This window comes from Flavobacterium sp. (assembly GCF_017985075.1).
In the GTDB taxonomy this organism is placed as follows: Bacteria; Bacteroidota; Bacteroidia; order Flavobacteriales; family Flavobacteriaceae; genus Flavobacterium.
In genome coordinates, this window is record NZ_JAGNYF010000005.1 from 1 (window position 1) to 57671 (window position 57671).

The following is a 57671-nucleotide window of genomic DNA, read 5'->3' on the forward strand; positions in this document are numbered from 1 at the left end:
TATTAGATTATATAGTTCCTGATTTTGTACACGTTTTAATGGATGGAAAAATCGTTAAATCTGGCGATGCCTCTTTAGCATTAGAATTAGAAGAAAAAGGATACGATTGGATTAAAAACGAAGTAGTCGAAAGTCAAAAGTCGTAAAGTCAAGAAAAATGGAATTAAAAGAAAAAATACTATCGTCTTTTATGGCGTTTGAAGAAAAAATTGCTGATGTAAACAATGATTTACACGACATTAGAACTTCAGCTATAAAACACTTTGAAAATAAAGGTTTTCCTACTAAAAAAGAGGAAGCCTGGAAATATACCTCGTTAAATGCCATTTTAAAAAATGATTTTAGTGTATTTCCTAAAAAAGAAAATACAGTAGAATTTGCTGATGTAAAAAAATACTTCTTAAATGAAGTGGACACGTATAAAGTTGTATTTATTGACGGAAAATTCAGTTCTCATTTATCATCCACCACACACGATGGTTTAGATGTTTGCTTGATGTCCTCGGCTTTAAACAAGCCAAAATACAAAATGTTCATTGACGAATATTTCAACAAAATTGCGAATAAAGATGATAGTTTAACATCATTAAACACTGCTTTTTCTCAAGAAGGTGCGTATGTAAATATTCCAAAGAGCAAAGTGGTTGACAAACCTATTGAAATTTTATATTTTTCAACAGGTTCTGAAGCTGCATTAATGACACAGCCTCGAAATTTAATAATTGTAGGCGAAAATGCACACGTACAAATTGTAGAACGTCACCAGAGTTTAAATAGCAATCCCGTTTTAACAAATTCGGTTACAGAAATTTTTGCTCAAAAACGCGCTATTGTTGATTTTTATAAAGTGCAAAACGATTTACAAACTGCGAATTTAATTGACAATACATACATTGCTCAAAAACAAGACAGTCACGTTTCGGTACATACGTTTTCTTTTGGAGGAAACATCACGAGAAATAATTTAAACTTCTACCATCAAGGCGAACATATTGATTCTACTTTAAAAGGTATTACTATTATTGGCGACAAACAACACGTTGACCATTATACTTTAGTGCAACACGCGACGCCAAATTGTGAAAGTCATCAAAACTATAAAACTATTTTAGACGGAAGCGCTACAGGTGTTTTTAATGGTAAAATTTTCGTAGAAAAAGAAGCACAAAAAACAGATGCGTTTCAGCAAAATAATAATATTCTATTAAGTGATAAAGCAACTATTAACGCGAAACCTCAATTGGAAATTTTTGCTGATGATGTAAAATGTTCACACGGTTGTACTATTGGACAGTTAGATGAAAGTGCGATGTTTTATATGCAACAACGTGGAATTGGTAAAAAAGAAGCCAAAGCATTATTAATGTACGCGTTTACAAGTGAAGTTACTAATAGTGTGAAAATTCCAGAATTAAGAAGTAAAATTGCTCGAATTATTGCCGATAAATTAGGCGTAAATATGGGATTTGATTTATAAAAAAACAATTATATAAAAAAAGCGGTTTCAATATTGAAACCGCTTTTTTTTTACTCTTTTCTATATTTTTTAGTTTCTTCAAAAACGTGTTCTAAAATTTTAGCGTCTTCTTCAGAAAATTCAACATTTCTTCTTGCCATTACAATTTTAGCAGTTTCAAACGCTTTTTTGGTTAAGTACGTTGTAAAACCACTTGCTCCGCCCCAACTAAAACTTGGCACAAAATTTCTTGGGAATCCTGCTCCAAAAATATTAGTACTTACCCCAACAACTGTGCCCGTATTAAACATCGTATTTATTCCGCATTTACTGTGGTCGCCCATCATTAATCCGCAAAATTGCAAACCTGTTTTAGCGAAATTTTCTGTTTCGTAGCTCCACAATTTTACTTCTTCGTAATTGTTTTTTAAGTTACTATTGTTGCTATCTGCACCAATATTACACCATTCACCTAAAACTGCATTTCCTAAAAATCCATCGTGTCCTTTATTAGAATAGCCAAATAAAACCGAATTATTCACTTCACCACCAATTACAGAATGTGGTCCAACCGTTGTAGCACCATAAACTTTTGTAGCTAATTTCACTCTACCCGATTCACACAAGGCAAAAGGACCTCGAATAACAGAACCTTCCATTATTTCTGCATTTTTACCAATATAAATAGGACCTGTTGATGCGTTTAAGGTTACAAATTCTAATTTAGCGCCTTCTTCAATGAAAATATTTTCTGGCGCAATTACATTTACCGATTTAGGTATCGGTTGTGAAAATCGATCTTCAGTCAACAATTCGAAATCTTCTCGAATGGCTACCTCGTTTTTTTGAAAAATATCCCAAGTGTTTTCTATTTTGATGCAGTCATTCGAAAATTCAATTACTTCGAAAGAATCAAAATCGACTTCTTCTCCTTCTTTAGCATAAAAAGCCACAACTTCTTCTTCTTGAAAAATCGCTTGATTGTGTTCCAAATTTTTAATCATTGCTACCAAAATGTCATTCGGTAAAAACGAAGCATTAATCATTATATTATTTTCCATTTCTACCATAGGCCATTTTTCAGACAAATAGTCTTCTGTAATAGATGTTGTGGTAGAACCCAACTGTTTTTCCCATTTTTCACGAATGGTTAGTATTCCCACACGAATATCTGCAACAGGTCTTGTGAAGGTAAATGGCAACAATGCATTACGATGAGGTCCATCAAAAAGAATATAGTTCATTGAAAAAGTTTAAAAGGTTTAATGAAAACTTAACGATTCAAATTTACAAAGAAATTTGACTTATAAAAATAAAAAAACCCCGAATACATTCGAGGTTTATTATTATTTAATAATTTGAAATTATTTTTTTTCAAATTTAGCATATTTAGTTTTGAATTTATCGATACGACCTGCAGTATCAATAAGTTTAGATTTACCTGTGTAAAAAGGGTGAGATGTTCTTGAAATCTCCATTTTGAAAACTGGATACTCAACACCTTCGTGTGTGATAGTTTCTTTAGTTTCAACAGTTGATTTTGTGATGAATACATCATCGTTAGACATATCTTTAAAAGCGACTAATCTGTAGTTTTCTGGGTGAATTCCTTTTCTCATTTTGTAAATCTTTAAATGTATGATTATAATTTGTTTCGCGGCTTTTTACAATAAAAAGGTGTAAACGCCTTATAACCTTTTGTTAATTATGTTTTTATTTCAGGGTGCAAATATAATACTATTACCCAATACTGCAAACAAAATACCATTATTTTTTATTTTGAAACCGCTTTAACTAAAAATCTGATACTAAAAGATTTATAACTTAAGAAAAATCTACGTAATTTTGTATCCGATTTGCGTGAGTGATAGGAGTGAAAATCCTTTTTTAAATGTTGCCTGAGGTACTCGAAGGCAACATTTAAAAAAGATTGCAACGGATAGCACGACCTGAAAGGGCACGCCCTAAGAAAACAAGTATGTCTGATAGAAAAAAAGTAGCGTTTTATACACTGGGTTGTAAACTGAATTTTTCGGAAACTTCTACTATTGCCAGAAACTTCAATGACGAAGGTTTTGACAGAGTGGATTTTGAAGAAGTAGCCGATATTTACGTAATTAACACGTGTTCGGTAACAGAAAATGCAGATAAGCAGTTTAAACAAGTGGTAAAAAAAGCGATGAAACTAAACGACAAAGCTTTTGTTGCCGCCGTGGGTTGTTATGCCCAACTGAAACCTGAAGAATTAGCTGCAGTTGATGGAGTAGATTTGGTTTTGGGTGCGACAGAAAAATTTAAAATTACCGATTATATAAACGACCTATCAAAAAACGATATGGGAGAAGTACACAGTTGCGAAATTGAAGAAGCCGATTTTTATGTAGGCAGTTATTCTATTGGTGACAGAACCCGTGCTTTCCTTAAAGTGCAAGATGGTTGCGATTATAAATGTACGTATTGTACGATTCCGTTAGCACGTGGAATTTCGAGAAGTGATGCTTTGGAAAATGTATTGAAAAATGCGAAAGAAATTTCGGAGCAAAACATTAAAGAAATTGTGTTAACCGGTGTGAACATTGGCGATTACGGAAAAGGCGAATTTGGCAACAAAAAACACGAACATACGTTTTTAGAATTAGTTCAAGAATTAGATAAGATAGAAGGAATTGAAAGACTCAGAATTTCAAGTATTGAGCCTAATTTATTAAAAAACGAAACGATTGAATTTGTAAGTAAAAGCCGAACGTTTGTCCCCCATTTTCATATTCCCTTACAAAGTGGTAGCAATGAAATTTTAGGAAAAATGAAGCGCCGTTACCAACGAGAAATTTATACAGAACGCGTAAATAAGATTAAAGAGGTGATGCCACACGCGTGTATTGGCGTAGATGTTATTGTAGGATTTCCAGGCGAAACCGACGAACACTTTTTAGAGACTTACAATTATTTAAATGAAATGAACATTTCGTATTTACACGTGTTTACCTATAGTGAGCGCGACAATACGGAAGCCGCAGATATGCCAGGTGTTGTAACCGCTAACATAAGAAGCAAACGCAGTAAAATGCTACGCGGCCTTTCTGTAAAAAAACGTAGAGCGTATTATGAAAGTCAAATTGGCACGACTCGCACTGTACTATTTGAAAACGAAAACAAAGAAGGTTACATTACAGGTTTTACGGAAAATTACGTAAAAGTAAAAACGCCTTGGAACCCAGAATTAGCAAACACGTTACACGAAATTACACTTACAAAAATTGACGATGACGGTTTGGTACGAATGGAATTTGTGAATGTGCCAGTGTAATTTTTTTAATGTAACACAATAAAAACACCGCTTTTAGCGGTTTTTTTGTGGATTTTTTTTGTAGGTTTACTTTTTAGATTATATCTATTTTGCTTTTGCATTTTTTTTAAAAAAAATGACACTATACAATTATAAAAATTATTTAATAATAAATTCAGATGACAAAAAGACATTTAATTACTTTATCACTTATTATATTATTTTTAAACCACGGTTTTTCGCAAATAAAAATAAACGGACAAATAAAAGATGAAAAAAATAATCCTATCGAATTTATCGAAGTTCAATTACAAAATAAAGACTCAATCATATTTAAAAGTGAGTTCACAAATACATATGGTAATTTTTTAATAGAAACTGAAAAAGGTGAATATCTATTAATAGCAAAGCAATTAGGAAAAATATTACACTCACAAAAATTAGATGCAAATCAAAACCTTAATTTAGGGGTTTTACAAATAATAATTCCAGATAATCAAATACAAGAAGTAAAAATAACCTCAAAGAAAAAGTTAATTGAACGTAAAGTTGATAGATTAGTTTTCAACGTAGAAAACAGTATCTCTGCCATCGGAGGTGATGCTATTGATGCTTTGAAAATTACACCTCGTGTTAAAGTCAAAAATGATAATATTTCAATGATTGGGAAAAATAATATGTCAGTTATGATTGATGATAAACTTATACTTTTATCAGGAGATGAGTTGATTAATTTTCTAAAAAGCATTCCATCGGACAACATTAAAAATATTGAGGTTATTTCCACACCACCAGCAAAATATGATGCGGAAGGTAATAGTGGATTGATTAATATAAAACTAAAAAAGTCTAAATTAAATCAATGGAACGCGTCTTTAAGAAGTTCATATATTCAAAGCACTTATCCAAAAGGTTCTTTTGGTGGTAATTTTGATTATCAAAAAAACAAACTTTCTTTATATTCAAATTTGAATTATGTTAATGGTTCAAATGCTCCGATTGAAACAAATAAAATATATTATCCTTTAGGTTTATGGAGTGAAGAAAACAAGAGAAGAGATTTTCAAAATTCTGTAAATGGTAGGATTGGAGCAGATTATAAAGCATCTGAAAAGTGGACTATTGGGATGCAATATTTAGGAAGTTTTAGCAAACCAAAAATTACAGAAAATAGTTTAACTTCTATTTACAATCAAACAAACACTCAAATAAATTCTTATATCAATACATTATCCGAAAATTTGGTCAAAAACAACAATCATTCTTTAAATATTAATTCAACAGTAGTTTTTGATACGATTGGAAAAAAAATGAATATCAATTTAGATTATTTTGAATTCAAAAATGACAATAATAGAATTTTTAATACTTTAAATCTTTTATCCGCCAATAATACCAATTTACAAGATATTGAAAATTATTCGACCAAAATTGATTTTGAACATCCAATAAAATGGATAAATTTAAGTTATGGAGGAAAATTATCATTTATTAAAACCCAAAATAATGTAGATTATTTTGACACCACGACAGGAATACCAATTTTTGACCCAACTCAAAGTAACGAATTTAATTATAAAGAAAACATACAAGCTATTTATCTAAACGGAACAAAAAAATTAAATGAGAAATGGGAAACACAATTGGGAATTAGATTAGAAAATACACAAACAGAAGGTTTTTCTAAAACGCTTAATCAAAAAAACACAAATAATTATGCCAAATTGTTTCCAACTTTTTACCTTACTTATACACCAAATGAAACTAACTCATTTTCAATAAACTATAACAAAAGGATAAATAGACCTTCTTATAATAGATTAAATCCGTTTAGATGGTATAACAATCCGTTTTCTTATTCGGAAGGTAATCCATTTTTGCAACCTTCATTTTCAAACAATATAGAATTAAATTACACATTAAATGACAATTGGTCAAATAGCGTGTATTATTCTCATACTGATAATGGTTTTGAACAAATTACTATTGTGGATAATACGGATAACATTCAAAAAACAATTGCACAAAATTATTTTAAAACAACAATAATTGGTATTTCAGAATCTTACACTTATGATAAATTAAAATGGTTGTCAAGTACGTTTTCTTTTGATTGGAATTATAGCAAATCAGCATCACTAATACCAATTACAAATCAAAATTTAAATGGTTCAAACACCTACTTTTCAACAAGTAATGATTTTAATTTAAACAAAAAGTTACTTTTCAATATATCATATTGGTATAACTTTAAAGGAACTTCAGATTTAGATAAAAACAATGCGTACAGTCAATTAGATGCTTCAATTAAATATTTTGCCTTTGATAAAAAATTACAAATAAGTTTCAATGTAAATGATATTTTAAGTACAAATAGACCTATTTATATCAGCTATACAAATAACATACAAATAGATTATAAAAATTACTATGACGTACGATTATTCCGCCTTTCATTAGTATACAAATTTGGCAATAAGAATATTAATGTAGAGAAAAAAGAATTTGGTAATCAAGAAGAAAAAGAAAGAACCAATTGATTTTCCGCCAATAAAGTATCTCAACTTTAAGCCTATAAAAAAAATCGAAGTCAAAAGTCTTCTAATTGGATGTCTTCTTAAAAACCTATCAGGTCTAAAAAACTCCAAATAAAAACCTATTTTAAATTACTAACAAACCAGAATTTCGTAATAAACTTATCGGTTTTGAAAACCAAAATAATTCAAAATCTTCAAACTGAGATTCGAAGTCCATTTTAATATCTTTTAACAAAACGGGTTGATTTGAAACTGATTTTAAGGTTTTTAGTAACCAATTTGCTTGATCTTTTTCTATAGAAATTTCAATAGTATCTGTTTTAAAATAAAACGTCATTTTTGCCATTTCCCAAGTAGCGCCTTTTTTGGATTTAGTAAAATAATCTACCACTGGAGTTGTTCCAATCCAAATCAATTTTGCAGTAGGTTTTAATGAAAAATCTACAACATTATTAAGTGCATTTTCTATAAAATCTGGAGCAATTTTTGTTTTTGGAATTTTAAATTCAAACCAATCTTGCAAATCATACTCGAAACAAATACCGTGCATATAATTAAACAGCGATTTTTTCAATCCAAAACTAAACTTATCATGATTGATGCCAGTTTTGTCTATAAACTGAATGTCGTTATTTGCAAAAGTAATTTCATTTTGTTGCGGAATTACTCCAAATTCGTCTGGATGTAAGCCTACAGGTGAATGAGCCGTCATCGCAAATTGATGCCAAAAACCAGACTGTATACTTCCAATTTGAAACAACTGTCGCACCATTTCTAAGCTATCTACGGTTTCTTGAATGGTTTGTGTGGGATAGCCGTACATTAAATACGCGTGAACCATAATTCCAGCTTCGGTAAAATAATTCGTGACTTTAGCTACTTGTTCAACTGTTACTCCTTTTTTAATCAGTTCTAACAATCTATCTGAAGCTACTTCCAGTCCGCCAGAAACAGCAATACAACCTGAAGCTTTTAATAAAATGCACAAATCTTTCGTAAAACTTTTCTCGAAGCGAATGTTTGTCCACCACGAAACCACTAATTTCCGTTTAAGAATTTCTAAAGCTAATTCACGCATTAATGCTGGCGGTGCGGCTTCATCTACAAAATGAAAACCAGTTTCGCCAGTTTGCGCCATTAGTTCTTCCATTCTATCCACTAAAATTTTTGCCGCAATAGGTTCATAAATTTTAATATAATCTAAAGAAACATCACAAAACGTACATTTTCCCCAATAACAGCCGTGCGCCATCGTAAGTTTATTCCAACGACCATCGCTCCATAAACTATGCATAGGATTGGCAATTTCAATTACAGAAATGTAGCTATCTAAATACAAATCAGAATAATCGGGCGTTCCCACATCAGCGTGTTTATAATCTGATTTTGTAGTGTTATTTTTATATACGACTTCATTATTTTCTAACAAAAAAGTACGTTTAAATTCATTAGAATTTGGGTTTTGAATATTGGAAATTAAAAGCTCCACTGGCAATTCGCCATCATCAAGTGTAATAAAATCGAAAAACTCAAACACTCTTTTGTCTTTTAAACTTCTTAATTCTGTATTAGGAAAGCCACCACCCATAGCGATTTTAATAGATGGATAATGCAATTTTATATATTGCGCACATCTGAAAGCGCTATATAAATTTCCTGGAAAAGGCACAGAAATTAACACCAACTTCGGTTGAACTTCCTTAACCCTTTCTTCTAAAATTTGAAGCGTAATTTTATCTATATGCGTGATTTCATTTTGTAATTCGGCATATAATTCATCGAATGAATTGGCACTTCTGCCCAATCTTTCTGCATAGCGACTAAATCCGAAATTTTCATCAACACATTCCACAATAAAATCAGAAATATCTTCTAAATACAATGTGGCCAAATGTTTTGCTTTGTCTTGCATTCCCATCGAACCGAAAGCCCATTCCATATCATCTAACTGATTGAAACGAGACGCTTCGGGTAAAAAATTACCACTACAAATTTGGCGTGCTAACGTTGGATTTTTTCCTTGAAGAAAAGCAATAACGGCGTCTATTGTTGTGACATAATCATCCCAAAGGGTATGAATTCGTTGCGAATTTTCTGAAAATTGAACTATTTCACCTTTAGGAATTAAGGAACTCAACCCCTTTTTTGAAAACAATTCTAATATCACTTCGATACCTAAATCCATTTGAATAGCGGAAATACTTTTAGTGTTTAGAAACCCTTTGATATAAGCCGTTGCAGGATAAGGCGTATTCAATTGAGTAAATGGTGGCGTGATTAAAAGAATGTCTGACAAGGTGAAATGTTTTTACAAAGATAAAAATTAATTGTAGATGACGAAAAATGATTATTTTTGTAAAAAAAATTATGCCAACAGATTGTATTTCGTATCAAAAATCGGGTTATTTTTCTAAACTAATTGTAGATTATTTAGATGAAAAACCAGAAGTACAATCACTATATCATAGGTTTCCCCGAATAGAAAATTTTGGTCCTCAAATAACCGAGAAGGCGAAAAATTACACCATTGAAAATCGATTAATTTTAGCAGAAGCGTTAAAAAATCAGAATTCAAATTTTCCATTTTCACAAGAAACTCAAACGAATATTGAATTACTAAAATCAGATAAAACATTCACTATAACTACTGGTCATCAATTAAATTTATTTTCAGGACCTGCTTATTTTATCTATAAAATTGCTTCCACAATTAATTTATGCAAGCAATTAAAACAAAAATACTCTGATTATAATTTTGTGCCTATTTATTGGATGGCGACAGAAGATCACGATTTTGAAGAAATAAATCATTTTCATTTTAACGACCAAAAAATCAAATGGGGTAAAGAAAGTTTCGGACCTGTTGGAAGATTAGCAACCGATGGTTTAGATGAAGCTTTTGAGGAATTTTCTAAAGCAATTGGAGTTGGCGAAACAGCCGAATATCTAAAAGATCTATTCAAAAAAACCTATTTAGAACAAGCTAATTTAGCAGATGCAACACGTTATTTAGCAAATGAATTATTTAAAACGGAAGGTTTAGTGATTATTGATGGCGATGATAAAAATCTGAAATCATTATTTGCACCATATGTTCAAGATGAGTTACTTCATCAAAATTCTTTCGCAGCTGTTTCTAAAACTATTGCACATTTAAAAGAATACGCAGTTCAAGTAAATCCAAGAGAAATCAACTTGTTTTACATTGAAGATAATTTACGTGAACGAATTATTTTTGAAAACAATATTTACAAAGTTAACAATTCGGAAATTGAATTTTCAGAAACTGAAATTCTAAACGAGTTAAAAAATTATCCAGAAAAATTTAGTCCAAATGTGATTTTAAGACCGTTATATCAAGAAGTCATATTGCCAAATTTAGCATACATTGGCGGAGGTGGCGAAATAGCGTATTGGTTAGAATTAAAAAATAATTTTGAAACTCAAAAGGTTACATTTCCTATTTTAATATTACGAAATTCGTTTGTAATTGCTACAGACAAATTAATGACCAAATCAGCTAATTTAGGCGTTTCATTTGAAGAATTATTTCTATCAAATCAAGAATTGATTAATAAAAAAACTAAAGAATTATCAAATATAAAAATTGATTTTTCTGAACAAAAAGATACGTTAAGAAAACAGTTTTCTGAATTATTAAAAATTGCGGAACAAACTGACAAATCGTTTACTGGTGCTGTAAAAGCACAAGAAGCTAAACAAATAAAAGGATTAGATAATTTAGAGAAAAGACTATTAAAAGCAGAAAAACGAATACATTTTGAAAAATTAAAACGCATAACCGAAATACAAAATCAATTGTTTCCAAACGGAAGTTTGCAAGAACGAAAAAGTAATTTTAGCGTATTTTATTCGCAAACTTTTATTAAAGAAATTATTTCCCACTCCGATCCATTACATACCAGTTTTAAATTAATTAAGATATAAAGCACTCTTGATTTTTAAAAACTGTTTTGCAATTTGGAATTAAATAGTACCTTTGCAAAAAATTTAAGAAAAATGGCTACAAATAGAACATTTACAATGATTAAACCAGATGGTGTTGAAAACGGACACATCGGTGGAATTTTAAACATGATTACAGAAGGCGGTTTTAAAATCGTTTCTATGAAATTAACGCAATTAACTGTTGCAGATGCTCAGAAATTTTATGCGGTTCACTCGGAAAGACCTTTCTTTGGTGAATTAGTAGAATTTATGACTCGTGGACCTATTGTTGCTGCAATTTTAGAAAAAAACAACGCAGTAGAAGATTTCAGAGCTTTAATTGGTGCTACAAACCCTGCTGATGCTGCTGAAGGAACTATCCGTAAAAAATATGCTACATCAATTGGAGAAAATGCCGTTCACGGTTCAGATTCAGATGAAAATGCAGCTATTGAAAGTGCTTTCCACTTCGCTGGAAGAGAGCAATTCTAAAAATAGTTATTCGTATAAAAAAAGGTGATTTGAAATTTCAAATCACCTTTTTTTTTAACCCTTAACCTAATATCCAAAACCTTTTACCTTTTCTACCTAAAAACAATTTCTTTAATCAAATCTTTTCCAAGTTCTTCATTAAGCATTTTTATGATTTTGGATTTTCCGTATTCCAATTCTTGTTTTACAACCGAAGAATTTAATTGTACGTATAAAGTCTGTCTTTTTAATTCAATTTGTTCCGTGTAATTTTTAAAAGCCGGACCCATCATTTTATACCAAGTTTCTTTAACATTTATGACATCCAAACCCGCTTCCAGCTTCGTTGCTTTCATAAACTCTTTCATTACATCACCAATAGAAAAATCGTCATTAAATCGTTTCATTTTTATTTTCTTTTACTGTAAGGCACAAATTTTTTGTAATAATAGGTAATTTTTGCTTCATTTTCCAAAACTAATTCATCTTCAGAAACGGAGATAATTTTTTCTTCCCATTTTGTAAATTTAGATTTTGTTTTCAAAAAATAAGAATCCGAACTATCTACAACTCTAATTTTATCTTGCAAAGCACCTTTTAAAAAAGTACCGTCAAGTTGCGGCGCTACTTTTTGGCGGGTTCCTTTTAAATTTTTTATGGAAATAAAATCTATAAATTCATTAACTTGGTATTCTTTTTTATTTCCATCTGGAAAAGTAACTTTTTCAATTTCCCAATAGCCATTTATTTTTAAAATAGCCTCTTTACTTGGTTTAGACGTACAAGAAATTAAACCAATTAGAAGTAATAATACGTAAAAATATTTTTTCATAAGTAAAATGTAAAGTTGGGTAAATGTAAAATTATTTTGTCCAATAAAAAAATTGAAAATCATTTTGAAATTTAAATATAAAGAGTATATTTGCACTCGCAATCACGGGGTGTAGCGTAGCCCGGTTATCGCGCCTGCTTTGGGAGCAGGAGGCCGCAGGTTCGAATCCTGCCACCCCGACAAACGACTTCAATTATATTGAGGTCGTTTTTTTTTGGCATTCACTTAGCTTATAGACTCTACATAACAAAGTATATATTTATCTTATAGAACCATAAATAAAATAATTATATAAATAATTCATTTTTGTTTAATTATTTACTACTTTTGTTAAACAAAATAAATTTTATGAAATCAAACTTTATGATTGAAGACAACATACTTACAAATATATCAGTAGAAGATATAGGAAATGACCATTTATTTACTTCATTAGAAACCCCAATGGTAGCCAATGTATTTTCAAAATCGGACACTGAAAAAAAAGAAATTATTGCTTTTCATTTTACTGAAATTATGAAGGCTTTGGATTTAGATTTAACTGATGATTCTTTGAAAGGAACTCCGGAACGAGTAGCAAAAATGTATATTGAAGAAATTTTTTCTGGGTTAAATCCTAAAAATAAGCCTAAAATGGCACTTTTTGAAAACAAATACCAATACAATCAAATGTTGGTAGAAAAAAACATCACGTTTTACTCCAATTGCGAACATCATTTTGTCCCAATTTTTGGTAAAGCACACGTAGCATATATTTCTTCTGGAAAGGTAATTGGCTTATCTAAATTAAATAGAATCGTACAATATTATGCAAAACGACCTCAAGTTCAAGAACGATTAACGATGCAAATTGCTGAAGATTTAAAGAAAGCTTTAGATACAGAAGATGTAGCCGTTATTATTGATGCCAAACACCTTTGCGTGTCTTCAAGAGGTGTTCAAGACGAGAGTTCTGCAACTGTCACCACGTCTTTTAATGGCGCATTTAATACACCACAAAAAATAAATGAATTATTACAATTAATCAATAATTAATTTTCATTTAAAAATAGTTAATAAAATTCTATCTTTTCCTTTAAGATAGAATTTTTTTTATAGTATATATTTCTATCTTTGTGTAAATTAAAGTTACTATTTATGCTTATTATTGGTATTGCTGGTGGTACTGGTAGCGGAAAAACTACAGTTGTACATCAAATTATGAATGAACTGCCTTCTACAGAAGTAGGCGTGATATCTCAGGATTCTTATTATAAAGAAACGAGTAATTTATCCTACGAAGAGCGAACTAAAATTAACTTTGATCACCCGCGTGCTATTGATTTTGAATTGTTAATAGCGCATTTAAAAGACTTAAAAGCTGGGAAAATAATTGAACAACCTATTTATTCTTTCATCACGCACAACAGAACCGAAGATACTATAAGCACTCATCCAAGAAAAGTAGTAATTGTAGAAGGAATTTTAATTTTTACAAATCCAGAAATTCGTGATTTGTTTGATATTAAAGTTTTTGTTCACGCCGATTCTGATGAACGATTAATACGTCGTTTAAAACGAGATATAGCAGAACGAGGTAGAGATATGGATGAGGTTTTAAATAGATATCAAACCACTCTAAAACCAATGCACGAACAATTTATTGAACCAACAAAAGCATTTGCAGATATCATTATTCCAAATGACAAATACAATACAGTTGCCATTGATGTAGTTAGAGCGGTTATTAATCAACGAATTGATAATTAATGTTTAAAAAAATTCAAATAATAGTTCAAAAATTTCCTTTTCTAAGTTTTTTAGGAAACAAATACGCTATAACAATGATTGCTTTCATTGTATGGATGCTGTTTTTTGATAACTATTCTTATTTTGAACATCGTTTTTTAAATGGGCAGATTGATGAATTAAATGACAATAAAAAATATTACAAATCAGAAATTGCCAAGGATAGTGTGAAAATAAAAAATCTGAAAAACGATAATATGACGGAAAAATATGCACGCGAAAAATACTTTATGAAAAAAGATAGCGAAGATATTTACATCATAGAATTTGAAGAAGATAAAATAAAAGATAGCTTACTTGAAGCAAAAAAGTAACCTTCAAAAAAATAAGTTTTCAAATCAAAAACAAATCAATGAAAACACAATTATTTCAAGATTTTGATGCTGTTTCATCTAAACAATGGAAACAACAAATTCAATTTGAGCTAAAAGGCGCCGAATATAACGACACCCTAATATGGGAAAGTTTAGAAGGTATAAAAGTAAAACCTTTTTACCATTTTGATGAAGAAATTAAAAATCATCCAACAAATAGCAACGCAACCGAATTTAAAATTTTGCAAAATATTTATGTTCACGATGTGCAAATGTCGAACAAAAAAGCAAAAGAAAGTCTACAACGCGGTGCAGAAAGTGTTCGTTTTACGATTGAATCTAATAAAATAGACCTATCAAAATTAATGATTAATTTACCCGTGGAAAATGTGGTATATTATTTCTTTTTGCCTTTTCTATCAACAGAATATTTAACATCATTAAATGATTTTGCAACTACTAATTCTTATAATTTCATTATTCAAGTTGATCCTATTGGTCAATTATGTAGAGATGGAAATTGGTATGAAAACCTAAATTCAGATATTCAAAAACTGAATGAAATTTCAAAAAATACTACCATTCCCTTTTTAACGATACAATCTGGAATCTATCAAAATTCTGGTGCCAATATGGTGCAACAATTAGCATATACTTTAGCACATTGTAATGAATATTTCAATAGAATTTCAAAAATAAATCAGTCGATTTCTATTGAAGTTAGTGTGGGCACAAATTATTTTTTCGAAATCGCTAAAATTAGAGCTTTACGCTTACTTTTCAATACATTAGCAATCGAATACAATTATAATTTTGATTGCCATATCATAGCAACACCCACAAAACGCAACAAAACAATTTACGATTATAATGTAAATATGTTACGAACCACAACCGAGTGTATGTCGGCAATTTTAGGTGGTGCCAATGCAGTTTCTAATTTAGCATACGATGCCATTTATCATAAAGACAACGAGTTTGGCGACAGAATTTCTCGCAATCAGTTATTAATACTAAAAGAAGAAAGTTATTTCGACAAAGTAAATAATCCATCAGATGGCGCGTATTATATTGAATCTTTAACGGAACAATTGGCAGAAAAAGCTTTAGAAGTATTTAAAGAAATTGAAGCTAATGGTGGTTTTATCACACAATTAATTGAAGGCACTATTCAAAGAAAAATTTCAGAAAGCGCACAAAAAGAACAAGAATTATTTGATTCTGGTAAAGAAATTTTGTTAGGAACAAACAAATATCCAAATCCAAACGACAAAATGAAACACGATTTAGAATTGTTTCCTTTCGTAAAAACAAAAGATAGAAAAACGCTAATTGTACCTATTATCGAAAAACGATTAGCCGAAAAAGTAGAACAAGAACGTTTGGCACAAGAGACAATCTAAAAATAGATTCCTCAATCATAAAATTCATTATATTTGAATATTAATTAAAGTACTATGGAAGCAATTAGACAAACAGTTACGGTAAAAAATCATAAAATTAGCATTACACTTCCGGAAGATTTTATGTCTGAAGAAGTAGATGTTATTATTTTACCTTCTCAAAATAATGATTTCACCATTCCGCAATGGCAAATAGATCAGGTAAGGGAAAGAACTGAAAAATATTTAAAAAATCCAGAAAACGTTACAAATATTGATGATTTCTTAAATGAGATTGAGAATGAATTATAAGATTGTTATTATTGACGAAGCAAAAGAAGATTATAAAACATCTTTAAATTGGTATAAAAATATTAATAAACAATTAGGAATTAAATTTAATGAATCTTTTAAAGAATGTTTGAGTAGAATAAGAAATAATCCATTATTATTTCAAAATAGATATGACAACACAAGAGTTATGGTTTTTAAATCTTTTCCTTATCTTGTTCATTATACCATTTATCAAAACATAGTAGTAATAAAACAAATTTGTCATTCATCACAAGACAGCGATTTAAACATATATTAAATTGAGAAAAAACATACAACATATACAATTAGTCAAAAGTCAAAAATCGAAAGTTGAAAGTAATCAAACTAACTTCCACACAGCCGAAAACATTGATTTAAAAAAAACCTACTCCAAAGAAGATATTGATGGATTAGAACACATTGGTTTTGGAGCGGGTTTTGCACCAAACTTAAGAGGTCCATACGGCACAATGTATGTTCGAAGACCTTGGACAATTCGTCAATATGCCGGTTTTTCAACAGCTGAAGAAAGTAATGCGTTTTACAGACGAAATTTAGCAGCCGGACAAAAAGGGCTATCTGTTGCCTTTGATTTAGCCACACATCGTGGATACGATTCAGATCATATTCGTGTACAAGGAGATGTTGGTAAAGCAGGCGTAGCCATTGATTCGGTGGAAGATATGAAAATTCTTTTCGACCAAATTCCGTTAGACGAAATGTCGGTTTCTATGACAATGAATGGTGCGGTATTACCTATAATGGCTTTTTATATTGTAGCTGCAGAAGAACAAGGCGTAGCGCCAAACCAATTAGCCGGAACCATACAAAACGATATTTTGAAGGAATTTATGGTTCGAAATACATACATTTATCCACCAACGCCTTCTATGAAAATTATTGCCGATATTTTTGAATATACGAGTAATAATATGCCAAAATTTAACTCCATTTCCATTTCTGGTTATCATATGCAAGAAGCAGGTGCAACGGCCGATATTGAATTGGCGTATACACTTGCAGATGGCTTAGAATATATTCGCACCGGATTATCAACAGGTATGAAAATTGATGAATTCGCTCCTCGCCTATCTTTCTTTTGGGCAATTGGAATGAACCATTTTATGGAAATTGCTAAAATGCGTGCAGGAAGAATGCTGTGGGCAAAATTACTAAAACAATTTAATCCTAAGGATGAAAAGTCATTAGCATTACGTACCCATTGTCAAACATCGGGTTGGAGTTTAACCGAACAAGACCCATTTAATAACGTAGCTCGAACCACAATTGAAGCCGCAGCGGCTGCTTTTGGTGGGACGCAATCTTTGCATACCAATGCCTTAGACGAAGCAATTGCTTTACCCACAGATTTTTCAGCAAGAATTGCTCGAAACACGCAAATTTTCTTACAAGAAGAAACTAAAATTTGTAAAACAGTAGACCCTTGGGCGGGAAGTTATTACGTGGAAAGTTTAACCGCAGAAATTACAGAAAAAGCGTGGGCATTAATTGAAGAAGTTGAAGCTTTAGGCGGAATGACGAAAGCCATAGAAGCTGGAATACCAAAATTACGAATTGAAGAAGCTGCCGCACGAAAACAAGCTCGAATTGATAGCACACAAGATATTATTGTAGGTGTAAATAAATACCGTTTAGAAAAAGAAGATCCGTTACATATCTTAGATGTAGATAACGATATGGTGCGCAAGCAACAAGTAGCTCAATTAGCAGAAATAAAAGTTAAAAGAGATACCGCTAAAGCAGCAAAAAGCATAGAAGATTTGATCGAATGTGCCAAAACAGGAAATGGTAATTTATTAGCCATTGCGGTTGAAGCAGCAAGAAACAGAGTAACTTTAGGAGAAATTAGTGATGCTTTAGAAGTTGTTTTTGGACGACATAAAGCACAAATTAAATCGATAAGTGGAGTGTATAGTAAAGCCATAAAAAACGATGAGAGTTTTGAAAAAGCAAAACAATTAGCAAACAAATTCGCCGAAAAAGAAGGTCGAAGACCCAGAATTATGATTGCTAAAATGGGGCAAGACGGACACGACCGTGGCGCAAAAGTAGTAGCAACAGGTTATGCCGATGTAGGTTTTGATGTAGATATCGGGCCTTTGTTTCAAACACCTGCCGAAGCAGCGAAACAAGCTGTGGAAAATGATGTACATATTTTAGGTGTATCTTCATTAGCTGCAGGACATAAAACTTTAGTACCACAAGTGATTGAAGAACTAAAAAAATATGGTCGCGAAGATATTATGGTAATTGTTGGAGGTGTAATTCCAGCGCAAGATTATCAATTTTTATTCGATGCTGGAGCAGTTGCTGTTTTTGGTCCTGGAACCAAAATTAGTGAAGCCGCAATCAGTATTTTAGAAGTACTATTAGAAGAATAAAAAAAAACCAGCTTTAAAAGCTGGTTTTTTTATAATTATTTATTAGCATCTCTTACCAATCTTTTCAAAATTGCCCATTGTTTAAGCGCATCTCTGGCTTCTACCGCTGGATACCCTAACATTGTTTTTCCTGCAGGAATATCGCCCGTTACTCCAGAACCTGCACCAACAATAGCACCATCACCAATTATCGTATGGTCTTTAATAGAGGCACTTCCACCAATAATTACGCCATTTCCTAAAGTAACAGAACCAGCCAATCCAGAGTTACCTGCCATAATACAAAATTTACCCAATTTACTATTGTGCCCAATTTGTACTAAATTGTCAATTTTACAGCCATCTCCAACAATTGTAGAACTAAATTTTCCTCTATCTACACAAGAATTTGCACCAATTTCTACACCATTACCAATAATAACATTTCCAATTTGTGGAATTTTTACCAATCCTCTTTCTGGATCTGGACGGAAACCAAAGCCATCCGCACCAATTGTTGCATTTGGATGAATAATACAATGACTACCAATATGGCAACGCTCTCTAACAACAGTGCCCGACCAAATAGTGGTTTGATTTCCAATGGTGCACTCATCTAAAATGGTTACGTTTGGATAAATAAGTACGTTTTCACCTATTTTAACATTAGGTCCAATATACACCCCTGCTCCTATTTTTGTTTGATTCCCGATAGTTGCAGAAGCATCAACAACCGCTGTTGGATGAATATTCACAGTAAAAACAGGCATTGGTGGCGCAAACATTTCCAATACTTGCGACATCGCCAAATCGGCGTTTGACACTTTAATAAAGGCACGATTTTCTCCTGGTTCAATAGCTATATCTTGATTTACAACCGCTACACAAGCAGATGATGTAGCCCAAAATTTTTCGTATTTCTTGTTTCCTATAAAAGAAATCTCAGTCTCTTTTGCTTCTTCTAATTGTTCAGGAGCTGTTATTAGCGTATTTGTATGTCCAACAATTTCCCCTTTTAATACCTGATTTATTTCTTCAATAGAATATGTCTTCATTTGATGTAGTAGTTAATGATTTTAATATCAATATTTTGCCCCAATTTACATCAAAACTAATTAATATGAAAATTTTTTACTTTTTTAGAATAAGAAGTAGAGTATTTAAGTCTTTAAATCTATTTCCCTCTTGGGTGAAAAGAATGCATCACTTCAGCTAAAAATTTTCTATCTAAATGCATATATACTTCAGTTGTTGTAATCGATTCGTGACCTAACATCAGTTGGATAGAACGTAAATCGGCACCATTTTCTAATAAATGTGTCGCAAAAGAATGTCTAAAAGTATGGGGCGAAATGGTCTTTTTTAAATCTATTTTTACGGCTAAATCTTTTATAATCGTAAAAACCATCGCGCGCGTAAGTTGTTTTCCTCTTCGGTTGAGAAACAACGTATCTTCGTGTCCTTTTTGAATAGACAAATGGGTACGAATGAAGTTTTTATAATTTAAAATTAGTTTTTGCGTGGGTAATCCTATGGGTACAAAACGTTGTTTGTTTCCTTTTCCTGTAATTTTCAGAAAACCTTCTTCAAAAAACAAATCCGATATTTTTAAGGTAATTAATTCCGAAACCCTTAATCCACAACTATATAAAGTTTCTAACATTACTTTGTTACGTTCTCCTTCTGCTGAAGTTAAATTTATGGCTTGAATTAATAAATCTATTTCTTCTGTAGAAAGTGTATCGGGTAATTTTCTTCCTGTTTTTGGGACTTCAATTAATTCAAGCGGGGTATCTTTTCGGTAATCTTCAAAAATTAAATAATTAAAAAAACTTTTTAATCCTGAAATTATTCTGGATTGACTTCGTGCATTAACTTGAGTAGAAATGGTATAAATAAATTGTTGTACCTGTTCGTCAGTAATTTTTATTGGAGTAACTTCTATGTTATTTTCAGTCAGAAAACCAACCAATTTTTCAACATCAAACGAATAATTTTGAATGGTATTTGGAGACAATCCACGTTCCAAACGTAAATAATTTTGATATTCTTTTAGGTACGAATTCCAGTTTGACATCTCGTATTGAATTTAGGCTAAGATATAGCTTTCCATTTTCTGGTGCAATACTAATTAAAATAAAGGCATAAAAAAAGCCTTACATTTCTGTAAGGCTTTGGGTGGAAGACCGGGTTCGAACCGGCGACCCTCGGTACCACAAACCGATGCTCTAACCAGCTGAGCTACAACCACCATGTATAAATACGAGTGCAAATATAACACTAAACTTCATACTTGCAAAGAAAAAAATAAATATTTTACTTCAAATCCCCTAAACTATTGATGTTCAAATGTCTTTCTACAGTAAATACTTTCCATATGAAAACGAGTTAGATATATTTATCATACACAATCTAAAATAAAAAAGAGAAGTTTTAAATAATTTTAGGAAAAATAGAATATCTATAATAAACACGATAAAATAATTGAACAAAAAAAATTATTTTCCAAAATTTCTAACTAATTTTATTATTAGATGTGAGCGCAAAAGAATTGGTTTCTCCCTACCAAAACCCCCACCAAAATAATTCATCTGGTGCCAATCTCCCTAAATAATTGTACTAAAATCAAACAAATCGGATACTGATACCCCTAAAGATTTAGCAATCTTAAGCATAGTTGAAACTTTCATCTCTTGTTTTCCCTTAATGTACTTTCGTAAGTTTTCCACATCAAGATCAGCATCATGTGCAACTTCTCTTGTCTTCAAACCTTTCAGCTTTATTATCTCTTCAATACGCTTACCAAGACTTATAATTTCTGAGTTTATTGGTGTTTTTCGAACTCTTTTTTCCATACTGGAAAATTACTTTCATCTAATTAAATGTATGTGATTGTTTACAACAAGTTGTATATAACTGATTTATTATTATATTTGAAAAATAATAATAAATAAAATCAAATATAAAATTGATAAAATGCTACATACAAGAGAACCAACATTTCTGGATGAAAAATAAAATTCAATCAATTATAATAATGGAGTTCAGAAACCATTAAAAACGAGGTGAAACTGAAAAACCAAAAGAGTAGGAAACAAAAAAAAACAAATATGAAAAAGATAATTTTTTACACATTAGTTACAATCAGCACATTAACCAACGTCTTTTCACAAGATATGATTACAAAAAAGTCAAGTGAAGATATTAAAGCTAAAGTAATCGAAGTAACTTTAAATGAAATTAAATACAAAAAATTTGACAACCTAAATGGACCATTATTTACATTATTGAAGTCAGATGTATTAATGATACGTTATGAAAATGGTTCAAAAGACATCTTTAATGAAGTACAAAATTCAGTAACTGCAAATGCCTCATCTAATGATATGTCAATTAAAGGAAAAGAAGATGCTATTGCTAATTACAAAGGAAAATCATCAGGAGCAGCATGGACTGCAGTAACTACAATTTTAACAAGTCCAGTATTAGGATTAGTTCCTGCAATAACTTGTTCTTCAACTGAACCATCAGATGAAAATTTAAATTATAAGGACAGTGAATTAATGAAAAATAATGATTATAATAGAGCGTACACAAAACAAGCACATAAAACCAAAAAGAAAAAAATATGGACTGGTTTTGGTGTTGGTTCAGGAGCTTGGCTATTGTTAATACTATTACTATAATTTGAAATAAATGTGAAATTCTCAATCTTATTGCAAAAAAAATGTAGGTTGAGAATTTATTATTTTTAAAAATATAATTTATTTTTTTATTGATTAACTTATACAGAAAACTAAAATGAAGAATAATTTAATATACACGTTTTTTACAATTTTCACATTAACAAATTGTATTTCACAAAATATCAATTATGGAATAAAAGCTGGAGTAAACATTTCGAGTTTTGAAGGTAGTATTACAAACAAATCACTTATTGGTCCACAAGTAGGTGGTTTCGCAGAAATTAAATTAAATGATAAACTAACCATCCAACCAGAATTATTACTTTCTTTGCAAGGTGCAGAATTTGAATATTCCTTACGACAAAACTTTTATGAACCTATTAGCCAGAAAAGATTGAAAATAAGTTTATATTATCTAAATCTTCCAATTACTGTTAAATATAACTTTATAGATAAGTTTTCAATAATTGCTGGACCACAAATTGGGTATTTAATAAAAGCAACACAAAAAAACAAATCAAATCAATTTGAAATACTTAATAGTAGCGATGAAACCGACATTAAGAATTTATATAAAACTATTAGTTACAGTTTTAATTTAGGTTTAAATTATAATATTACTGAGGAAATTTTTGCTGATGTTAGATATAATTATGGTTTATCCAATATATTGAATGGTAACAATACTTTATTTGGTACTGGTTTAAAAAACAATGTAATTCAATTTTCTATAGGTTACAGATTATAGAATTTCATATTAATAGTAAGCAATTAAAAGAAAAATATATGAATAAAACATTATTTTTATATTTTACTTCAAATCCCCTAAACTATTGACTGTCAAATATCTTTCTACAGTAAAACCTTCAGCGTACTCCACTCCCACTAAACGCCCTAAATCCATAGCACGGTATTCGATACTATCTAAAAAGTTTTTTGAGGTAATTGGTGTGTTGGGTTCGTTGGAATTTGGATTATAAAATTGGGTTGCATAAGCTTTTACTGCTTTCATTTTTACATCCATAAATTCGGAAACATCCACTACAAAATCGGGCTCTATAGTTTGCCATTGTATGTAATGATAGACTAATTTTGGTCGGTAATGCGTTTGTTTTTGACCATTAAACTCGGTTTCAATTTTAGTTAAACCGGATAAAAAACAAGCGTCACTTACTAATTTACTTCCTTTTTCGTGGTCGATATGTCTATCTGCAATAGCGTTACACAACACAATTTCTGGTTGGTATTTACGAATCATTTTGATGATTTCCAATTGATGTGCTTCATCATTCACAAAAAAACCATCTCTAAAATTTAAGTTTTCTCTAACTGAAACACCTAAAATTTTAGCCGCATCTGTAGCTTCTTCATCTCTTGTTTGAGCCGTTCCACGAGTTCCTAATTCACCACGAGTTAAATCGATAATTCCAACTTTCTTACCAAGTGAAATTTCTTTGGCAAGTGTTCCCGAACAACCTAATTCTACATCATCTGGATGCGCACCGAATGCTAATATGTCTAATTTCATATTTTTGGTTTAAAAGGTATTAGTTTATATGGTTAAAAGGTTTTACTAATAACATAAAACACTTAAAATCGTTTTGGCTTTATTTTCTGTTTCTATAAATTCTTTCTCAGCTTGGCTGTCTTTTGTAATGCCGCAACCTACGTAAATAGTTATCAAATCATTTTCAATTTCACAACACCTCAAATTTACAAATAAATTCGTTTGTTCTTGCATTCGGAATTCGCCTAAAAAACCAGAATAATATTTTCTATTGTACTTTTCGTTTTCTAAAATAAAATTTCTGGCAACATATAAAGGCATTCCACAAACTGCAGAAGTTGGATGTAAGGCATTAATTAAATCGTTTTCAGAAATAGCAGATTTTAATTTCCCTGAAATATCTGATTTTAAATGTACTACATTTCCTGCTTTCTGCGTGTATGCTTTCGAAATTTGTATATTTTCAACTAAATTTTCTGTGCTATTTTTTATATAATCGGTAACCAATTGATGCTCCTCAATTTCTTTTTCTTGCCAAATTACGTTTTCTGAAATCACTTGCGTTCCTGCTAAAGAAACGGTTTCAAAAGTATGGTTATTAATTTTTGTTAATTGTTCTGGTGTGGCGCCCATCCATAATCCTACTTGAGGATGATACCACAAATATCGAAAAGCAGTTGGATACGTTTTTAAAAGTTTTTGATACGATATTATAACATCTACCGATTGCGAAATTTCAATTTTACGAGATATTACCACTTTTTGAAACGTCCCATTTTCAATTTCCGAAACCGCTTTTTGAACTAAATTTTCAAATGATTTTTGAGCGTTTTCATCAGAAGTATGCTCTACATTAAAAGTTTGCTCTTCTACATTAAAAATAATTTCTTCCTGAAAAATCTCGGAATCTGTTAATGGAAAAACAACATTTGTTTCGTTGTAAAAACCAGCAAAAACAAATCCACTTTGATTTTCAAAAACGTGTAAAGCGTCATTTTTTTGAAAAACACCTTGTAAAACAACATCATCTGGTTTCGCATACACTACAAAAGGCAATTGATTTTGAAAATAAAAAAGGGCTTTTTCTAACAAGTTCATTACTTAACTCTTCTTGATAAGACCATATTAGACAATTTACATAAAGAAATTAGTTTGTCGTTTTCATCTACAATTCTAATTTCCCATAAATGAATACTGGCACCTTTATGTATAATTTTTGCCGTACAAAAAACGGTTCCTTCTCTTTTGCTACGTAAATGATTGGCACTAATTTCTATACCACGAACTTCTTGTTTTTCTGGATTTATGAACATTAATGAAGCGGCACTTCCCACACTTTCTGCTAAAGCCACTGTAGCACCACCATGTAACAATCCCATAGGCTGATGCACTCTGGAATTTACTGGCATTTTCGCTTTTAAAAAATCTTCACCCGCATCAATATACTCTATTTCAAGCGTTTCCATTAACGTGTTTTTAGACCATTCGTTACAAAGTGCTAAAAATTTTTCTTTATTAAACATAAATAGTTATTTTTACAAAGTTACAAATTTATATTTCTATAAAAATATAACAAAACGAACATTTTTTCGTTTTAAATCAAGTTACCACGAATTACCTCAAATCAATATTAAAATTTGCAGCGAATTCATTTCATAAAATAATAAAATATATGCGTCAGTTACTACTTTTTCTTGGAATAATTGCTACTTTTTGTTTCACATCGTGCAGAAACGAGCTTGATTTTGAATCGAGTATTGGTACCTTAACTTTTTCCAAAGAAACCGTGTATTTAGATACCGTTTTTACAAATATTGGTTCAAGCACCTATACGCTAAAAGTGTACAACAATAGCAATAAAAATATTTCTATTCCAAAAGTACGATTGGGAAAAGGGCAAAGTTCCAATTACCGATTAATGGTGGATGGAATACCTGGAAAAGAGTTTGAAAATGTAGAACTTTTAGCCAAAGACAGCTTGTTTGTATTTATAGAAATTACCTCAAATATTGCTAATGCAAATCCAACCGATTTTTTATATACCGATAGAATTGAGTTTGGCGAAACGAATAATTATCAAAAAGTAGAATTGGTTACGTTGATTCAAGATGCTGTTTTTATTTATCCTGAAAGAACGGGTAGTCCAAATAATTATACCTACGAACAAATTAATTTAGGAACAAATACAGCACCCGAAAACATTACTGGTACCAATTTAAGTGAAACAGATGCCACAAACGGAAACGAGTTGCATTGGACAAACACAAAACCCTATGTAATATACGGTTTTGCTAAAATTCCTGAAACAAAAACACTTGTTATTGATCCTGGAGCAAAGGTACACTTTCACGCTAATTCAGGTTTAATTGTAGCAGCAAATGCGCATTTACAAGTGAATGGAAATGTATCTACAACCGACGATTTAGAAAATGAAGTAATTTTTGAAGGCGATCGTTTAGAACCAAATTATAGCGAAGTACCTGGACAATGGTTAGCAGTAATATTTATGGGAGGTAGCAATCAAAATGTTATAAAAAATTTAACCATTAAAAACGCAACTGTTGGTATGTTGGTTTCAAATAATGATGGAACCACTACTCCAACTATTGATATGATGAATGTACAAATTTACAATTGTGCCAATGTGGGAATTTTAGCCAGAACTGGAAATATCTCAGGTAAAAATGTAGTGATTAATAATTGTGGTCAAGCCAGTTTAGCGTGCACTTATGGTGGAAGTTACGACTTTACGCATTGTACGTTTGCCAATTATTGGAATTCTCCAAGTCAAACAAGTTTGGTGTTAACCAATGAAAATATAAGCAGCACGGTTCAAACTTCATTAACACAAGCCAATTTTAAAAATTGTATATTCTATGGTTCCAGTAATTATGGTATCGCCTTAGAAAAAACAGGAACCGTATTCAACTATAAATTTGATAATTGCTTGATTAAATTTGTTGATTATAACAACCAAATTAGTGCGAATCCGTTATACCAATTTTCTACAAATACTTCAAAATATGTAGGATGTATTTTCGCAATCAATTCAACAGCAAACAAACCTGAGTTTAAGAATACAAGCCTAAATGATTTCCGAATTAATGAAAATTCTATTTGCAGAAATAATGCCAATTTTACGTATTCATTTCCGTTAGATATCCTTGGAACAACCCGGACAAATCCTTCCGACATAGGTGCCTATGAATATTTACCTTAATTTTAAAATTTTGAGTGGTTTTTACCACTCTTTTTTTTTATACTTTAAGAAGAAAGTTTAACTTTGCAATCAGAAACAACTAACACAACTGAAATTACATTCAGTTCAAGCAACTCAACTTTATGATTTTTTTCTTTGGAAACCAAAGCAATACCGTTTTTGCAGTTCAGTCTCAATCTGAAATTTCTACCGAAAACATCCAAAAACTTAACTGGTTATTTGGTGAAACACAACAAATTAACCAAAAGAGCATAGTAGAAAATTTTGTTGGTCCTCGGGCAGCAATGATTACACCTTGGAGTACTAATGCTGTTGAAATTACTCAAAATATGGGTATTTCAGGAATTATCAGAATTGAAGAATTCCAGAAAGTAGCGGCTGATTTTCAAGATTTTGATCCGATGTTGTTTCAAAAATATACAGAATTAAATCAAGAAATTTACACAATACATATTCAACCTGAACCTATTTTAGAAATTGACGATATTGCATCGTACAACAAAACAGAAGGTTTGGCGTTGAGCGCTGAAGAAGTCGATTATTTGAATAATTTAGCTACTAAACTAAATAGAAAATTAACCGATTCTGAAATTTTTGCCTTCTCACAAGCCAATTCAGAACACTGCCGTCATAAAATTTTCAACGGAACTTTTATTGTAGATGGTGAAGAACAACCAACATCGTTATTCAAATTAATTAGAAAAACATCTGAAACCAATCCAAACGAAATCGTTTCGGCATATAAAGATAACGTGGCTTTTGTTAAAGGTCCAAAAGTAACACAGTTTGCGCCAAAAAGTGCTGACAAACCAGACTTTTACGAAGAAAAAGAATTTGATTCGGTACTTTCATTAAAAGCAGAAACACATAATTTTCCTACAACTGTTGAGCCTTTTAATGGCGCGGCAACAGGTTCGGGAGGAGAAATTCGTGACCGTTTAGCTGGTGGACAAGGTTCGTTGCCTTTAGCGGGAACAGCGGTATATATGACGTCGTATTCTCGTTTAGCAGAAAATCGTCCTTGGGAAAACGATATGGCAGCTCGCCCTTGGTTGTACCAAACGCCGATGGATATTTTAATTAAAGCCTCAAACGGAGCATCCGATTTTGGAAATAAATTTGGACAACCGTTAATTACAGGTTCTATTTTAACTTTTGAACACGAAGAAGCAGCGCGCAAATTAGGTTACGATAAAGTAATTATGCAAGCAGGTGGAATTGGATATGGAAAATTAGACCAAGCGATAAAAAAGAAACCAACTGCAGGTGATAAAATTGTCATTCTGGGTGGTGAAAATTATAGAATTGGAATGGGTGGTGCTGCCGTTTCTTCCGCAGATACAGGTGCTTTTGGTTCAGGAATTGAACTAAATGCTATCCAACGTTCTAATCCAGAAATGCAAAAACGTGCCGCCAATGCCATTCGTGGATTGGTGGAAAGCGATAATAACCCGATTGTTTCTATTCACGACCACGGTGCCGGTGGACATTTAAATTGTTTATCGGAATTGGTAGAAGAAACAGGAGGTTTAATCGATTTAGATAAATTACCTGTGGGCGACCCTACCCTTTCTGCAAAAGAAATTATCGGAAACGAATCGCAAGAAAGAATGGGATTAGTTATTGGGCAAAAAGACATAGAAACCTTACAACGCATTGCCGATAGAGAACGCTCGCCAATGTATGAAGTGGGTGATGTAACCAACGACCATCGATTTACTTTTGAATCCAAATCGACAGGTTTAAAACCAATGGATTATGCCTTGGAAGACTTCTTTGGAAGTTCGCCAAAAACCATAATGAACGACAAAACAATTACAAGAAATTATAGTAATTCAGAATATAATATAAGTGAAATTCCAACCTATTTAAATCAGGTACTACGATTAGAAGCCGTAGCTTGTAAAGATTGGTTAACCAATAAAGTAGACCGTTGTGTAGGTGGAAAAGTAGCCAAACAACAATGTGCAGGTCCGTTACAATTACCTTTAAATAATGTAGGTGTAATGGCTTTAGATTATAAAGGAAAAGAAGGAATTGCCACTTCTATTGGTCACGCTCCTATTTCAGCTTTAATTGATCCGGTAGCAGGAAGTAGAAATGCCATTGCAGAATCGCTTTCAAATTTAGTTTGGGCACCATTAAAAGATGGTTTGGCTTCAGTTTCTTTATCGGCAAACTGGATGTGGGCGTGTAAAAACGAAGGCGAAGATGCCCGTTTGTATCAAGCAGTAAAAGGATGTTCGGATTTTGCTATTGAATTAGGAATCAATATTCCAACAGGAAAAGATTCCTTGTCGATGAAACAAAAATATCCAAATGACGAAGTAATTGCACCGGGAACGGTTATTATTTCGGCAGCTGGAAATTGTTCGAATATCACTAAAGTAGTGGAACCTGTTTTACAACGAAATGGTGGAAATATTTACTACATCAATTTATCACAAGATACTTATAAATTAGGAGGTTCTTCATTTTATCAAACGCAAAATAAAGTTGGAAATGAAACGCCAACTATAAAAGATGCTGCGTTTTTCAAAAAAGCATTCAACACCTTACAAGAGTTAATTAAAGACAGAAAAATTAATGCCGGACACGATATTGGAAGTGGTGGTTTGATTACGACTTTATTAGAAATGTCCTTTGCAGAAGTAGGTTTAGGTGCAACATATGATTTAACCGTATTAGGTGAAAACGATGCCGTTAAAACCTTGTTCAATGAAAATATTGGAGTGGTTTTTCAAGCTGGTACTGAAGTTGAAGATACATTTAAAACTAACGGTATTACGATATATAAAATTGGTTCCGTAACTGAAGGCGATGTGGTTTCTATTACTAATTTTAATGATTCATTTACTTTCTCGATAACAGAAACCAGAAAAACTTGGTTTGAAACATCTTATTTATTAGATCAAAAACAAACGAAGAACGGAAAAGCCAACGAACGCTTTGAAAATTTTGACAAACAAGCATTGCAATTTTCGTTCCCATCGCAATTTGATGGTAAACTACCTGTAATTCCTACTGGCACAAGACCAAAAGCAGCAATTATTCGTGAAAAAGGAAGTAACTCCGAACGAGAAATGGCAAATGCGATGTTCTTAGCAGGATTTGATGTAAAAGACGTTCATATGACCGATTTAATTTCGGGACGTGAAACCTTAGAAAACATACAATTTATTGGTGCTGTAGGAGGTTTTTCTAATTCAGATGTGTTGGGTTCAGCTAAAGGTTGGGCAGGTGCCTTTTTATACAATGAAAAAGCAAACACTGCTTTAAAAAACTTCTTCAAAAGAGAAGATACACTTTCTGTTGGAATCTGTAACGGGTGCCAATTAATGATGGAATTAGAACTGATTAATCCAGAACACGAGGTGCACGGAAAAATGAAACACAACGATTCTAACAAACACGAAAGTGGCTTTACTTCTGTAAAAATTCAGAAAAACAACTCGGTGATGCTTTCTTCATTAGAAGGTGCCACTTTAGGGGTTTGGATTTCGCACGGTGAAGGAAAATTCAATTTACCAATGCCTGAAAATGCGTATAATATTGTTGCAAAATATGGCTACGAAGGGTATCCAGCCAATCCAAACGGTTCGGATTATAATACGGCGATGCTATGCGACACAACTGGAAGACATTTGGTTATGATGCCACATATTGAGCGTTCTACGTTCCCTTGGAATTGGGCAAATTATCCAGACAGAAATCAAAAAGATGATGTTTCTCCTTGGTTAGAAGCCTTTGTGAATGCCAGAAAGTGGATTGAGAAAAGATAATAGAAAATAGATTATAGAATATAGATATAAGATTATAGGTTTAAAGAATTTCGTTTATTATTAAATAAAAAAGGGCTGTTTCATTGAAACAGCCCTTTTACTTTATAATAAAATTATCGAATCAATTTCTTGTATTTAATTCGAGTTGGTGTAACATCTTTACCTAATCGTTTGCGTTTGTTTTCTTCGTATTCCGAGAAACTTCCTTCAAAACAATATACTTGCGAATCGCCTTCAAAAGCTAAAATATGTGTACAAACACGGTCTAAAAACCATCTGTCGTGTGAAATAATTACGGCACAACCTGCAAAATTTTCTAAACCTTCTTCTAAGGCACGAAGCGTGTTTACATCTAAATCATTTGTTGGCTCATCTAAAAGCAATACGTTTCCTTCTTCTTTTAATGTCATAGCTAAATGCAGACGGTTTCTTTCTCCACCCGATAAAGTAGCTACTTTTTTATTTTGATCACTTCCACCAAAATTAAAACGAGATAAATACGCACGTGAGTTAACTTGACGGCCACCCATCATAATTAATTCTTGTCCATCACAAAAGTTTTCCCAAAGCGTTTTATTCACATCAATATTAGAATGCGATTGATCCACATAAGCAATTTTTACTGTTTCACCGATATCAAAAGTTCCAGCATCTGCTTTTTGTTCGCCCATAATCATTTTGAAAATGGTAGATTTACCTGCTCCATTAGGACCGATAATTCCAACAATACCCGCTTGTGGCAATACAAAATTTAAATCGTCGTATAATAATTTATCACCAAATGCTTTCGCAACATTTTTAGCTTCAATTACATTGGTTCCTAAACGAGGTCCATTCGGAATGTAGATTTCTAATTTCTCGTCTAATTCTTTTTGATCTTCGTTTAATAATTTATCGTAATTCTGTAAACGTGCTTTCTGCTTGGTTTGACGGCCTTTTGCGCCTTGACGCACCCAATCTAATTCGCGTTCTAAATTTTTTCTTCTTTTAGAAGCTACTTTTTCTTCTTGAGCCATTCGGTTCGATTTTTGCTCTAACCAAGATGAGTAATTTCCTTTCCACGGAATACCTTCACCTCTATCTAACTCTAAAATCCAACCCGCAACATTATCTAAGAAATATCTATCGTGTGTTACAGCAATTACGGTTCCTGAATATTGTGCTAAATGTTGTTCTAACCAAAGTACAGATTCGGCATCTAAGTGGTTGGTTGGCTCATCTAATAACAAAACATCCGGTTGTTGCAATAACAAACGACATAAAGCCACACGACGTTTTTCTCCACCAGACAACACATTAATAGGTGTTTCAGGGTCTGGAGTACGAAGCGCATCCATTGCAATTTCTAACTTAGTATCGATTTCCCACGCACCACAAGCATCAATTTTGTCTTGTAATTCCGCTTGACGATCCATAAGTTTTTCCATTTTTTCAGGATTCTCATAGACTTCAGGCAAACCAAAATCGTCATTAATTTTATTAAATTCTGCTAATAATTCAAACGTTTCTGCAGCACCTTCACGAACGATGTCAATCACCGTTTTTGTCTCATCTAAAAGTGGTTCTTGTTCTAAATATCCAACCGTATAACCGGGTTGAAAAACTACATCGCCTTGATAATTTTTATCAATTCCTGCAATAATTTTTAATAAAGAAGATTTTCCAGAACCATTAAGTCCTAAAATACCAATCTTAGCTCCGTAAAAGAAACTTAAATAGATGTTTTTTAATACTTGTTTATCTGCACCTGGATAACTTTTACTCAATTTTTGCATTGAGAAAATTACTTTCTTATCGTCTGACATATTTTTTTTGTTTGTTGTTTGTTGTTTGTTGTTTGTTGGTTGGAATTTGTTATTTACTGAAAGTTTTTACATTCTTCCTTTTAAAGCATTGAACACCCAAGCGTTAGCAAAAAAACCAATTCCTACCGCTCCGAAGCCCCAACCTGCTACATCATCATACCTGTAGATTGCTAAACTGATTATTATTACACCCATAATAATCATAATACCTGTAGCCCAAGCTAAAACTGTATTTTTATTCATTTTTATAGTTTTTTAATCCCTTTTGGGTTGCAAATATCGTAATTTTTTATAATTTTTAGTAACTATACTTCTTTATTTAATTAGTTGAAAATTTTATATACTAACTCCTTCAACATATCGGCTTCTTTCATCGAACCAGAACCTACACCTTTGCTTTTTACATCCATATCACGAATGATTTCAATAATTTGACTCACTTTTCGCATCGGATAATTTTTACTTGCTGTAGCATATTCATCCATAAAAAATGGATTGACGCCCAATGCTTTTGCGGCATTGAATTTTGATTTATCTTTTAATCCGTGATATTGCAACAATTGAGCAAAAAAAGTAAACATTTGACCGCTTACAACAACTATTGGATTGTCTTTTGGATTAGCCGCAAAATTATGAATGATTGTGTAGGCTTTTTGCTGATTTCTCGTAGCTAAAGCCGATTTTAGTTCAAACACATTATAGTCTTTACTAAACCCAATGTTTTCTTCAATGTTTTTTGGTGTAAAAATATGACCTTCAGGAAAAACAATTTTCAGCTTTTCCAATTCGTTATTAATTTTAGCTAAATCTGTTCCTAAAAATTCGGCTAACATAGCGGCTGCTTTAGGTTCAATTCCGTAATTCTGACCTTTTAGCACTTTAACAATCCAATCTGGAACTTGATTGTCATATAATTTTTTACTCTCAAACCAAACGCCTTTATCTTTTATGGTTTTAAATATTTTTTTTCTTCCATCTGGTTTGTCTCTGTAAGCAAAAACCAAAATAGTAGTAAGTTGCGGATTCAAGGCATACGACTCGAATTTATCAAATGTTTTAGATAAATTTTGCGCTTCTTTCACAATCACCACCTGATAATCTGACATCATAGGAAAGCGTTTTGCTGTTGACACAATTTCTTCAACAGTGGTATCTCTACCATACAAAACCACTTGATTAAAGGATTTTTCGTCTTCAGTAAGTACCGATTTTTCAATTAAATCTGAAATCCTATCTATATAATAGGTTTCTTCCCCACATAAAAAATAAATGGGTTTGTAATTTTTAGATTTAATATCGTTAACTATTTTTATTACTTCAGTCAAAATATGTTGTTTTGATAATTTGTTTATTCGTGGATTTGATTATACATTCGCAAGATGCAAAAGTTGAATTTTCCATCGTATTCTTTTCGTTTCAAAAATAGTGAAAATAAAGTTGCTATTTTTGATGAAATTAGAAAAAAATTTGTGGTGCTAACTCCAGAAGAATGGGTTAGGCAACATACTATTCAGTATTTAATACAAGAATGCAAGTATCCAAAATCGCTGATAAACGTTGAAAAACAAGTAAAAATTAACGGTATGAGCAAACGATATGATATTGTTATTTTCAATTCGGATGGTAGTATTTTCTTGGTGGTTGAGTGCAAACAACCTGATGTAATGATATCTCAAAACACATTCGACCAAATTGCGAGATATAATTTTACTCTGAAAGCCACATATTTAATGGTAACGAATGGATTAAATCATTATTTTTGTCAAATGGATTTTGAAAACGAAAAATATACTTTTTTAAAAGCGTTGCCATTATACATTAAATAGGAACACAGATTTAGCAGATTTTTTCAAACACATAGACACATAGTTTTTAATTTTAAAAAAAAAGAAGCTTCGCTTTGAATAGTAAAGCATAGCATTTTGTTATTGACATTGAAAAACAGGAACACAGATTGAACAAATTTTATTAATTTTCATGATTTCTTAAATCCGTGTTGAAAAATTTAAACTTGATATTAAAATTGATTTTTAATATTGTAATTGATATTGACATTGACTAAAACAGCCGTAGTTATCTTAAATTGGAATGGATCCAAATTATTGCAGCAATTTTTGCCTTCTGTACTTCAGTTTTCTGGGGATGCTACTATTTATGTGGCGGATAATGCGTCTACAGATACTTCTATTGACGTGTTGAAAAACGAATTTCCAACTATAAAAATTATTGAAAATACCGGAAATTACGGATTTGCAAAAGGATATAACGAAGCACTAAAACGTGTAGAAGAACCTTATTATGCTTTAGTAAATTCGGATATTGAAGTTAGTGAAAATTGGCTGCAACCTATAGAAGCTATTTTTGATAACGAACCAAACTCTGCCATAATTCAACCCAAATTATTAGATTATAAAAAGAAGACACACTTTGAATATGCCGGTGCAGCTGGTGGATTTATAGATAAATATGGGTTTCCGTTTTGTAGAGGTCGAATTTTTGATACTTTAGAAGAAGATTTGGGTCAATATGACACCGAAACTGAAATTTTTTGGGCAACAGGCGCTTGTTTTTTTATCAGAAAAGAGGTGTTTAGAAGTTTACAAGGATTTGATGGTGATTTTTTTGCACATCAAGAAGAAATTGATTTGTGTTGGCGTGCCAATAATGTAGGACATACAATAAAATACTGTCCTACATCTGTAGTGTATCACGTGGGTGGTGCAACTTTAAACGAAGCCAATCCAATGAAAACATTTTTGAATTTTAGAAATTCATTATTGATGTTAACTAAAAATCTTCCAAAAGAAAAACTGGTTCCAATCATTTTTATCCGTATGTGTTTAGATGGCTTAGCAGGTATTCAATTTTTATTTCAAGGAAAAGTAACACATACTTTTGCCATTTTAAAAGCCCATTTTTATTTTTATCATCTAATTGGACGAAATCTAAAGAAAAGAAACAACAGTCAAAAAACAGATTATTATTACACAAAATCTATAGTATGGAACTACTTTGTTCAGAAAAAGAATACTTTTAATAGAATTTAGAATACAGAAAATAGACTTTAGACATTTGACTTTAGACGTTTGTCTTATCAATAATGCTAAAAAAAACATAAATTTTACGGCTCAACCTACTTTGGTATGATTTTTTCTATTTAACTTTGTAAAAAATATATTTCAATGAAAAAAATATTAATTTTAGCGGCTATTCTTCCTTTTGCACTTACTTCGTGTGTGTCGAAAAAGAAATTTGCTATGCTTGAAGCTAAGGAAAAAGCGACTCAAGATTTACTTAACACAGCAACAGTAAAATTAAATGATTGTTTAAGTGAGAAAGAAAAACTAAACTCAGAAAACAATAATTTAACGACACAAATGGATTATTTAAAGAAAAATAATTCTGATTTACTATCGTTTTCAAAAGAAATGAGTGTTTTATCTGCAAAAGGTGCTGAAAATTTGGAAAAATCTTTAGAGAGTTTGAAAGAAAAAGATTTAAAAATTACCCGTTTACAAGATGCTTTAACTAAAAAAGACAGTGTAACCTTATCGTTAGTTACAAGTTTAAAACGTGAAGTTGGAATGGATGATCCAGACATTAATATTAATGTTGAGAAAGGTGTGGTAATGATTTCTATAGCAGACAATTTATTATTTAAATCTGGAAGCTTTGAAGTGAATGCTAAAGCTAAAAACGTATTGGCCAAAGTAGCAAAAGTAATTAACAGCAAGCCTGATTTTGAATGTATGGTAGAAGGCCACACGGATAATGTACCTTATAAAAGTGCCGTTTTATTAGACAATTGGGATTTATCTGTAAAACGCTCAACAGCTATTGTACGTGTTTTACAAAATGATTTAGGTGTAAACCCAAAACAATTAATACCAGCAGGAAGAAGCTCTTATGTCCCATTAGTAGCCAACAATACAGCTGAAAATAAAGCTAAAAACCGTAGAACACGCATTATTATAATGCCAAAAATTGACCAGTTTTACGATATGTTAGAAAAAGAAATGAAAAACTTAGGGAAAAAGTAATTCTCAAAAAATAGATTTTAAAAAGCGACTTTATGGTCGCTTTTTTTTGTTTCAAGTTGTTTGAATAACCCTATACCTTTTACCTTTTACCTTTTACCCTTCACCCCAAACCCATTTTGTAGAAATCATTCTACAAAGAAGTTTGAAAATGATTTAATATATTTGGGTTAGAGAAATATAAGAAATAATATTTCGCATATTTACAAAAAAACATATGTGTTTTAGGAGTTTTGTTCGGTATTCCTTCGGTAGTTGTTCGGAAGGGCTTCGGTAAAATAGGGGTTTTACCGAAGGAATACCGAACAACTACCGAACAAAACTAAAATAAATACAATTAAATCTGAATCACTTTGTGAAAAACCGTTTTCGCAACCAAAAAGCTACATTCACTAAAATAATTAAAGCGGGTACTTCTACTAACGGACCTATGACACCTGCAAAAGCTTGTCCGCTATTGATACCAAAAACACCGATAGAAACGGCAATCGCCAACTCAAAATTATTTCCCGAAGCCGTAAAAGATAATGCCACCGCATCACGGTAATTGGCACCAATTTTTTTAGACACAAAAAACATCAAGAAAAACATAATCGCAAAGAAAATAACTAACGGGATGGCTATTCTAAGCACGTCCAGAGGCAAATCTACAATCATTTCGCCTTTCAAACTAAACATAACTACAATTGTAAAAAGTAACGCAATTAACGTTATTGGAGATACAAAAGGGATGAATTTTTGATTGAAGAAGGTTTCGCCAATGTATTTTTTTATGGCATACCTACTAACAAGCGCTAACCCAAAAGGAATGCCCAAATAAATTCCGACGGTTTGTGCAATTTCTACAATGGTTATATTTAATTGCAAACCTTTAATACCAAACAACGGCAACATAATCTCAAGATAAAAATAGGCATACAAACTAAAGAAAAACACTTGCAGCAAACTATTAATACCAATTAAACCAGCGGTTAATTCACGATTGCCCTCGGCTAATTCATTCCATACGATTACCATAGCGATACAGGGTGCTAAACCAATAATAATTAAACCCGTCATATATTCTGGGTAATCTTTTAAGAAAAAAGTTGCCAACAAAAACATTAAAAACGGACCTACTATCCAAGTAATAAGAAACGAGGCGGTTAGTAATTTTGGTTTTTCAAACATTTGTGGCACTTTCGAAAAATCAATTTTGGTTAATGGCGGGTACATCATTAAAATTAATCCAATAGCCAAAGGAATATTCGTAGTTCCCGAAGAAAACGAGTTGATAAAATCAGCTGAATTTGGTATAAAATAACCAATAGAAACGCCAAGAAGCATCGCTAAAAATATCCAAAGTGTTAAAAATCGGTCTAAAAATCCTAATCTTTTTTTCATTTTGATTTAGTTTATTTGAGAAAACACAAAATACATTTCCGAAGCAATTTGCAAGCTACGTTCTGCATATTTTTCGTTCATTAATTCGGTGCCATCGAAAGCTTTTGGGTCGTCGTATTTAATTGGAAATCTGGCCTCTGCACCAAAAACCATTGGACAACCTTCATCGGCATTGCTGCAAGTCATAATAGCTGAGAAATTGGTTTTCGGATTAAATTCATCGAAATACGTTTTTGAAAAACAAATAATAGGGTATTGATTTTCATCGAATTTTACAGCATACACCGGATTTTGTTCTTGGCTTACTTGCTGAATTTGAAATCCTTGATTTATTAAGGTTTCAGCTACTTTTGGAAACATAGCTGTAGCTTCTGTTCCACCAGAATAGCAAAATACATTTTTTATATTGAAATGAAACGCCATAGTTTGTGCCCAAATTTGCGACAAATGACTTCTTCGAGAATTGTGTGTGCAAATAAAATTCAAACGAATATCTTCTTGAAGATTGACTTTATTTTGAATGTAATCCGCTAAGGGTTTCAATACTGCTTTTCGCTCTTCTGAAACGGAAATGTTTTTACTAATTTCAATAGATTTTGATAGATTTTCAAACATATTTTTCGCAATTTAATTTAACAACATTTGGCATCTAACTTAATGTACATTCCCATAAAATAACGTCCAATAGATTCAAATACGTCTTTATTCAAACAATAACAAATTGATTTTCCTTCAATGGTACCTTTAATGATATTGGCATTTTTCAATTCTTTCAAATGCTGAGAAATGGTAGGTTGTGCCAATGGGAGTTCATTAACAATATCGCCACAAATACAGGTATCTACTTTTAGTAAATACTGAATAATAGCTACTCTGGCTGGGTTTGCCATAGCCTTTAACAAATTAGCAATTTCGTTTTGTTCTGTTGTAAAGGATTCAGATTTTGTAATTCCCATTGTTTCATATTTATATATTGCAATATTACGATAATAATATGAATAAAAAAATGTTTCGTAATAAAACAGAAACATTTTAGGTGAATTTATTTAAAACCAATTTTTTCTTTTGAAATAAATTATCATAGATACAAACAATAAAAACATACCCGTTACCACATAAAAATAACCATATTTCCAATGTAATTCGGGCATATTATCAAAATTCATTCCATACACACCTACAACAAACGTCAACGGCATAAAGAAAACAGAAACTACTGTTAAGGTTTTCATTACTATATTCATTTTATGACTTTGCAACGAAAAATAAAACGAAGAGGCACTTTCCAACGAACTTAAATCGGCATCAATCTGATCTAAAAGTTCCAAGCATTTTTGATGTAAACGAGAAAAAAACGAATAATTTTCAACTGTAATGACATTAAAAACATCATCATCTTTCATACTTTTTATAGAATATAAAGAATCGCGAAGTGGTACAATAGAACGACGTAAAAAGTTTAAATTATCTCTATGATGTTCAATATCTTCTAAAATATTCGGATTGGGTTTGGTCTTGATTAAATCAATAACCGTATCAATTTTATGTTCCTCGCTTTCTATGGTAATATAAAAATTTTCCATAACGGCGTCAAGAAGAAGATATAATAAATAATCGACTTTTCTATCTCTAACAATTCCAGCTTGTTGTCTCATTCTTTCTCGGATATGAAGGAAAAAATCACTTTTTTTCTCCTGGAACGAAAACAAGAAACCATCACGTAAAATAAAACTTATTTGCTCTACATCAATACCATTAGAATCTGGAAGTAAGGATTTAATATTAAAAAATAGGGTATGATTGTACTCCTCAACTTTTGATCGTTTCAGAATATTTAAAATATCACCTAAAATAAAATCATCAATTTTAAATTTTATACCAATTTCCTTAATTAAGGTAATGTCCGACAAACCGTGCAAATTAATCCAATTGTTTTTAGTCGCATCCAAATGTTTATCTAATTGAGATAATTTTATATCTTCAAATTCAGACAATTCCTCAGAATTGTACACAAATAGTTGCATTTCAGGAGCAATATTTTCGTGTTTACCTGTATACTCTATTAGAGTTGGTATAACTTTTCGTCCTTTTTTGTATAATAGTTTTCGCACTTTATATTAAATAAGTATTTTTACCTTTTACAAATATAACTAAATAACCTAAAAGGTTTCAAAATCCTGTTAGGTTTAAATAATAAAAATGAATCAAGATAAATTTGAAGCTGGTGTAACGTATCATATTTTCAATAGAGGAAATAATAAAGAAAATATATTCTTAGAAACGGACAACTATATTTATTTTTTAGGTTTAGTTGAAAAATATTTATTACCTATTTGTGATATATATGCATATTGTTTATTAAAAAATCATTTTCACATAGTATTGAGAATTAAGGACATTGAAAACTTACCAGAAAATATAATTAATAAATTACACTTGCCTTTTTCGAATTTATTCAACTCATATTCAAAAAGTATAAATAAAAAATATAATAGAACTGGAAGTTTGTTTCAAGAGCATTTAAAAAGAAAAAAAGTTGAAACCGAAGAATATTTAATACAACTAATTGCTTATGTTCATCTGAATCCATCAAATCACAACCTAATAGATGACTTCAAAAAGTATAAATTTTCATCATATAATGCATATATTACTACTAAAAAATCTAAAATAAGTAAAGAGTTTATATTTAGTTTAATTGATTTTGATAATTTTGAATATTGGCATAATGAGAAATATCTGATGAACAAAATAAATGAAGAAGTACTTAAAGGAATGGAAATGTAATATAATCGTTCTAATAAGTTAAAAGAAAAGTAAGCAAATCAGACCTAACAGGTTTCAAAAACCTGTTAGGTCTTTAAAAAAAATAAATATGCAAACCATAATTATAAATATAAAACAATTACTCCAAGTTAGAGAAACTTCAATTAAAAAAGTTTCAGGTTCGGAAATGGCGCATTTACCCATTTTAGAGGATGCTTTTTTAGTTTTGGAAAATGATCTTATTTCTGATTTTGGTTTGATGGAAAATTGTCCAGAAATAAAAAAAGCAACAGTAATAGATGCTACTGGAAAAATAGTGATGCCAAGTTATTGCGACAGTCACACGCATATTGTGTATGCCGGAAATAGAAGTGGTGAATTTGTAGATAGAATTAACGGTTTGTCATACGAAGAAATAGCCAATCGTGGTGGCGGAATATTAAATTCGGCTAAGAAATTAAACGAAACATCTGAAGACGAAATATACAACCAATCGAAAAAACGTTTGGAAGAAGTCATTTCTCAAGGTACCGGAGCAGTTGAGATTAAATCAGGTTATGGATTAACCGTAGATGGCGAATTAAAAATGCTGCGCGTAATTCAAAAACTAAAAGAAAACTATCCTATTGCTATAAAGGCAACTTTCCTTGGAGCACACGCTTTTCCAACGGAATACAAAGAAAATCATCAAGCGTATATCGATTTGATTATCAACGAAATGTTACCCAAAATCGCAGCAGAACATTTAGCCGATTATATTGATGCTTTTTTTGAAACGGGTTATTTTAGTGTTTCTGAAACCATCCAAATTATGGAAGCAGGTAAAAAATATGGTTTAAAACCTAAAATTCACGTAAATCAGTTTACAGCCATAAACGGAATAAAAGCTTGTGTCGAAAACGGCGCGTTAAGTGTAGACCATTTAGAAATTGTAACTGATGAAGATATTGAAGTATTGAAAAATTCTGAATGTATGCCTGTGGCTTTACCAAGTTGTTCGTATTTTATCTCGATTCCGTACACGCCAGCTCGACAAATGTTGAATGCTGGTTTACCTTTAGCATTAGCCTCTGACTTTAACCCAGGAACAACGCCTTCTGGAAATATGCATTTTGTGGTTGCTACGGCTTGTATCAAAATGAAAATGACTCCAGAAGAAGCCATAAATGCAGCGACAATTAACGGTGCCTACGCAATGGATTTAAGCGAATCACATGGAAGTATTACAAAAGGTAAGAAAGCCAATTTGATTATTACGAAACCTTTACATAGTTATTACGAAATTCCGTATTGTTTTGCTACGAATTTGATTGATAGTGTTTGGTTGAATGGGGAAATAATTAACCGCTAAGTTCGCAAAGATTGCGCAAGGCTCGCAAAGTTCTTTACTGTAAAAAATAATCAAGAAAATTGACCTCAACGTTTGTAACTCTGGAAGAGTCTCAACATTATTCACTAAAAAGAAACAATAAGAGATGCTTTCAGCATGACAAACTGGGTGTAAATAATAGAACTTAGCGAACCTTGCGATAAACCTTGCCTCTTTGCGGTAAAAACAAACCTAAAACTCCGCTTCCACCAAAATCTCCATAACTTCCTTTGAAATCGGATGTTCAAACTGAATATATTCGGCGTGCAAATGCAATCTATCGGCTTTCGTACCATATAAATCGTCGCCAACAATAGGTGTATGAAGTCCTAAATTGTGAGAAGCGTGTACACGTAATTGGTGCGTTCGCCCCGTAATCGGATAAAAATGAACTTTCGTTTTACCATTTTTAACTTCAATGGTTTTCCATTTGGTTTGTGCCGATTTTCCGTGTTCGTAACACACTAATTGACGAGGCCTATCCTCTAAATCAACTCGCAAAGGCAAATCAATATATCCGTGAGATTTTTCCAACAAACCATCTAAAAGTGCAACGTAACGCTTTTTTATCGTTCTATTTATAAACTGACTTTGTAATTGTACGGCTGTAGTTTCATTTTTCGCGATAAGCATAATTCCGGAAGTAGACATATCTAATCGATGCACAATTAAAGGACCTGTGGCATCCGGATATTTTTCCTTAATTCGAGTATAAACCGAATCTGAAATGGTTTTTCCTGGAACGGATAAAAATTCCGTAGGTTTATTTATGGCAAGCATAACCTCATCTTCATATATAATTTCAATATCTTTTCCTGCTGCGTGATTCATAATAAACGGATTTTCTTCCATTTCTAAACCATTAAGCATATGTCCCATTAAAATGGGTTCGCATTTACTTTTACAAGACGGGTAAAATTGCTTGTGTTGACGTACTTCTGAATTTGGCGATTGTCCCCACCAAAATTCGGCCATACAAATGGGCTTTAAATCATTCTGAAATGCATAATGCAATAACTTTGGCGCAGCACATTCTCCTGCTCCTGCAGGCGGATTATTATTAAAAATTTCACCTAAACTTTTCGTTTCTTTATATTGATTAAAAAACGAATATTCCGCAAATAATTTTTGTTGCAATTGTGACGATTTTGCTTTTCGAACTTCTTTTAACTGATGGATTTCATTAGTAAAAATGGTTACTTTTTCTTCTAAAGCTTGTAGAGTCAATTTCCAATATTTGGTCATTTTTTTCAACACTATACTTTCTTGCTTACTGGCTTCGGATAATTCAACATTAAGCAATTGCACATCTGATTCGCTTAATGTAGTTTCCAGTTGATTTCGCTTTTCGTCTCGAAGAATTTTCTGCTCTTTTATTCGTGTTTTTTGTTGTTGTAATTCCGTTTCTGCTTGAATTTTAGCTTGGTTAAAATGTTCTAACGTGTTCAAATAATTGACATTTTTTTCTAAATTTTCAATTTCACGATTGTACGCATTAAGCAGTTCTTCCTCTCTTCTAAAAAAACTATTTTCGGTTAACATATCAAAAACTGTTGGAACAAAATACTGATGATGATTTTCATTCGCTAATTTACCTGAAAACGCCCATAAATAGCCTAATTCACCTTTTTCGTTTTGACAAACCAAAACACCAAACATTTTTCCAATAACCAAACCTTTCTGAGAGGCATCTAATCCAAAATTATGATCAAAATTTGTTTGTGTTACTAAATAATCTTGCAAAGAAGTAGCAGCAATTTCACTCAATTTATGTGGTTTGTAATAAAACGGAAACGTAAACTTTTCAGGCAATGGAATTCCTGAAATATCGGCTAAAAAAGGTTGAAAAAAATGGTTTTGCATTTCGCAAAGATAACATTTAAAAATTCCAAAAGTGAAATAACAAATTTCAAAAAATTACGTACTTATCATTTAAATATTTATAAACTCAAAAAAAAAAAGGGCAAACATTTTTTTTTGCTGCCTGCTTATTTTATTTTTGCAAGACATTAATTTTAATCATAATGAAAAAACTTACCATATTTTTTATATTTTTTTCAACAATTGTAGTTGCACAGCAAAGAGCAATAAAATTAAACCCTATTGGCTTTTTATTAAATGGAATTGAGCTAAGTTATGAAGAGAAAATCGAGAAAAATAACAGTGTTGAATTTACTGTTGCAACATCAAAATTTACTATTAATAATGATAGTAACAAAAACCAATTTAATGCAATTGGTTTTGAATTAAAATATAAATTCTTTACTTCTGACAACAACACTACCTTTGAAGGTTTTTACATTGCGCCTATTGCTCAATTTATAGATGCAAATAGAAAAAAAATTAACGGCGGTCCAAAAGACAACATTACACAAATTAGTTTTGGTGGAATTATAGGAAATCAATGGATAATAGGAAATAAAAACAAACCTGATGGATTTGTAATTGATTTATATGGAGGATTACAAGCAAATTCTGTAAAAGCCCCAATAACTATAGATGTAGAAAATATAAAAGGATTGAAAGCTCGTTTAGGAATCTCTATTGGTTATTCTTTCTAAATTTAAATTATTTCATTTAAGATAATAAAATCAAAATAGCATTAAATGAAAAATACTCATACTTTTGCAAAAAATTAATACATAAACTCAGTACAGAAATGGGAAGAGCGTTTGAATTCAGAAAAGGAAGAAAAATGAAGCGTTGGTCGGCAATGGCTAAAGCATTTACCAGAATTGGTAAAGATATTGTAATGGCAGTTAAAGAAGGGGGTCCAAACCCAGATGCTAACTCAAGATTAAGAGCCATTATACAAAACTCTAAGGCGGTAAATATGCCTAAAGAAAACGTAGAACGCGCCATTAAAAAAGCAACAGATAAAGACACCGCAAACTATAAAGAAATTTTATTTGAAGGGTATGCACCACACGGAATAGCCATTTTAATTGAAACCGCTTCTGATAACAACAACAGAACGGTTGCAAATATTAGAAGTTATTTTAATAAATGTAATGGCACAATGGGGACGCAAGGTTCAGTTGAATTTATGTTTGACCATACTTGTAATTTTCGAATTCCTGCTGCTGGACAAGACATTGATGAATTAGAATTAGAAATGATTGATTTTGGTGTAGAAGAAATTTTCGCCGATGAAGAAGACGGGATTTTAATGTACGCCCCTTTTGAAAGTTTCGGAGCGATTCAGAAAGAATTAGAAACAAGAGGTTTAGAAATTTTATCTTCTGGATTTGATAGAATTCCGCAAGTAACTAAAGAATTAACACCAGAACAAGTAGCGGATGTTGAAAAATTATTAGAAAAAATTGAAGAAGACGATGATGTGATGAACGTGTTTCATACTATGTTGGAAAATTAGTATCTAAACGTAAACTATTTTAAAAACTTCAGAGCAATCTGGAGTTTTTTGTTTAAAGAAAATTCTTAACTTTATGATTTAAAACACATAGAAACATAGATTAAATGTTAACAAAAAAATATTTAGACGACTTAACTTATGAAGTTATTGGTTCCGCAATTGAAGTTCATAAACAATTAGGTAGAGGTTTATTAGAATCGGTTTATCACGAATGTTTAAAAGAAGAATTATCACATAGAAAAATAAATTTTTTAACAGAGTTAAAAGTACCTTTATTGTACAGAGAAAAAGAATTAAATGTGAATTTTAGATGTGATTTATTTGTTGAAAATTGTTTAGTTGTAGAATTAAAATCAGTTACCGAAATGAATTCTATTTTTGAAGCACAATTATACACATATATGAATTTACTTAAAGCACCAAAAGGGATATTGATTAATTTTAATTGCTCAAATATTTTCAAAAACGGACAAAAAACTTTTGTTAATGACTATTTTAGAAATTTATTATGATAACGCTATATTTAACTATATAAAGTAAAACATCTAATCATACACATTATATCTATGTTTCTATGTGTTTAAAAAATTCTCGATATGAACATCAAACTTATTGCCATAGGCAAAACCGATAATAAAAATCTAAACGCTTTAATTGAAGAATATACCAAGCGATTGGGATTTTATATTAAGTTCGATTTAGAAGTAATACCGGATATAAAAAACGTAAAAAACTTATCGGAATCTGAACAAAAAACAAAAGAAGGGCAACTTATTTTAGGAAAATTAGCACCAACCGATCAATTAATTTTATTAGACGAAAATGGCAAGGAATTTAATAGCATTGGTTTTTCAGATTTTTTACAAAAGAAAATGAACTCTGGAATTAAAACGTTAGTGTTTGTTATAGGAGGACCTTACGGATTTTCAGAGGAAGTATATCAAAAAGCACAAGGAAAAGTCGCTTTATCTCAAATGACTTTTTCACATCAAATGGTACGATTATTTGTGATTGAACAGATTTATAGAGGTTTTACGATTTTGAATAACGAACCGTATCATCATCAATAGCTTCGAGAGCCTCAGCTACCTTTATAACCGTGTTGCCTCAGCTACCTTTATAAACGTGTTGCCTCAGTTACCTTTATATCAGTGTTGCCTCAGTTACCTTTATATCATTGTTGCCTGAGGCACTCGAAGGCAACAATAATAAAAAACTATGCCTTAAATTGCCCCATTAACTTCACGCATTCCACCGCCTCTTTTACATCGTGAACTCTTAAAATATTCGCGCCTTTTTGTAAACAAAACGCGTGTAAAAAAGTTGTTCCGTTTAAAGCCTCATCAGGCGAAGTTTCTAATGCTTTATAAATCATTGATTTTCTTGAAATGCCAGCTAAAATAGGTAAATCGTGAAATTGTAGCAGTTCTAAATTCTGTAGCAATTCGTAATTTTGTTCTAAAGTTTTCGCAAATCCAAAGCCAGGATCAATGATGATGTCGTTTAAACCAAAACGTCTCGCTTTCGCAATTCGTTCAGAAAAGTAAAAATTCATTTCTTTTAGTAAATCCTCATAATTGGCTAAACTTTGCATTGTTTTGGGTGTGCCTTTCATATGCATCATAATATACGGAACTTGCAATTTAGCGGCTGTTTCTAACATATTTTCATCTAACAAACCGGCAGAAATATCATTAATCAATGCTGCACCATTTTCGATGGCTTGTTTGGCTACTTCGCTTCTAAAAGTATCAATAGAAAGTAAAATATCCGGGAATTTTTCAACTAATAACTTGACAACAGGTATTACTCGATTCAATTCTTCTGTTTCGGAAACAAATTCAGCTCCAGGCTTACTGGAATAACCACCTAAATCAATAAATGTAGCACCTTCTTCAAGCATCTTTTCTACCTGAAATACAACAGAATCAGCATCGGTAAGTTTTCCACCATCAAAAAATGAATCTGGCGTTACATTAACAATCCCCATTACTTTAGGTGTTGATAAGTTGATGAGTGTTCCTTTACAGTTTATTGTTGACATCGTATTTTTTACTTATATTTGAAGTTTGATACAAATATAAAATAATAATGAGCAATACCTCACAAGAATACGACAAAGTTATAGCTGTTTGCAGAGAATTATTTACAAAAAAAGCGCACGATTATGGCACGGCTTGGCGTGTTTTACGTTTGCCTTCATTAACGGATCAAATATTTATTAAAGCGCAACGTATTAGAAGTTTACAAGAAAATGACGTAAGAAAAGTAGATGAAGATGAAACGTCAGAATTTATTGGTATTATCAATTATTGCGTGATGGCTTTAATTCAAATGGATAAAGGAATTGCTTCTCAACCTGATTTATCTGCAGATGAAGCGATAAAATTATTCAATCATAAAATTGAAATCACGAAAGAACTTATGGAAGATAAAAATCACGATTATGGGGAAGCTTGGCGCGATATGCGTGTGAGTTCACTAACGGATTTAATTATTCAAAAGTTATTACGCGTGAAACAAATTGAAGACAACCAAGGAAAAACATTGGTTTCTGAAGGTATTGATGCCAATTATCAAGATATGATAAACTATTCGGTTTTTGCTTTAATTTTAATGAAATTTGGAGAGTAATTGTTTCACAGAGATTCGCAATGTTAATCGCAAAGACACGCAAAAAATTACATTTAAAAATCTCAGTAAATACAATAACATTTCATTAACAACAGGTATCAATTTACTAACTTATATTTGATAAATTAAAAAACTCAGTGAAGCTCTGTGTAATCTTTGTGTAACTCTGTGAAACAAATAAAAAAATGAACAAAAAAAATATATCTTGGACGCTAAGAATAGTTATTGCTTTACTTTTTATAGTTTCAGCAATTGCGAAAATATCTAAAGGATGGATTTCTGATTTTCCATTTATAGATTTTTCTCCCTATTTTGCTATTTCTACTTTTGAAGTCAAACAACTTTTAACTTTAGGTTTTTCAGAATCACTTGCACCTTATTTTTCAAGAATATTAATTGGAATTGAATTTGCTCTTGGCTTTTTAATGCTAAGCAATCATTTCTTAAAACGCATTACCATTCCTGCAACGGTTGGTTTGTTGAGTGTTTTTATCATTCATTTGAGTTATGTTACTTTTTTAAGTGGCGGAAATTCAGGAAATTGTGGTTGTTTTGGCGAATTAATTCCAATGACTCCTATTGAAGCCATTATTAAAAACATTATCGCTGTTGGTTTGTTAATTTGGTTATGGAAAATTTCAGAAAACGATAAAAAATCGAATATTTGGATGTTAATCAGCATCACTTTAGCTTGTATTTTAGGTTTGTTTATGTTGGCACCAATGAAAGCGAGTACAGTTTCAATTTCAAATGGCAATGACAATATCAATACTGAAATTGATACTTCATCAATTGATTTAGACAAAGGTGCTACAATATTAACTAATGAAGCAGCTGAAAAACATATAGATTCAATTGAAAAAAACTTAATAAAAACAGATAAACCGGTTGAAGAAATCAAAAAAGAAGTAGGTCCAAAACAAGCCGTTTCGGGGTATTCCGACTTATATGCAGATATTGATAAAGGTCAAAAAATATTGTGTTTTTTCGTTCCAGGTTGCGAACATTGTAGAGATGCGGCAAAAGACATAAATGCTTTACAAAAAAAGCATAAAGATTTCCCAGCGGTGCAAATTGTATTTATGGATGAAGAACCGGAAAAAATTCCAGATTTCTTTAAATATGCTGGAAAACAATTTCCATATAAAGTGATTGATGTTGTTCAGTTTTGGACTAAATTAGGCACAGGAAAAGACACGCCTGGTGTAGTATATTTACACAACGGAAACGTAATTAAATTTTTTGATGGTATTTCCGAAAAAGCATTTAACAGTAAAGCATTAGAGAAAGTTATATACAAAAAATAATAACGCAGAGATACACAAAATTACACAGAGAAACACAAAATATTTTTGCGAATCTTTGCTTTAACTTTGCGAATCTTTGCGAAACAACTAAAATCAATATTATGAAAAAAATCTTAGCTACATTAGCATTAGGACTTGGGTTAACATCTTGCCAAGCACAAACTGAATTTTCAAAAGAAAGTTTAACTGCAAAATTAATCAACTCTGAAAATCAAGGCATTACTTTTGAAGAAATTTTAAAACAAAATCAAGGTAAAACCGTGGTTATTGAAGTTTGGGCTTCGTGGTGTGGTGATTGTGTTAAAAATATGCCTCAGGTTAAGGATTTAAAAGCCAAATATCCAGAAGTGGCTTATGTAAATTTATCTTGTGATAAAAGCTTTGATGCTTGGAAAAGCGGCATTGAAAAGCACGAGGTTACGGGCGAAAATTATCTAATTCCAGATGGAATGAAAGGCGAATTTGGATCTTCAATAAAATTGGATTGGATTCCTCGTTTTATTGTAATTAACAAAGAAGGAAAAATTGTTTTATTCCGCGCCATCGAAAAAGACTTCGATAAAATCATTGAAAGTATAGAAGCATCTAAATAAAATATCATAAACAAAAAAAACATTTTTTATTATTTAAACACAGATTTGAGAAATTTTAATAATTTTAATAATTTCTTCAATCTGTGTTCAAAAAAAATGTTGTAACTAAATTAAAAAATGAAAAAAAACATCGTAGCCGGTAACTGGAAAATGAACAAAACCTTACCGCAAGCCATTGAATTAATCAATGAAATTAAAAACAATAAGCCAAATAATTCAGCGGAAGTTATTTTAGCTACTCCTTTTCCTTATTTAGCAAAAGCTATTGAATTAGTAGCAGGTTCAGATATTAAAATTGCAGCGCAAAATATGCATCAAGCAGAAGGTGGTGCGTTTACAGGTGAAGTTTCCGCTTCAATGTTAACCAGTGTTGGCGTAAACACTGTAATTTTAGGTCACAGTGAAAGAAGAGCTTATTTTCACGAAAATGATGCCTTATTAGCTAATAAAGTAGATACTGCAATAGCACACGATATGACCGTTATTTTTTGCTTTGGCGAAGAATTAAAAGACAGACAAAGCGACAATCATTTTAACGTTGTGGAATACCAATTACGTGATGGTTTGTTTCATATTTCAAAAGAAAACTGGAAAAATATTGTATTGGCTTACGAACCTGTTTGGGCAATTGGAACTGGCGAAACGGCCTCTCCAGAACAAGCACAAGAAATGCATTTATTTATTAGAAATTTAGTGGACAAAGTTTTCGGGAGAGAAATTTCAGAAAATGTTTCCATCCTTTACGGTGGTAGTGTAAAACCAGACAACGCCAAAGAAATATTTTCTAAACCAGATGTTGATGGCGGATTAATTGGAGGCGCTGCATTAAATGCCAACGATTTTTTCGGAATTATTAATGGAATATAATAGTCAAAAAGTTTTAAAGTCATAAAGTCGAAAAGTTTGTGACTTTAAGACGTTATGACTTTTGACTTATATGGAATATATCCTAATTCCTATTGTAGCATTACTTGCTTCTGTCCTAACCTTTTTCTCTGGTTTTGGATTGGGAACGTTGTTATTACCCGCTTTTGCATTATTTTTTCCTGTTGATGTGGCGATTGCTTTAACAGCGATTGTACATTTTTTGAACAATGCATTTAAATTCGTTTTGGTTAAAAAACATATTAATTGGAAAATTGCAATACAATTTGGAATTCCTGCTTTGATTTTTGCATTACTTGGGGCTTTTTTGTTAGATAAAATTACCAATGCCAATATTTTAGGCGAATACACCATACAACAATACGTGTTTCAAATTACATTGATGAAAGTTATTGTGGCTGTTTTACTAATTTTCTTCGCTTTATTTGAATTACTTCCAAAATTAAAAAACCTACAATTTCAAGAAAAGTATTTGCCTATAGGTGGTATATTAAGTGGCTTTTTTGGTGGGCTATCTGGACATCAAGGCGCATTACGAAGTGCGTTTTTAACGAAAGTTGGCTTATCTAAAGAAGCATTTATTGCGACAGGTGTACTTATCGCTTGTATGATAGACATAAGTAGAATGTCGGTGTATTTTACCAACATTTCAAAAGTAAAAGATAGTTTGAATTTGAATTTACTTATTGTTGCAACACTTGCTGCGTTTATAGGTGTGTATTTTGGAAACAAATTGGTAAAAAAAATAACCATAACAACCATTCAGAAAATTGTGGCACTTATGATTATTGTATTTGCGATTGTTTTGGGCTTTGGGATTATTTAGATAGGTACACAGATTGAACGGATGTAACAGATTCGCACAGATTTAATTAAAAGTTTGTCAATCTGAACTTGTTTCAGATTCTATTTCTATATTCTATTTTCTATATTCTATTTTCTGTCTCCCCTTTTCACATAACTATGCAAAAAATCACCTTTTGGTTTTCCTAAATCGAAAGAACTAAACTTGGTTAGAAAACGGGTTTCTGTTCTCGCTTCATCTCTGTCCCAGTTTTCATATTCTATACGATAAATGGCAGAATACATTTCGGCACGACCAACACCGTGAAAACAATGAATTAATACTGGATAATTTGCTTTGTTGTCCATCACTTTAAAAAAAGCTTCTAAATTTTCTGGCTTTGGCACTTGATCTGAACCTATATTGAAATAATTCAATCCTTTAATTTTAGCAGCTGCTTCTTTTTCTGCAATAAGTTCAACTGGAATTTCTGGATTATTTACATCGTCACCCGTTCCTGGAAAACGTAAATCGATGATGCTTTTAATTTTGTGCTCTTTTACAAAATCGGCAATATCTTCAGGTGGAATCACGCCACTCTTGTATACTTTACCTTCAGAAATTACTTTTAAATTATGGTTTATTTTATAATCATAAAAATAACTCTTTGCCCAAAAAAGTGCAGCAATTACTATAACTGAAACTAATATTTTCTTTTTCATTTTACTACTCTAAAATTACTTTTGACTTTCGACCTTCGACTTCCGACTTTTGATTTAATTACTCAACTTTTTATCTATAATTCTATTAAAATAATCTTGAAGAAACCCTTTACAGGCCGTCTCCATATCATTCATTTCTTTGTTTCTTTTTCCAATTAAATTGTGCAATTGTTCTTTATCCTCTTTACTGTAAAAACCTACGGCAACTTTTCCGTCAAAAGCACAAACATAATTTCCTTTAGCAAAGTTATACATTCCTGTATTATAATTAATTACAAAAGGTTGAATTCCTTGTTTTTTATCCATTAAACTTCTACCCCAACTTCTAAATGGTTTATTATATCCAATAATATCCATAACTGTTGGAAAAATATCAATATGTTGAGCCAACTCATCGTTTACCCCTTTTAACTTATATTTTGGTGAATAAAAAAGAATCGGAACAGCCAATCTATTCATAATTTTATGATAATATTCTTCATTATAATTAACCAAATTACAATGATCAGCGGTAATAATAAATATAGTATTTTCAAACCACGGTTCTTTTTTAGCGGCTTCAAAAAACTTTTTAAAAGCATAATCTGTATACCCTACAGGCTGATGTATTGGGTTGGTTCCTTTTGGAAGTTTATTTTTAAACTCATTTGGTACCACATAAGGTTCGTGTGAAGTTACCGTAAAAATGGTACTAAAAAATGGTGCTTTCTTTTTGCTAATTGTTTTATTCATAAATTGCATAAAAGGCACGTCCCAGATTCCCCACGAACCATCAAAATCGGCATCATTTCCGTATTCTGTCATACCATAATAATGATCAAATCCTAAAATATTTCCAAAACCTAAAAATCCCATAGAGCCGTTTGGTGCACCGTGAAAAAATGAAGTATCATACCCTTTACTTTTTAAACAAGAAACCATAGAGCCAATTTTTTGTTTGGCATACGGAGAAGATGTAAAGGCATCTTTAAAAGAAGGAACACCAGCTAATATAGATGACATACCGTGTATGGATTTATACCCGTTGGCATACGCATTGGTAAAAATTAAACTCTCGGATGCCAAGGAATCAATAAAAGGCGTATAACTCACATAATCTTTAATATTTGTATTTTTATTAAACGCACCGATATATTCTCTACCCATACTTTCGGTGATAATTAATACAATATTTGGTGAAGTTGGAGTATTAGAATCGTACAACTTAATGGGTTGAAAATTTGCATTGACAACTTCTTCTGGTATGTTAAAATCGGTTTTTTTAAAAGTCTGAACACCTAACGTTCTTAAAAACGAAAAAGTAGAATTTAAAACCAAATCGGCTTGTTGTGATTTTTTTACAAATCTGTTGGCGTCTACTAAATTAATTGGTCGAGTACTTTTCTTAAAATCACCTCGAATCCCACCAATACATAAAGTGGCAATTACTAATACCCCAAAAATAGATTTTGCAACATATTTTAACTTAGCATTTTCTACTAAATTGTGTTTCACTTTTACTTTTTGATACAAAAATACCCACAAAATAGCTACCACAATAAACAACAAAAACACGTGCCAATAGGTAATTAAAAATCGAAATAACATACCGCCTTTTGATTCTTCATTTTTTACCAAATCCCAAGCGGCAAGTGTTAATCGAGAAAAATTGTATTTGTAATAAATTAAATCGACAAAATTAAAGGCGTAAAAAAATAAATTTGAAATGAAATACAAATAAAATAATCCTTTTTGATACTTCGGTTTTGTATTTATAAAAAATGGTAAAGTAGACAGTAAAATAAATAGCCCATTTACATATAAAATGGCCGTGGTATCAAAAACTAATCCGTGATACGAAATCTGTAAAAACTCAGTTACTGAATTTACATCCAAAATATCGTAATTATACGTGTAGAATAAAATTCGTGCTATAAAATAAAACAAATACGCCAAACCTATTCGGTAAAACAACACGCTGTATTCGTTTAATCTGAAAAATGATTTCATTTAATTAATATTTAATTGATGCAAAATTAACAATATTCAAAGTTTTTCGGTGAAATATTTTTATAAAGTTCTATTTTTTTATAAATTGCAGTTTAAAAAAACTTTTTATATGAAAAATGTAACACGACTTTTTGATTTTCCTTATTTTCAATTAGAAAATTACAACTTACCAGATGCATTGGTAACTAAAAATGGTTCTGATTGGATTAAAACTTCTACACAAGAATACATCAATAAAGCCAATGCTTTATCAAGAGCCTTATTACATTTAGGTGTTGAAAAAAATGATAAAATTGCTATCATTTCTTCAAACAATAGAACAGAATGGCACATTTCAGATATTGGAATTTTGCAAACTGGTGCGCAAAACGTACCTATTTATCCAACAATTTCTTCTGAAGATTACGAATATATTTTAAATCATTCCGAAGCAAAATACTGTTTTGTATCCGACCAAGAAGTGTATGATAAATTAAAAGCTGTGCATGCAAAAATTCCATTATTACAAGATATTTATTCGTTTAACGAAATTTCTGGTTGCAAAAAATGGCGCGATTTGTTAGAAACTGGTAACGATACCGCAAACCAAAATGACGTAGAAGCTCGTAAAGATGCCGTTTTGCCTTCCGATTTAGCAACTATAATTTATACTTCAGGAACTACAGGTCGACCAAAAGGCGTAATGCTATCTCACGATAATATTGTTTCTGATGTATTAAATTCAGACAAAAGAATGCCATTACGAAAAGGAAGTACACGTGCGTTGAGTTTCTTACCGATTTGTCATATTTTCGAAAGAATGTTAACGTATTTGTATCAATATGGTGGAATATCTATTTATTTTGCTGAAAGTATTGAAAAAATATCTGACAATTTAAAAGAAGTACATCCGCATGTAATGTCAGTTGTACCAAGACTTTTAGAAAAAGTATACGATAAAATTTACGCAAAAGGTGCGGATTTAACAGGAATTAAAAAGAAATTATTCTTTTGGGCATTGGATTTAGGAATGGCATTTAAACCATATAATGAAAATGGTGCCTTTTATAATTTCAAACTGGGTATTGCCAGAAAATTAATTTTCTCCAAATGGCAAGAAGGTTTGGGTGGCGAATTGGAACTTTTAGTTTCTGGAAGTGCGGCACTTCAAACGCGTTTAACCAAAGTATTTACAGCGGCTGGAATTCCGGTTATGGAAGGATATGGATTAACTGAAACGTCTCCAGTAATTACGGTTAACGATATGCGAAATGGCGGATTCAGAATTGGAACTGTCGGTAGAGTAATTGAAAACGTTGAAGTTAAAATTGCTGAAGATGGCGAAATTCTTTGTAAAGGACCAAACGTAATGATTGGGTATTACAAAGATGAAGCACAAACCGCAGAAGTAATTAAAAACGATTATTTCCATACGGGTGATATTGGTGAGATTGATGCCGATGGCTTCTTAAAAATCACAGATCGTAAAAAAGAAATGTTTAAAACGTCTGGTGGTAAATATGTTGCACCACAAGTATTAGAAAATTCATTCAAACAATCTCGTTTTATTGAGCAAATTATGGTTATTGGCGATGGCGAAAAAATGCCTGCTGCTTTCATTCAACCGGCATTTGATTTTGTAAAAGAATGGGCAAACAGACATAGTATTGATTTAGGAAATTCTAATGAAGACCTTTGCAACAATCCAAAAGTTATTGCACGTATTCAAGAAGATATTGATGAAGCCAATAAAAAATTTGGTAATTGGGAACAAGTAAAACGTTTTGAATTAACGCCAGATGTATGGTCAATTGATGCAGGACATTTAACACCAACCATGAAATTAAAACGTAAAATAATCAAAGAGAAATACCAAACCCTTTACGATAAAATTTACAACTCTTAATATGAAATCGCCATTAACAACAACTTTGCGTAAGCAAACACCAATAAATAAAAAGGCGATACCATATATGACCTCTAAAAAATAAATTTTACATATATGAAAAAAATATTCTTCATATCGTTAGTCTTCGCTTTTTTTTCTTGTAAAAAGAGCGAAGATTTTTCGTTACAAAGCTACCACACCTTTGAATCAAAAGCAGACCAATACACGGGTGGTATTAAAATGATTCCGATAAAAACACCTAAAGGCACTTTTAAGGTTTGGACAAAACGATTTGGGAACAACCCAAAAATAAAAGTATTGCTTTTACACGGCGGACCTGGTTTAACGCACGAATTATACGAATCTTTCGAAGGCTATTTTCCAAAAGAAGGCATTGAATTTATTTATTACGACCAATTGGGTTCGTATTATTCCGACCAGCCGAAAGACAAATCGCTTTGGACGAATGAACGCTTTGTAGAAGAAGTGGAACAAGTACGCATAGCACTTGGTTTAAACAAAGATAATTTTTACATTTTAGGACAATCTTGGGGTGGCATTTTAGCGATGGATTATGCCTTGAAATATCAGAAAAATTTAAAAGGATTGATTATTTCTAATATGGTTTCAAGTATTCCGTTGTATAATAAATATACTAAGGAAGTATTGGGTCCGCAATTGAACAAAGACGTGTATAACGAAATTATGCAGTTGGAAAAAAATAATGATTTTGCCAATCCACGTTATACGGAATTGCTTTTTGAACATTATTATACCCAACATATATTAAGAAAACCACAAAAAGAATGGCCTGAATCCATTACCAGAAGTTTTAAACACATTAATTCTGAGGTATATATTTCTATGCAAGGCTATAGCGAATTTGGTATTACAGGTGACGCCTACATAAAAAACTGGGATGTTTCCAAACGATTAAAAGAGTTGACCGTTCCTACCTTAACCATAGGCGCAAAATACGACACTATGGATCCTGAACATATGAAATGGATGGCGACACAAGTACAAAACGGACGCTTTTTATTTTGTAAAAACGGCAGTCACTTATCACAATACGACGACCAAGAAACGTATTTTACAGGTGTAATTCAGTTTTTAAAGGATGTGGATGAGAAGAAATTTTAACTTTAACAGAAAATAATAAGTTCTAAAGTTCGCAAACTCGTCTAGCGCATGAACCTTAATAGTTATTTTCAATCGAAATCAAAAAAAAACACAATGAATCAAAAGT

The 57671-nt window shown here is 31.6% G+C and carries 55 protein-coding genes, 2 tRNA genes and 1 pseudogene (1 of these 58 running past the window's edge); 35 read left to right on the top strand and 23 right to left on the bottom strand.

Going from position 1 to position 57671, the window contains the following annotated elements; all coding sequences use genetic code 11:
• Together sufC and sufD are read left to right on the top strand one after the other, a co-directional pair.
• Window positions 1-146: pseudogene (gene sufC / locus KA468_RS02080) on the top strand (Fe-S cluster assembly ATPase SufC); the annotation flags it as partial.
• An 11-nt stretch (window positions 147-157) separates the two neighbouring features.
• Window positions 158-1477: a Fe-S cluster assembly protein SufD gene (gene sufD / locus KA468_RS02085; protein ID WP_291241293.1), complete on the top strand. Its 1320-nt coding sequence runs from the start codon at window positions 158-160 to the stop codon at window positions 1475-1477.
• Between the two features lie 50 nt (window positions 1478-1527).
• Here the strand turns inward: sufD and KA468_RS02090 are convergent, their stop codons facing one another.
• Window positions 1528-2700, bottom strand: a complete 1173-nt coding sequence (locus KA468_RS02090) for a GlmU family protein (RefSeq protein WP_291241294.1) — start codon at window positions 2698-2700, stop codon at window positions 1528-1530.
• A 120-nt stretch (window positions 2701-2820) separates the two neighbouring features.
• Window positions 2821-3075: a type B 50S ribosomal protein L31 gene (locus KA468_RS02095; RefSeq protein WP_291241295.1), complete on the bottom strand. Its 255-nt coding sequence runs from the start codon at window positions 3073-3075 to the stop codon at window positions 2821-2823.
• 359 nt (window positions 3076-3434) lie between these two features.
• On the opposite strand from KA468_RS02095, the gene mtaB reads away from it, so the two are divergent.
• Both mtaB and KA468_RS02105 read left to right on the top strand, forming a co-directional pair.
• A complete protein-coding gene (gene mtaB / locus KA468_RS02100; protein WP_291241296.1) occupies window positions 3435-4763 on the top strand; it encodes a tRNA (N(6)-L-threonylcarbamoyladenosine(37)-C(2))-methylthiotransferase MtaB in 1329 nt (442 codons plus the stop codon).
• Between the two features lie 158 nt (window positions 4764-4921).
• On the top strand, window positions 4922-7282 hold the full coding sequence (locus tag KA468_RS02105) for an outer membrane beta-barrel family protein (RefSeq protein ID WP_291241297.1): 2361 nt from the start codon (window positions 4922-4924) through the stop codon (window positions 7280-7282).
• 121 nt (window positions 7283-7403) lie between these two features.
• Here KA468_RS02105 and KA468_RS02110 read toward each other — a convergent pair whose 3' ends face one another.
• On the bottom strand, window positions 7404-9575 hold the full coding sequence (locus tag KA468_RS02110) for a radical SAM protein (protein WP_291241298.1): 2172 nt from the start codon (window positions 9573-9575) through the stop codon (window positions 7404-7406).
• Between the two features lie 71 nt (window positions 9576-9646).
• Between KA468_RS02110 and bshC the strand changes: the two genes are divergently transcribed.
• Both bshC and KA468_RS02120 read left to right on the top strand, forming a co-directional pair.
• Window positions 9647-11227: a bacillithiol biosynthesis cysteine-adding enzyme BshC gene (gene bshC, locus KA468_RS02115; RefSeq protein ID WP_291241357.1), complete on the top strand. Its 1581-nt coding sequence runs from the start codon at window positions 9647-9649 to the stop codon at window positions 11225-11227.
• A 72-nt stretch (window positions 11228-11299) separates the two neighbouring features.
• The gene (locus tag KA468_RS02120; RefSeq protein WP_291241299.1) at window positions 11300-11719 is read left to right on the top strand and encodes a nucleoside-diphosphate kinase; all 420 of its coding nucleotides are present in this window, start codon (window positions 11300-11302) and stop codon (window positions 11717-11719) included.
• Window positions 11720-11811: 92 nt separating this feature from the next.
• Here KA468_RS02120 and KA468_RS02125 read toward each other — a convergent pair whose 3' ends face one another.
• Together KA468_RS02125 and KA468_RS02130 are read right to left on the bottom strand one after the other, a co-directional pair.
• Window positions 11812-12105 (bottom strand): DUF721 domain-containing protein, encoded by a 294-nt coding sequence (locus KA468_RS02125; protein WP_291241300.1) that lies wholly within the window; start codon window positions 12103-12105, stop codon window positions 11812-11814.
• Between the two features lie 2 nt (window positions 12106-12107).
• A complete protein-coding gene (locus KA468_RS02130; RefSeq protein ID WP_291241301.1) occupies window positions 12108-12530 on the bottom strand; it encodes a hypothetical protein in 423 nt (140 codons plus the stop codon).
• Between the two features lie 105 nt (window positions 12531-12635).
• On the opposite strand from KA468_RS02130, the gene KA468_RS02135 reads away from it, so the two are divergent.
• The 8 genes from KA468_RS02135 (at window position 12636) to scpA (ending at window position 18731) form a co-directional block, all read left to right on the top strand.
• Window positions 12636-12710 (top strand) — tRNA-Pro (locus KA468_RS02135).
• A 168-nt stretch (window positions 12711-12878) separates the two neighbouring features.
• Window positions 12879-13565 carry a GTP cyclohydrolase I FolE gene (gene folE / locus KA468_RS02140; protein ID WP_291241302.1) on the top strand — a complete coding sequence of 229 codons (687 nt, stop codon included), beginning with the start codon at window positions 12879-12881 and terminating at the stop codon, window positions 13563-13565.
• Window positions 13566-13667: 102 nt separating this feature from the next.
• Window positions 13668-14279 carry a uridine kinase gene (gene udk, locus KA468_RS02145; RefSeq protein WP_291241303.1) on the top strand — a complete coding sequence of 204 codons (612 nt, stop codon included), beginning with the start codon at window positions 13668-13670 and terminating at the stop codon, window positions 14277-14279.
• Window positions 14279-14632, top strand: coding sequence for a septum formation initiator family protein (locus KA468_RS02150; RefSeq protein WP_291241304.1), 354 nt, complete (start codon window positions 14279-14281; stop codon window positions 14630-14632). Before udk ends, KA468_RS02150 begins: the two co-directional genes overlap by 1 nt.
• Window positions 14633-14670: 38 nt before the next feature.
• Complete coding sequence (locus KA468_RS02155) at window positions 14671-16035, top strand: methylmalonyl-CoA mutase subunit beta (protein ID WP_291241305.1); 1365 nt, start codon at window positions 14671-14673, stop codon at window positions 16033-16035.
• A 54-nt stretch (window positions 16036-16089) separates the two neighbouring features.
• The gene (locus KA468_RS02160) at window positions 16090-16326 is read left to right on the top strand and encodes a hypothetical protein (RefSeq protein WP_291241306.1); all 237 of its coding nucleotides are present in this window, start codon (window positions 16090-16092) and stop codon (window positions 16324-16326) included.
• Window positions 16316-16606, top strand: coding sequence for a type II toxin-antitoxin system RelE/ParE family toxin (locus KA468_RS02165; RefSeq protein ID WP_291241307.1), 291 nt, complete (start codon window positions 16316-16318; stop codon window positions 16604-16606). The genes KA468_RS02160 and KA468_RS02165 overlap by 11 nt, the downstream gene beginning before the upstream one ends.
• 1 nt (window position 16607) lies before the next feature.
• Window positions 16608-18731 (top strand): methylmalonyl-CoA mutase, encoded by a 2124-nt coding sequence (scpA, locus tag KA468_RS02170; RefSeq protein ID WP_291241308.1) that lies wholly within the window; start codon window positions 16608-16610, stop codon window positions 18729-18731.
• 35 nt (window positions 18732-18766) lie between these two features.
• Here the strand turns inward: scpA and lpxD are convergent, their stop codons facing one another.
• The 4 genes from lpxD to KA468_RS02190 all read right to left on the bottom strand — a co-directional run bounded on the left by lpxD (window position 18767) and on the right by KA468_RS02190 (window position 21565).
• Complete coding sequence (lpxD, locus tag KA468_RS02175; protein WP_291241309.1) at window positions 18767-19765, bottom strand: UDP-3-O-(3-hydroxymyristoyl)glucosamine N-acyltransferase; 999 nt, start codon at window positions 19763-19765, stop codon at window positions 18767-18769.
• A 119-nt stretch (window positions 19766-19884) separates the two neighbouring features.
• A complete protein-coding gene (locus tag KA468_RS02180) occupies window positions 19885-20787 on the bottom strand; it encodes a site-specific tyrosine recombinase (RefSeq protein WP_291241310.1) in 903 nt (300 codons plus the stop codon).
• Window positions 20788-20886: 99 nt separating this feature from the next.
• Window positions 20887-20962, bottom strand: a tRNA-His gene (locus tag KA468_RS02185).
• Between the two features lie 354 nt (window positions 20963-21316).
• Window positions 21317-21565 carry a helix-turn-helix transcriptional regulator gene (locus KA468_RS02190; RefSeq protein ID WP_291241311.1) on the bottom strand — a complete coding sequence of 83 codons (249 nt, stop codon included), beginning with the start codon at window positions 21563-21565 and terminating at the stop codon, window positions 21317-21319.
• A gap of 255 nt (window positions 21566-21820) precedes the next feature.
• Here KA468_RS02190 and KA468_RS02195 point away from each other — a divergent pair, with 255 nt between their 5' ends.
• Entirely contained in the window at window positions 21821-22396 is a 576-nt protein-coding gene (locus tag KA468_RS02195) for a hypothetical protein (RefSeq protein WP_291241312.1), read from the top strand.
• Window positions 22397-22511: 115 nt separating this feature from the next.
• Complete coding sequence (locus KA468_RS02200) at window positions 22512-23144, top strand: porin family protein (RefSeq protein ID WP_291241313.1); 633 nt, start codon at window positions 22512-22514, stop codon at window positions 23142-23144.
• Between the two features lie 63 nt (window positions 23145-23207).
• Here the strand turns inward: KA468_RS02200 and bshB1 are convergent, their stop codons facing one another.
• From bshB1 to KA468_RS02215, 3 genes are read right to left on the bottom strand one after another with little or no spacing between them, the layout of a single operon-like run.
• A complete protein-coding gene (gene bshB1, locus KA468_RS02205; protein ID WP_291241314.1) occupies window positions 23208-23924 on the bottom strand; it encodes a bacillithiol biosynthesis deacetylase BshB1 in 717 nt (238 codons plus the stop codon).
• A gap of 45 nt (window positions 23925-23969) precedes the next feature.
• A complete protein-coding gene (locus KA468_RS02210) occupies window positions 23970-25001 on the bottom strand; it encodes an isochorismate synthase (RefSeq protein WP_291241315.1) in 1032 nt (343 codons plus the stop codon).
• On the bottom strand, window positions 25001-25426 hold the full coding sequence (locus KA468_RS02215; RefSeq protein WP_291241316.1) for a hotdog fold thioesterase: 426 nt from the start codon (window positions 25424-25426) through the stop codon (window positions 25001-25003). The genes KA468_RS02210 and KA468_RS02215 overlap by 1 nt, the downstream gene beginning before the upstream one ends.
• A 149-nt stretch (window positions 25427-25575) precedes the next feature.
• Between KA468_RS02215 and KA468_RS02220 the strand changes: the two genes are divergently transcribed.
• Together KA468_RS02220 and purL are read left to right on the top strand one after the other, a co-directional pair.
• A complete protein-coding gene (locus tag KA468_RS02220) occupies window positions 25576-27123 on the top strand; it encodes a hypothetical protein (RefSeq protein ID WP_291241317.1) in 1548 nt (515 codons plus the stop codon).
• A 122-nt stretch (window positions 27124-27245) separates the two neighbouring features.
• Window positions 27246-30905, top strand: coding sequence for a phosphoribosylformylglycinamidine synthase (gene purL, locus KA468_RS02225; RefSeq protein WP_291241318.1), 3660 nt, complete (start codon window positions 27246-27248; stop codon window positions 30903-30905).
• A gap of 113 nt (window positions 30906-31018) precedes the next feature.
• On the opposite strand, the gene ettA is transcribed toward purL, so the two are convergent.
• From ettA to holA, 3 genes are all read right to left on the bottom strand, one after another.
• Window positions 31019-32710 carry an energy-dependent translational throttle protein EttA gene (gene ettA / locus KA468_RS02230; RefSeq protein ID WP_291241319.1) on the bottom strand — a complete coding sequence of 564 codons (1692 nt, stop codon included), beginning with the start codon at window positions 32708-32710 and terminating at the stop codon, window positions 31019-31021.
• Between the two features lie 66 nt (window positions 32711-32776).
• Entirely contained in the window at window positions 32777-32959 is a 183-nt protein-coding gene (locus KA468_RS02235) for a CAL67264 family membrane protein (RefSeq protein ID WP_291241358.1), read from the bottom strand.
• 74 nt (window positions 32960-33033) lie between these two features.
• Window positions 33034-34035 (bottom strand): DNA polymerase III subunit delta, encoded by a 1002-nt coding sequence (gene holA / locus KA468_RS02240; protein ID WP_291241320.1) that lies wholly within the window; start codon window positions 34033-34035, stop codon window positions 33034-33036.
• A 54-nt stretch (window positions 34036-34089) separates the two neighbouring features.
• Between holA and KA468_RS02245 the strand changes: the two genes are divergently transcribed.
• From KA468_RS02245 to KA468_RS02255, 3 genes are all read left to right on the top strand, one after another.
• Complete coding sequence (locus tag KA468_RS02245) at window positions 34090-34536, top strand: type I restriction enzyme HsdR N-terminal domain-containing protein (RefSeq protein ID WP_291241321.1); 447 nt, start codon at window positions 34090-34092, stop codon at window positions 34534-34536.
• Between the two features lie 228 nt (window positions 34537-34764).
• Window positions 34765-35757 (top strand): glycosyltransferase family 2 protein, encoded by a 993-nt coding sequence (locus tag KA468_RS02250; RefSeq protein WP_291241322.1) that lies wholly within the window; start codon window positions 34765-34767, stop codon window positions 35755-35757.
• Window positions 35758-35892: 135 nt separating this feature from the next.
• A complete protein-coding gene (locus tag KA468_RS02255) occupies window positions 35893-36750 on the top strand; it encodes an OmpA family protein (protein WP_291241323.1) in 858 nt (285 codons plus the stop codon).
• Window positions 36751-37095: 345 nt separating this feature from the next.
• Here KA468_RS02255 and arsB read toward each other — a convergent pair whose 3' ends face one another.
• From arsB to corA, 4 genes are all read right to left on the bottom strand, one after another.
• Window positions 37096-38130 carry an ACR3 family arsenite efflux transporter gene (gene arsB, locus KA468_RS02260; protein ID WP_291241324.1) on the bottom strand — a complete coding sequence of 345 codons (1035 nt, stop codon included), beginning with the start codon at window positions 38128-38130 and terminating at the stop codon, window positions 37096-37098.
• Between the two features lie 6 nt (window positions 38131-38136).
• The gene (locus KA468_RS02265) at window positions 38137-38745 is read right to left on the bottom strand and encodes a protein-tyrosine-phosphatase (protein ID WP_291241325.1); all 609 of its coding nucleotides are present in this window, start codon (window positions 38743-38745) and stop codon (window positions 38137-38139) included.
• A gap of 17 nt (window positions 38746-38762) precedes the next feature.
• Window positions 38763-39086 (bottom strand): metalloregulator ArsR/SmtB family transcription factor, encoded by a 324-nt coding sequence (locus tag KA468_RS02270; RefSeq protein ID WP_291241326.1) that lies wholly within the window; start codon window positions 39084-39086, stop codon window positions 38763-38765.
• A gap of 90 nt (window positions 39087-39176) precedes the next feature.
• Window positions 39177-40241 carry a magnesium/cobalt transporter CorA gene (corA, locus tag KA468_RS02275; protein WP_291241327.1) on the bottom strand — a complete coding sequence of 355 codons (1065 nt, stop codon included), beginning with the start codon at window positions 40239-40241 and terminating at the stop codon, window positions 39177-39179.
• A gap of 88 nt (window positions 40242-40329) precedes the next feature.
• Between corA and KA468_RS02280 the strand changes: the two genes are divergently transcribed.
• A complete protein-coding gene (locus KA468_RS02280) occupies window positions 40330-40917 on the top strand; it encodes a transposase (protein WP_291241328.1) in 588 nt (195 codons plus the stop codon).
• An 88-nt stretch (window positions 40918-41005) separates the two neighbouring features.
• Window positions 41006-42247: an imidazolonepropionase gene (gene hutI, locus KA468_RS02285; protein ID WP_291241329.1), complete on the top strand. Its 1242-nt coding sequence runs from the start codon at window positions 41006-41008 to the stop codon at window positions 42245-42247.
• Window positions 42248-42457: 210 nt separating this feature from the next.
• Here the strand turns inward: hutI and KA468_RS02290 are convergent, their stop codons facing one another.
• Window positions 42458-44128 carry an RluA family pseudouridine synthase gene (locus tag KA468_RS02290; RefSeq protein ID WP_291241330.1) on the bottom strand — a complete coding sequence of 557 codons (1671 nt, stop codon included), beginning with the start codon at window positions 44126-44128 and terminating at the stop codon, window positions 42458-42460.
• Window positions 44129-44289: 161 nt separating this feature from the next.
• Here KA468_RS02290 and KA468_RS02295 point away from each other — a divergent pair, with 161 nt between their 5' ends.
• From KA468_RS02295 to rlmH, 4 genes are all read left to right on the top strand, one after another.
• On the top strand, window positions 44290-44826 hold the full coding sequence (locus KA468_RS02295) for a DUF3575 domain-containing protein (RefSeq protein WP_291241331.1): 537 nt from the start codon (window positions 44290-44292) through the stop codon (window positions 44824-44826).
• Between the two features lie 98 nt (window positions 44827-44924).
• Entirely contained in the window at window positions 44925-45641 is a 717-nt protein-coding gene (locus KA468_RS02300; RefSeq protein ID WP_291241332.1) for a YebC/PmpR family DNA-binding transcriptional regulator, read from the top strand.
• Window positions 45642-45745: 104 nt separating this feature from the next.
• Entirely contained in the window at window positions 45746-46153 is a 408-nt protein-coding gene (locus tag KA468_RS02305) for a GxxExxY protein (RefSeq protein WP_291241333.1), read from the top strand.
• Window positions 46154-46237: 84 nt separating this feature from the next.
• Window positions 46238-46711 (top strand): 23S rRNA (pseudouridine(1915)-N(3))-methyltransferase RlmH, encoded by a 474-nt coding sequence (gene rlmH / locus KA468_RS02310; protein ID WP_291241334.1) that lies wholly within the window; start codon window positions 46238-46240, stop codon window positions 46709-46711.
• Between the two features lie 146 nt (window positions 46712-46857).
• Here the strand turns inward: rlmH and folP are convergent, their stop codons facing one another.
• Window positions 46858-47685: a dihydropteroate synthase gene (folP, locus tag KA468_RS02315; RefSeq protein ID WP_291241335.1), complete on the bottom strand. Its 828-nt coding sequence runs from the start codon at window positions 47683-47685 to the stop codon at window positions 46858-46860.
• 47 nt (window positions 47686-47732) lie between these two features.
• On the opposite strand from folP, the gene KA468_RS02320 reads away from it, so the two are divergent.
• The 5 genes from KA468_RS02320 (at window position 47733) to KA468_RS02340 (ending at window position 51886) form a co-directional block, all read left to right on the top strand.
• Window positions 47733-48275 (top strand): DUF1599 domain-containing protein, encoded by a 543-nt coding sequence (locus KA468_RS02320; protein ID WP_291241336.1) that lies wholly within the window; start codon window positions 47733-47735, stop codon window positions 48273-48275.
• 185 nt (window positions 48276-48460) lie between these two features.
• Complete coding sequence (locus KA468_RS02325; RefSeq protein WP_291241337.1) at window positions 48461-49582, top strand: MauE/DoxX family redox-associated membrane protein; 1122 nt, start codon at window positions 48461-48463, stop codon at window positions 49580-49582.
• A 101-nt stretch (window positions 49583-49683) separates the two neighbouring features.
• Complete coding sequence (locus tag KA468_RS02330; protein ID WP_291241338.1) at window positions 49684-50175, top strand: TlpA disulfide reductase family protein; 492 nt, start codon at window positions 49684-49686, stop codon at window positions 50173-50175.
• Between the two features lie 117 nt (window positions 50176-50292).
• On the top strand, window positions 50293-51042 hold the full coding sequence (gene tpiA, locus KA468_RS02335; RefSeq protein ID WP_291241339.1) for a triose-phosphate isomerase: 750 nt from the start codon (window positions 50293-50295) through the stop codon (window positions 51040-51042).
• 70 nt (window positions 51043-51112) lie between these two features.
• The gene (locus KA468_RS02340; RefSeq protein ID WP_291241340.1) at window positions 51113-51886 is read left to right on the top strand and encodes a sulfite exporter TauE/SafE family protein; all 774 of its coding nucleotides are present in this window, start codon (window positions 51113-51115) and stop codon (window positions 51884-51886) included.
• 107 nt (window positions 51887-51993) lie between these two features.
• Here KA468_RS02340 and KA468_RS02345 read toward each other — a convergent pair whose 3' ends face one another.
• Window positions 51994-52566 carry a dual specificity protein phosphatase family protein gene (locus tag KA468_RS02345; RefSeq protein WP_291241341.1) on the bottom strand — a complete coding sequence of 191 codons (573 nt, stop codon included), beginning with the start codon at window positions 52564-52566 and terminating at the stop codon, window positions 51994-51996.
• A 54-nt stretch (window positions 52567-52620) separates the two neighbouring features.
• Window positions 52621-54555 carry an LTA synthase family protein gene (locus KA468_RS02350; RefSeq protein ID WP_291241342.1) on the bottom strand — a complete coding sequence of 645 codons (1935 nt, stop codon included), beginning with the start codon at window positions 54553-54555 and terminating at the stop codon, window positions 52621-52623.
• A gap of 109 nt (window positions 54556-54664) precedes the next feature.
• On the opposite strand from KA468_RS02350, the gene KA468_RS02355 reads away from it, so the two are divergent.
• The 3 genes from KA468_RS02355 to KA468_RS02365 all read left to right on the top strand — a co-directional run.
• Entirely contained in the window at window positions 54665-56440 is a 1776-nt protein-coding gene (locus KA468_RS02355; protein ID WP_291241343.1) for a long-chain fatty acid--CoA ligase, read from the top strand.
• A 96-nt stretch (window positions 56441-56536) separates the two neighbouring features.
• Window positions 56537-57565 (top strand): proline iminopeptidase-family hydrolase, encoded by a 1029-nt coding sequence (locus KA468_RS02360; RefSeq protein ID WP_291241344.1) that lies wholly within the window; start codon window positions 56537-56539, stop codon window positions 57563-57565.
• Between the two features lie 93 nt (window positions 57566-57658).
• A protein-coding gene (locus KA468_RS02365) for a hypothetical protein (RefSeq protein WP_291241345.1) crosses the window boundary here: on the top strand, window positions 57659-57671 show its beginning. Its footprint extends 524 nt past the window's final position; 13 of the gene's 537 nt are visible here — the first part of the coding sequence; its start codon is at window positions 57659-57661; its stop codon lies off the right edge, out of view.

Bases quoted from the DNA above. Each gene is read 5' to 3' on its own strand.
- sufD (WP_291241293.1), top strand. From the start codon at position 158: ATGGAATTAAAAGAAAAAATACTATCGTCTTTTATGGCGTTTGAAGAA.
- KA468_RS02090 (WP_291241294.1), bottom strand. From the start codon at position 2,700: ATGAACTATATTCTTTTTGATGGACCTCATCGTAATGCATTGTTGCCA.
- KA468_RS02095 (WP_291241295.1), bottom strand. From the start codon at position 3,075: ATGAGAAAAGGAATTCACCCAGAAAACTACAGATTAGTCGCTTTTAAA.
- mtaB (WP_291241296.1), top strand. From the start codon at position 3,435: ATGTCTGATAGAAAAAAAGTAGCGTTTTATACACTGGGTTGTAAACTG.
- KA468_RS02105 (WP_291241297.1), top strand. From the start codon at position 4,922: ATGACAAAAAGACATTTAATTACTTTATCACTTATTATATTATTTTTA.
- bshC (WP_291241357.1), top strand. From the start codon at position 9,647: ATGCCAACAGATTGTATTTCGTATCAAAAATCGGGTTATTTTTCTAAA.
- KA468_RS02120 (WP_291241299.1), top strand. From the start codon at position 11,300: ATGGCTACAAATAGAACATTTACAATGATTAAACCAGATGGTGTTGAA.
- KA468_RS02125 (WP_291241300.1), bottom strand. From the start codon at position 12,105: ATGAAACGATTTAATGACGATTTTTCTATTGGTGATGTAATGAAAGAG.
- KA468_RS02130 (WP_291241301.1), bottom strand. From the start codon at position 12,530: ATGAAAAAATATTTTTACGTATTATTACTTCTAATTGGTTTAATTTCT.
- folE (WP_291241302.1), top strand. From the start codon at position 12,879: ATGAAATCAAACTTTATGATTGAAGACAACATACTTACAAATATATCA.
- udk (WP_291241303.1), top strand. From the start codon at position 13,668: ATGCTTATTATTGGTATTGCTGGTGGTACTGGTAGCGGAAAAACTACA.
- KA468_RS02150 (WP_291241304.1), top strand. From the start codon at position 14,279: ATGTTTAAAAAAATTCAAATAATAGTTCAAAAATTTCCTTTTCTAAGT.
- KA468_RS02155 (WP_291241305.1), top strand. From the start codon at position 14,671: ATGAAAACACAATTATTTCAAGATTTTGATGCTGTTTCATCTAAACAA.
- KA468_RS02160 (WP_291241306.1), top strand. From the start codon at position 16,090: ATGGAAGCAATTAGACAAACAGTTACGGTAAAAAATCATAAAATTAGC.
- KA468_RS02165 (WP_291241307.1), top strand. From the start codon at position 16,316: ATGAATTATAAGATTGTTATTATTGACGAAGCAAAAGAAGATTATAAA.
- lpxD (WP_291241309.1), bottom strand. From the start codon at position 19,765: ATGAAGACATATTCTATTGAAGAAATAAATCAGGTATTAAAAGGGGAA.
- KA468_RS02180 (WP_291241310.1), bottom strand. From the start codon at position 20,787: ATGTCAAACTGGAATTCGTACCTAAAAGAATATCAAAATTATTTACGT.
- KA468_RS02190 (WP_291241311.1), bottom strand. From the start codon at position 21,565: ATGGAAAAAAGAGTTCGAAAAACACCAATAAACTCAGAAATTATAAGT.
- KA468_RS02195 (WP_291241312.1), top strand. From the start codon at position 21,821: ATGAAAAAGATAATTTTTTACACATTAGTTACAATCAGCACATTAACC.
- KA468_RS02200 (WP_291241313.1), top strand. From the start codon at position 22,512: ATGAAGAATAATTTAATATACACGTTTTTTACAATTTTCACATTAACA.
- bshB1 (WP_291241314.1), bottom strand. From the start codon at position 23,924: ATGAAATTAGACATATTAGCATTCGGTGCGCATCCAGATGATGTAGAA.
- KA468_RS02210 (WP_291241315.1), bottom strand. From the start codon at position 25,001: ATGAACTTGTTAGAAAAAGCCCTTTTTTATTTTCAAAATCAATTGCCT.
- KA468_RS02215 (WP_291241316.1), bottom strand. From the start codon at position 25,426: ATGTTTAATAAAGAAAAATTTTTAGCACTTTGTAACGAATGGTCTAAA.
- KA468_RS02220 (WP_291241317.1), top strand. From the start codon at position 25,576: ATGCGTCAGTTACTACTTTTTCTTGGAATAATTGCTACTTTTTGTTTC.
- purL (WP_291241318.1), top strand. From the start codon at position 27,246: ATGATTTTTTTCTTTGGAAACCAAAGCAATACCGTTTTTGCAGTTCAG.
- ettA (WP_291241319.1), bottom strand. From the start codon at position 32,710: ATGTCAGACGATAAGAAAGTAATTTTCTCAATGCAAAAATTGAGTAAA.
- KA468_RS02245 (WP_291241321.1), top strand. From the start codon at position 34,090: ATGCAAAAGTTGAATTTTCCATCGTATTCTTTTCGTTTCAAAAATAGT.
- KA468_RS02255 (WP_291241323.1), top strand. From the start codon at position 35,893: ATGAAAAAAATATTAATTTTAGCGGCTATTCTTCCTTTTGCACTTACT.
- arsB (WP_291241324.1), bottom strand. From the start codon at position 38,130: ATGAAAAAAAGATTAGGATTTTTAGACCGATTTTTAACACTTTGGATA.
- KA468_RS02265 (WP_291241325.1), bottom strand. From the start codon at position 38,745: ATGTTTGAAAATCTATCAAAATCTATTGAAATTAGTAAAAACATTTCC.
- KA468_RS02270 (WP_291241326.1), bottom strand. From the start codon at position 39,086: ATGGGAATTACAAAATCTGAATCCTTTACAACAGAACAAAACGAAATT.
- KA468_RS02280 (WP_291241328.1), top strand. From the start codon at position 40,330: ATGAATCAAGATAAATTTGAAGCTGGTGTAACGTATCATATTTTCAAT.
- hutI (WP_291241329.1), top strand. From the start codon at position 41,006: ATGCAAACCATAATTATAAATATAAAACAATTACTCCAAGTTAGAGAA.
- KA468_RS02290 (WP_291241330.1), bottom strand. From the start codon at position 44,128: ATGCAAAACCATTTTTTTCAACCTTTTTTAGCCGATATTTCAGGAATT.
- KA468_RS02295 (WP_291241331.1), top strand. From the start codon at position 44,290: ATGAAAAAACTTACCATATTTTTTATATTTTTTTCAACAATTGTAGTT.
- KA468_RS02300 (WP_291241332.1), top strand. From the start codon at position 44,925: ATGGGAAGAGCGTTTGAATTCAGAAAAGGAAGAAAAATGAAGCGTTGG.
- KA468_RS02305 (WP_291241333.1), top strand. From the start codon at position 45,746: ATGTTAACAAAAAAATATTTAGACGACTTAACTTATGAAGTTATTGGT.
- rlmH (WP_291241334.1), top strand. From the start codon at position 46,238: ATGAACATCAAACTTATTGCCATAGGCAAAACCGATAATAAAAATCTA.
- folP (WP_291241335.1), bottom strand. From the start codon at position 47,685: ATGTCAACAATAAACTGTAAAGGAACACTCATCAACTTATCAACACCT.
- KA468_RS02320 (WP_291241336.1), top strand. From the start codon at position 47,733: ATGAGCAATACCTCACAAGAATACGACAAAGTTATAGCTGTTTGCAGA.
- KA468_RS02325 (WP_291241337.1), top strand. From the start codon at position 48,461: ATGAACAAAAAAAATATATCTTGGACGCTAAGAATAGTTATTGCTTTA.
- KA468_RS02330 (WP_291241338.1), top strand. From the start codon at position 49,684: ATGAAAAAAATCTTAGCTACATTAGCATTAGGACTTGGGTTAACATCT.
- tpiA (WP_291241339.1), top strand. From the start codon at position 50,293: ATGAAAAAAAACATCGTAGCCGGTAACTGGAAAATGAACAAAACCTTA.
- KA468_RS02340 (WP_291241340.1), top strand. From the start codon at position 51,113: ATGGAATATATCCTAATTCCTATTGTAGCATTACTTGCTTCTGTCCTA.
- KA468_RS02345 (WP_291241341.1), bottom strand. From the start codon at position 52,566: ATGAAAAAGAAAATATTAGTTTCAGTTATAGTAATTGCTGCACTTTTT.
- KA468_RS02350 (WP_291241342.1), bottom strand. From the start codon at position 54,555: ATGAAATCATTTTTCAGATTAAACGAATACAGCGTGTTGTTTTACCGA.
- KA468_RS02355 (WP_291241343.1), top strand. From the start codon at position 54,665: ATGAAAAATGTAACACGACTTTTTGATTTTCCTTATTTTCAATTAGAA.
- KA468_RS02360 (WP_291241344.1), top strand. From the start codon at position 56,537: ATGAAAAAAATATTCTTCATATCGTTAGTCTTCGCTTTTTTTTCTTGT.